At 62.1% G+C, this 57,671-nt stretch carries 46 protein-coding genes and 4 pseudogenes (1 of these 50 running past the window's edge); 29 read left to right on the plus strand and 21 right to left on the minus strand.

Annotated features, from left to right (window positions below; all coding sequences use genetic code 11):
- Positions 1–522 precede the first annotated feature (522 nt).
- Positions 523–960: a DUF3693 domain-containing protein gene (locus tag ACJQWM_RS11440; protein WP_332703538.1), complete on the minus strand. Its 438-nt coding sequence runs from the start codon at positions 958–960 to the stop codon at positions 523–525.
- Between the two features lie 170 nt (positions 961–1,130).
- Between ACJQWM_RS11440 and ACJQWM_RS11445 the strand changes: the two genes are divergently transcribed.
- From ACJQWM_RS11445 to ACJQWM_RS11485, 9 genes are all read left to right on the plus strand, one after another.
- On the plus strand, positions 1,131–1,292 hold the full coding sequence (locus ACJQWM_RS11445; protein ID WP_332703536.1) for a hypothetical protein: 162 nt from the start codon (positions 1,131–1,133) through the stop codon (positions 1,290–1,292).
- 178 nt (positions 1,293–1,470) lie between these two features.
- Positions 1,471–2,301: a rolling circle replication-associated protein gene (locus ACJQWM_RS11450; protein WP_332703534.1), complete on the plus strand. Its 831-nt coding sequence runs from the start codon at positions 1,471–1,473 to the stop codon at positions 2,299–2,301.
- Positions 2,286–2,594, plus strand: a complete 309-nt coding sequence (locus tag ACJQWM_RS11455; RefSeq protein ID WP_411306843.1) for a single-stranded DNA-binding protein — start codon at positions 2,286–2,288, stop codon at positions 2,592–2,594. Before ACJQWM_RS11450 ends, ACJQWM_RS11455 begins: the two co-directional genes overlap by 16 nt.
- Before the next feature lie 3 nt (positions 2,595–2,597).
- Complete coding sequence (locus ACJQWM_RS11460; protein ID WP_332703530.1) at positions 2,598–2,801, plus strand: hypothetical protein; 204 nt, start codon at positions 2,598–2,600, stop codon at positions 2,799–2,801.
- Positions 2,802–2,851: 50 nt separating this feature from the next.
- On the plus strand, positions 2,852–3,112 hold the full coding sequence (locus tag ACJQWM_RS11465; protein ID WP_332703528.1) for a major capsid protein: 261 nt from the start codon (positions 2,852–2,854) through the stop codon (positions 3,110–3,112).
- A gap of 122 nt (positions 3,113–3,234) precedes the next feature.
- Positions 3,235–4,758, plus strand: a complete 1,524-nt coding sequence (locus tag ACJQWM_RS11470; RefSeq protein WP_332703526.1) for a hypothetical protein — start codon at positions 3,235–3,237, stop codon at positions 4,756–4,758.
- A gap of 3 nt (positions 4,759–4,761) precedes the next feature.
- The gene (locus tag ACJQWM_RS11475; protein ID WP_330970138.1) at positions 4,762–5,043 is read left to right on the plus strand and encodes a DUF2523 family protein; all 282 of its coding nucleotides are present in this window, start codon (positions 4,762–4,764) and stop codon (positions 5,041–5,043) included.
- Positions 5,040–6,140 carry a zonular occludens toxin domain-containing protein gene (locus tag ACJQWM_RS11480; RefSeq protein WP_332703523.1) on the plus strand — a complete coding sequence of 367 codons (1,101 nt, stop codon included), beginning with the start codon at positions 5,040–5,042 and terminating at the stop codon, positions 6,138–6,140. Before ACJQWM_RS11475 ends, ACJQWM_RS11480 begins: the two co-directional genes overlap by 4 nt.
- Complete coding sequence (locus ACJQWM_RS11485) at positions 6,137–6,820, plus strand: TraX family protein (protein ID WP_332703521.1); 684 nt, start codon at positions 6,137–6,139, stop codon at positions 6,818–6,820. Before ACJQWM_RS11480 ends, ACJQWM_RS11485 begins: the two co-directional genes overlap by 4 nt.
- Positions 6,821–6,973: 153 nt before the next feature.
- Here ACJQWM_RS11485 and ACJQWM_RS11490 read toward each other — a convergent pair whose 3' ends face one another.
- The 6 genes from ACJQWM_RS11490 to ACJQWM_RS11515 form a co-directional block, all read right to left on the minus strand.
- Entirely contained in the window at positions 6,974–7,345 is a 372-nt protein-coding gene (locus tag ACJQWM_RS11490) for a hypothetical protein (protein WP_332703519.1), read from the minus strand.
- Between the two features lie 40 nt (positions 7,346–7,385).
- Complete coding sequence (locus tag ACJQWM_RS11495; RefSeq protein ID WP_332703517.1) at positions 7,386–7,649, minus strand: hypothetical protein; 264 nt, start codon at positions 7,647–7,649, stop codon at positions 7,386–7,388.
- A 418-nt stretch (positions 7,650–8,067) separates the two neighbouring features.
- Complete coding sequence (locus ACJQWM_RS11500) at positions 8,068–8,559, minus strand: hypothetical protein (RefSeq protein WP_332703515.1); 492 nt, start codon at positions 8,557–8,559, stop codon at positions 8,068–8,070.
- Complete coding sequence (locus ACJQWM_RS11505) at positions 8,556–8,885, minus strand: BPSL0761 family protein (RefSeq protein WP_411306844.1); 330 nt, start codon at positions 8,883–8,885, stop codon at positions 8,556–8,558. The genes ACJQWM_RS11500 and ACJQWM_RS11505 overlap by 4 nt, the downstream gene beginning before the upstream one ends.
- A 42-nt stretch (positions 8,886–8,927) precedes the next feature.
- The gene (locus tag ACJQWM_RS11510) at positions 8,928–9,413 is read right to left on the minus strand and encodes an NIF family HAD-type phosphatase (protein WP_332703513.1); all 486 of its coding nucleotides are present in this window, start codon (positions 9,411–9,413) and stop codon (positions 8,928–8,930) included.
- A gap of 97 nt (positions 9,414–9,510) precedes the next feature.
- Positions 9,511–10,446 carry a DNA-binding protein gene (locus ACJQWM_RS11515; protein WP_332703511.1) on the minus strand — a complete coding sequence of 312 codons (936 nt, stop codon included), beginning with the start codon at positions 10,444–10,446 and terminating at the stop codon, positions 9,511–9,513.
- 151 nt (positions 10,447–10,597) lie between these two features.
- Between ACJQWM_RS11515 and ACJQWM_RS11520 the strand changes: the two genes are divergently transcribed.
- Both ACJQWM_RS11520 and ACJQWM_RS11525 read left to right on the plus strand, forming a co-directional pair.
- Complete coding sequence (locus tag ACJQWM_RS11520; RefSeq protein WP_332703509.1) at positions 10,598–11,635, plus strand: site-specific integrase; 1,038 nt, start codon at positions 10,598–10,600, stop codon at positions 11,633–11,635.
- Positions 11,636–11,725: 90 nt separating this feature from the next.
- The gene (locus ACJQWM_RS11525; protein ID WP_332703507.1) at positions 11,726–12,400 is read left to right on the plus strand and encodes a helix-turn-helix domain-containing protein; all 675 of its coding nucleotides are present in this window, start codon (positions 11,726–11,728) and stop codon (positions 12,398–12,400) included.
- A 4-nt stretch (positions 12,401–12,404) separates the two neighbouring features.
- On the opposite strand, the gene ACJQWM_RS11530 is transcribed toward ACJQWM_RS11525, so the two are convergent.
- Together ACJQWM_RS11530 and ACJQWM_RS11535 are read right to left on the minus strand one after the other, a co-directional pair.
- Positions 12,405–13,409: a YiiX/YebB-like N1pC/P60 family cysteine hydrolase gene (locus ACJQWM_RS11530; RefSeq protein WP_332703505.1), complete on the minus strand. Its 1,005-nt coding sequence runs from the start codon at positions 13,407–13,409 to the stop codon at positions 12,405–12,407.
- A gap of 103 nt (positions 13,410–13,512) precedes the next feature.
- A complete protein-coding gene (locus ACJQWM_RS11535) occupies positions 13,513–13,782 on the minus strand; it encodes a hypothetical protein (protein ID WP_411306845.1) in 270 nt (89 codons plus the stop codon).
- 79 nt (positions 13,783–13,861) lie between these two features.
- On the opposite strand from ACJQWM_RS11535, the gene ACJQWM_RS11540 reads away from it, so the two are divergent.
- Positions 13,862–14,242, plus strand: a complete 381-nt coding sequence (locus ACJQWM_RS11540) for a hypothetical protein (RefSeq protein ID WP_411306846.1) — start codon at positions 13,862–13,864, stop codon at positions 14,240–14,242.
- Between the two features lie 40 nt (positions 14,243–14,282).
- Complete coding sequence (locus tag ACJQWM_RS11545; protein WP_332703499.1) at positions 14,283–15,299, plus strand: hypothetical protein; 1,017 nt, start codon at positions 14,283–14,285, stop codon at positions 15,297–15,299.
- 132 nt (positions 15,300–15,431) lie between these two features.
- On the opposite strand, the gene ACJQWM_RS11550 is transcribed toward ACJQWM_RS11545, so the two are convergent.
- The 5 genes from ACJQWM_RS11550 to ACJQWM_RS11570 all read right to left on the minus strand — a co-directional run bounded on the left by ACJQWM_RS11550 (position 15,432) and on the right by ACJQWM_RS11570 (position 32,141).
- Complete coding sequence (locus ACJQWM_RS11550) at positions 15,432–19,163, minus strand: hypothetical protein (protein ID WP_332703497.1); 3,732 nt, start codon at positions 19,161–19,163, stop codon at positions 15,432–15,434.
- Positions 19,164–19,383: 220 nt separating this feature from the next.
- Positions 19,384–23,154, minus strand: a complete 3,771-nt coding sequence (locus ACJQWM_RS11555) for a CHAT domain-containing protein (RefSeq protein WP_332703495.1) — start codon at positions 23,152–23,154, stop codon at positions 19,384–19,386.
- Positions 23,155–23,558: 404 nt separating this feature from the next.
- Positions 23,559–27,170, minus strand: a complete 3,612-nt coding sequence (locus ACJQWM_RS11560; RefSeq protein WP_332703493.1) for a YobI family P-loop NTPase — start codon at positions 27,168–27,170, stop codon at positions 23,559–23,561.
- A 311-nt stretch (positions 27,171–27,481) separates the two neighbouring features.
- Complete coding sequence (locus ACJQWM_RS11565; protein WP_332703491.1) at positions 27,482–29,230, minus strand: ATP-binding protein; 1,749 nt, start codon at positions 29,228–29,230, stop codon at positions 27,482–27,484.
- A gap of 49 nt (positions 29,231–29,279) precedes the next feature.
- Positions 29,280–32,141, minus strand: coding sequence for a class I SAM-dependent DNA methyltransferase (locus ACJQWM_RS11570; RefSeq protein WP_332703489.1), 2,862 nt, complete (start codon positions 32,139–32,141; stop codon positions 29,280–29,282).
- A gap of 73 nt (positions 32,142–32,214) precedes the next feature.
- Here ACJQWM_RS11570 and ACJQWM_RS11575 point away from each other — a divergent pair.
- Positions 32,215–32,397 (plus strand): annotated as a pseudogene (locus tag ACJQWM_RS11575) (hypothetical protein); the annotation flags it as partial.
- 123 nt (positions 32,398–32,520) lie between these two features.
- On the opposite strand, the gene ACJQWM_RS11580 reads toward ACJQWM_RS11575, so the two are convergent.
- Positions 32,521–33,540, minus strand: a complete 1,020-nt coding sequence (locus tag ACJQWM_RS11580; protein ID WP_332703487.1) for a S1 family peptidase — start codon at positions 33,538–33,540, stop codon at positions 32,521–32,523.
- A gap of 332 nt (positions 33,541–33,872) precedes the next feature.
- Between ACJQWM_RS11580 and ACJQWM_RS11585 the strand changes: the two genes are divergently transcribed.
- On the plus strand, positions 33,873–34,214 hold the full coding sequence (locus ACJQWM_RS11585) for an HU family DNA-binding protein (RefSeq protein ID WP_332703485.1): 342 nt from the start codon (positions 33,873–33,875) through the stop codon (positions 34,212–34,214).
- Between the two features lie 1,126 nt (positions 34,215–35,340).
- On the opposite strand, the gene ACJQWM_RS11590 is transcribed toward ACJQWM_RS11585, so the two are convergent.
- Positions 35,341–36,066 (minus strand): SDR family NAD(P)-dependent oxidoreductase, encoded by a 726-nt coding sequence (locus ACJQWM_RS11590; protein WP_411306847.1) that lies wholly within the window; start codon positions 36,064–36,066, stop codon positions 35,341–35,343.
- A 109-nt stretch (positions 36,067–36,175) separates the two neighbouring features.
- Between ACJQWM_RS11590 and ACJQWM_RS11595 the strand changes: the two genes are divergently transcribed.
- From ACJQWM_RS11595 to ACJQWM_RS11610, 3 genes and pseudogenes are all read left to right on the plus strand, one after another.
- A complete protein-coding gene (locus ACJQWM_RS11595) occupies positions 36,176–36,556 on the plus strand; it encodes a winged helix-turn-helix transcriptional regulator (RefSeq protein WP_332703481.1) in 381 nt (126 codons plus the stop codon).
- Positions 36,557–36,908: 352 nt separating this feature from the next.
- Positions 36,909–37,774, plus strand: a pseudogene (locus tag ACJQWM_RS14240) (AraC family transcriptional regulator).
- 453 nt (positions 37,775–38,227) lie between these two features.
- Positions 38,228–39,214, plus strand: coding sequence for a pepsin/retropepsin-like aspartic protease family protein (locus ACJQWM_RS11610; RefSeq protein ID WP_411306848.1), 987 nt, complete (start codon positions 38,228–38,230; stop codon positions 39,212–39,214).
- A gap of 56 nt (positions 39,215–39,270) precedes the next feature.
- On the opposite strand, the gene ACJQWM_RS11615 is transcribed toward ACJQWM_RS11610, so the two are convergent.
- Complete coding sequence (locus ACJQWM_RS11615) at positions 39,271–39,693, minus strand: helix-turn-helix domain-containing protein (protein WP_332703477.1); 423 nt, start codon at positions 39,691–39,693, stop codon at positions 39,271–39,273.
- A gap of 68 nt (positions 39,694–39,761) precedes the next feature.
- Here ACJQWM_RS11615 and ACJQWM_RS11620 point away from each other — a divergent pair, with 68 nt between their 5' ends.
- The 11 genes and pseudogenes from ACJQWM_RS11620 (at position 39,762) to ACJQWM_RS11670 (ending at position 52,241) form a co-directional block, all read left to right on the plus strand.
- Complete coding sequence (locus ACJQWM_RS11620) at positions 39,762–40,724, plus strand: zinc-dependent alcohol dehydrogenase family protein (RefSeq protein ID WP_332703475.1); 963 nt, start codon at positions 39,762–39,764, stop codon at positions 40,722–40,724.
- A gap of 308 nt (positions 40,725–41,032) precedes the next feature.
- Positions 41,033–41,566: a nuclear transport factor 2 family protein gene (locus ACJQWM_RS11625; RefSeq protein WP_332703473.1), complete on the plus strand. Its 534-nt coding sequence runs from the start codon at positions 41,033–41,035 to the stop codon at positions 41,564–41,566.
- A gap of 255 nt (positions 41,567–41,821) precedes the next feature.
- Complete coding sequence (locus ACJQWM_RS11630; protein ID WP_332703471.1) at positions 41,822–42,715, plus strand: pirin family protein; 894 nt, start codon at positions 41,822–41,824, stop codon at positions 42,713–42,715.
- Positions 42,716–42,946: 231 nt separating this feature from the next.
- Positions 42,947–43,888, plus strand: coding sequence for an alpha/beta fold hydrolase (locus ACJQWM_RS11635; protein ID WP_332703469.1), 942 nt, complete (start codon positions 42,947–42,949; stop codon positions 43,886–43,888).
- A 132-nt stretch (positions 43,889–44,020) separates the two neighbouring features.
- Positions 44,021–44,677: a hydrolase gene (locus ACJQWM_RS11640; protein ID WP_332703467.1), complete on the plus strand. Its 657-nt coding sequence runs from the start codon at positions 44,021–44,023 to the stop codon at positions 44,675–44,677.
- 153 nt (positions 44,678–44,830) lie between these two features.
- Positions 44,831–45,229 (plus strand): DoxX family protein, encoded by a 399-nt coding sequence (locus ACJQWM_RS11645; protein WP_332703465.1) that lies wholly within the window; start codon positions 44,831–44,833, stop codon positions 45,227–45,229.
- 110 nt (positions 45,230–45,339) lie between these two features.
- A complete protein-coding gene (locus ACJQWM_RS11650; protein WP_332703544.1) occupies positions 45,340–47,187 on the plus strand; it encodes an amidohydrolase in 1,848 nt (615 codons plus the stop codon).
- Between the two features lie 56 nt (positions 47,188–47,243).
- On the plus strand, positions 47,244–48,899 hold the full coding sequence (locus tag ACJQWM_RS11655; RefSeq protein ID WP_332703463.1) for an MFS transporter: 1,656 nt from the start codon (positions 47,244–47,246) through the stop codon (positions 48,897–48,899).
- Positions 48,900–48,981: 82 nt separating this feature from the next.
- Positions 48,982–50,328: an alginate export family protein gene (locus tag ACJQWM_RS11660; protein WP_332703542.1), complete on the plus strand. Its 1,347-nt coding sequence runs from the start codon at positions 48,982–48,984 to the stop codon at positions 50,326–50,328.
- A gap of 334 nt (positions 50,329–50,662) precedes the next feature.
- Positions 50,663–51,289, plus strand: a complete 627-nt coding sequence (locus ACJQWM_RS11665) for a glutathione S-transferase family protein (RefSeq protein ID WP_332703461.1) — start codon at positions 50,663–50,665, stop codon at positions 51,287–51,289.
- A pseudogene (locus ACJQWM_RS11670) lies at positions 51,286–52,241 on the plus strand (DUF5996 family protein). Before ACJQWM_RS11665 ends, ACJQWM_RS11670 begins: the two are co-directional and overlap by 4 nt.
- A gap of 301 nt (positions 52,242–52,542) precedes the next feature.
- On the opposite strand, the gene ACJQWM_RS11675 reads toward ACJQWM_RS11670, so the two are convergent.
- From ACJQWM_RS11675 to ACJQWM_RS11690, 4 genes and pseudogenes are all read right to left on the minus strand, one after another.
- On the minus strand, positions 52,543–54,387 hold the full coding sequence (locus ACJQWM_RS11675; protein WP_332703457.1) for a monovalent cation:proton antiporter-2 (CPA2) family protein: 1,845 nt from the start codon (positions 54,385–54,387) through the stop codon (positions 52,543–52,545).
- Between the two features lie 252 nt (positions 54,388–54,639).
- Positions 54,640–55,377, minus strand: coding sequence for an SDR family NAD(P)-dependent oxidoreductase (locus tag ACJQWM_RS11680; protein ID WP_332703455.1), 738 nt, complete (start codon positions 55,375–55,377; stop codon positions 54,640–54,642).
- The gene (locus ACJQWM_RS11685) at positions 55,374–56,312 is read right to left on the minus strand and encodes an AraC family transcriptional regulator (RefSeq protein WP_332703453.1); all 939 of its coding nucleotides are present in this window, start codon (positions 56,310–56,312) and stop codon (positions 55,374–55,376) included. Before ACJQWM_RS11685 ends, ACJQWM_RS11680 begins: the two co-directional genes overlap by 4 nt.
- Positions 56,313–56,400: 88 nt before the next feature.
- Positions 56,401–57,671: pseudogene (locus tag ACJQWM_RS11690) on the minus strand (amidohydrolase) (it continues 573 nt past the right edge of the window).

The following is a 57,671-nucleotide window of genomic DNA, read 5'->3' on the forward strand; positions in this document are numbered from 1 at the left end:
CTGACCCCGAGCGCCTACGCCGAGCAGCTGGCAGCCGATACCACTACGATGAACCCCGGACTCTAGATAGCCCCGCTACTGAAGGCGGGGGGACGTCGGGGCGGGACTACGAATGTCCGCTCATGGCAGCGGTTTCAACTGGTCAGTGCAAGAGCTTGTCGATATCGCTCGATCGGCGTCTTGAAGTTCAGCGTCTTGGGTGGCCGATCGTTCAAGCGTCTGGCACACGCAGGCCGGCAGGCAGACCACGTCCAGCGCGACAGCGCGTATACGCGATGGCGCGGTCGCGAACTGTGGATTGACCACTCCCGGATTGCGTAAGTTTGTAAGGCACCCGAAAGAGCGCGTGCTCGCGGTCCGCTCTAAGAAAGTTACCCGCGCTAAGCTCACAAATTTACCTATCCATCCTCATGCGTCGAGGCAGCGACACGCTGGTCGAAGCGAATTTGGCAGTCGGGCACTAGCGCCTAAGGGCGACCAGCTTCAGTTCGCGGAACCGACCAAAATCAGTTCGAAGCAGTGTCACCGTGCCAGCGTAGTCTCGGGGCCGTCACGAGGATGACCACGACCACTGCCGCAATTGACATAATAGGCATCGGACGCCGAAAAGCCCGTCGTAGCAGCTTCAGAGCGATTCGGAGCGGCGGCGATCAGGGCCAGTCCAAACGCCAGCCCGACCGCCGCGGCGGCCGGGCCCAGCCTGTCCAACACTGACTCCCACAGCGCCCGCTCTTTCGAGTCCGTGGCGCGCTCCGCGTGGATAGCCGCGAGCCAAGCCCCACCGTCTAGTTTCGCCATAGCGCAAAGCTGCGCAATGCGCTCATCCGGCATCGCCTTTTTACCTGCTCGCCATTCGCTGACAGCTGCGCGAGTGATTCCGATCTTCAGGCTCAAAGCGTTGTCCGACGGGAGAGAGCAGGTTTCCCGCACTTTGTCAAGTATCTTCGCTTGCGTGCCCATGTTCACCCTCGGTTGACATTCTGTTCTCCGTCAGATTACATCGCCTCGTGTTCGCTACAGGCGAACACAGGGCCGACCCGCCGGGGACAGGCCCCGGCGGTGACCGGCTCTCCTTCAGTTGAGGCCTTCCCCCGCCGCCGAAGTCCCCGGCGACCGCTGGGGAGTGGGGAATGATCGCTGACTGGATGTTGCTCGCGCTGCTGTTCGCGCTCGGAGCCTTGGTTTTCATCGCGTCGCTTCGCACCGCCGAAGCGCTTGCCCATCTCCGCAGTCAGCACGAGCGCCAAGCCGCCGAACTAGCGCGGCATATTCGGTCGGGTGATCACCGGTGAGCGCGCCCGTCCACGTAATCGAAGCCGCGTTCGACGCGGCATGGGAACAGTTCGAACTCGCAAGTGCTCGCGCATCGCGCCACCTCGACGGGGACCAGCAAGACTTGTTCTGCACAGCACGCGTTGAAGCCCGCGAGTGGTTCGCCATCGCGGACGCGTGTGCGCAGGAGCTAGGCGCATGACCGCCTGCGCCGCTGCCATCGAAACGCGTTCAACGCTGCTCACGATGGCTTCGTTTCGCCTGCCGAAGCGCAAGGAAATCGGCGGCGCGAGCGCAGCGAGCGCTGGGCTTGTCTCTTCTACAACAAGTCGTACGGACGCTGTTGTCCGAATCGAAATCGACCGCAACGCCACGCGAGCCAAGAAGCTACGCAAGAGCGTCATAACCGGAGCAAGACTCCATGAGCAAGAAGCGCAAGCGCAAGGCTTCCGCGTCCGGGCCGCGATGCTCACCACGACATATCGAGACGACGTTGATCAATGCCCTAAGGACATTGCACGACTACTTGATCATGTCCGGGGCCATTTCAATCGAGCTAGCCGAGCCAAGTACGGGAAAGGTGGTCCGCGCTTCCGTTACGTCTGGGTCATGGAGCTCACAAAGCGACTGCGACCGCACTATCACCTTTTGTTCTGGCTGCCAAAAGGCATCCGAATCCCAAAGGCAGACCAGCGCGGGTGGTGGCCCCACGGAAGCACTCGCATCGAGTGGGCGAAATACGCCGTTGGCTATATCGCCAAATACGCCAGCAAGTTCTGCCCCCTGACCGCGCATCACATGCCGAGGGGCTTCCGCACCCACGCCGTGGGCGGACTCAACACCGAATCCAAGCGCGAGTTGCGCTGGTGGAAATCGCCGCTCGATGCCCGCGAGGCATTGGGCGCGTTCGCGGATATCCGCAAATGCGTCGGGGGTTACTTCGACAAGCTCACCGGGGAATTCTGGCCGTCCCCCTGGCGGGTCATCTTCCAGTCGGACGGCCGGCTAATCGCATGGAAACCTGCCTAATGAATCCTCAAAACTGCATCGTCATCAAGACGCAATCGGCCACGATCAAGAAGATCGAGCGCAACGGCAAGCCGACGTTGTATTTCAACGAACAGAGCGCCGCCATCGAAACCGGCGACGACTTCCCCAAGCCGTTCAAGCTGACGCTGGGGGAGGGCGATCAGCCATACCCGCCGGGTCGCTATCTGCTCGACCCATCGAGCCTCGACGTGGGCGATTTCCAAGCGCTCAAGGTCGGGCGGAACGTGAAGCTGATCCCGCTCCCGTCCGCCACTGCATCGAAAGTCGCCTAGCCCATGAGCGCCCTGAAGGTTTACGCGTGCGTCGAATGGGATGAGCCCACCGGCACCTGTTCGGCGCATGCGTACATCGACCCGCCCACGATCATCCCGACGATGACGGCGGAGGAGGGGCTCTATGTCGGCTGGCAACTCGTGACGCTGTACGTCGTCGTCCGCGTCGTCGTCCTGCTTCGCGAAGCAATCCGGGACCGCATCTAGGCCCGATCCGCGCCCGCCGGTTTGCGGGCATCACTCCAGAGGAAAAACCAATGAACCGCAACAACAACGAAAGCCGCGTCCGTCAGGCCGCCGACACCGTTCGCAACCTCGGCAGCAAGGCGCTGTTGGGCGCAACCGCGCTCGCCGTGTCGGGTGCCGCGATGGCCGAAACCGCCACCACCGGCATCGACACCGCCGCGATTGACGCGGCCATCGCCGATGTGCAGACCAAGGGCGTCGCGATCGCGGGCGCGGTCACTCTGATGATCTTCATGATCGCCGCCGCCAAGTGGCTGCGTCGCGCGAAGTGAGTCAACTCGGGCGGTCCATGTGGGCCGCCCTTTTTTCTGCGGTGGAGTAGGGGACAGGTGATGGAAGGATGGATTGTCTTGCTCGGGTGCTGCGTCTTGATCAAGGCGCTCGGCTGATGCGCATGCGCGACTACCTGACGCGGCGCGTCCTCGGCTACCTGACGATTCTTGCGCTCATGGCGCTGCTCTCACTGCTTGGCATCGGCAACGCTCGCGCTCAAACGGCATGTGGCTTCTTGACACAGGAGGCAATCCGAGAAGCGGCTAAGGCGACCTATGCGACGGAAGGCGAATCGTTCGCGGCGTGTTCGGCGCTCGACGGCACCGCAGTCACGGTTCACCTATCGAGCCACGGCGGCCGCTTGGAGGCGACCGGGCCAAACTGCGTAGTCGACCGGGTCGCAAAGGAGATATCTGTTTACTACGTCACCACCGGCACCCGGTGGTCCGGCACGTCGTGCGATGAATTCCACGCCGATAGCTGGGCGGGCGAAAACCGGCTGTTCGCTGTCGGCTTTCAGTTCGCGGAAGCGTGCCCCGAAGGCACCGAGCCGCAACCTAACGGAACCTGCGCCGCACCGCCGCCGACGTGCGATGAGCTTGCGCCATCCACCTCGACGTTCACCCCGCCCAACGGCTCCACGCAATGCGCGAATCAGTGTCAAATCGCCTACTACTACAACGGCGACGGCACCAGCACCGCCTACCCGACTGGCGCAACCTGCATAGACAACGAAGAAGAAAAAAACCTTTGCGGCGGCGACTCGTATTGGCACAGCGCACTCAACGTCTGCGCGCCCACCGAGCCGCCCGATTGCGAGGAAGGCCAGACCGCCAAAGAAGGCGTATGCACGAAGCCCAACACCTGTCCAACCGGCATGGTGGAGGACGCTAACGGCCTCTGCAAACCCGAGAAAAACGAGTGCCCCGCCGGCCAGGTCAAGAGCCCGGACGGAAGCTGCCTACCCGGTGACGGCCAATGCTCGGCCGGTGAAGCGCGCGGCGCGGACGGCACCTGCAAGAAAGACGCGGACGGCGACGGCGAGCCCGACCCGGATGACCCGGCGAACAAGTCCTTCAGCGGCGGCGACCAGTGCGACGCGCCGCCATCGTGCAGCGGCGACCCGATCATGTGCGGTCAGGCGCGCATCCAATGGCGTATCGACTGCAACACCCGCAAGAACCGCAACATCAGCGGTGGCGCGTGCGACTCCGCGCCGGTCTGCACCGGGGAAAACTGCGATGCCATGGAATACGCCAGCCTGCTACAGCAGTGGCGCACAACGTGCCATCTGGAAAAGCTCGCCGGTAGCGGTGAAGGCGACGGCGAAGGGCAGGGCAGTTGCGGCGCGGGTGACGCCGACTGCAACGGCATCGCGGATGACCTTGAGGGCGGCACTGGCGAAGGGCAGGGCGAACCGGGACTTGGAACCGACGACGGTGGGGCCGGGTGGGCGCAGGTGGACCAAGCCGGTTGGCTCGGTGGCGGGTCATGCCCCGGCCTCCCTGTGTTCACCATCAGTGGCCAGACCTTCGACCTTAGCGAAACGCCCTGCGAGCAGGGGGGATTGCTTGCGAACCTCTTTCTAACGGCGGCGCTCGCTGCCGCTGCATTCATCGTTGGCCGCGCGGCATCGGGAGGGTAAATCATGCCTGCGATATGGGTAGCAATAACTGGATTCATCGGTAGCCAAATCGGCTTCTGGATAGCGTCGGCGCTGGCCGCGTTCGGGCTGCACATCGTCGCGCAAGAGTTCGTCATCGAGCCCGCGTTAAACGACATCAAGGCGCAGATGGGGAGCGCCGGTCAGCTCGCGTTGGATTGGTTCTCATTTCTGAAGGTCGATGAGTGCATTTCCATCGTGTTAAGCGCGTACGCGGCAGCGGCCGCATTGAGCGCCGTGCGCCTGCGTCGGAAGCCGGTGGCATGAGTTTCGACCTCTCCGGCATCATCGTATTGACGGGCCTTCCCGGCGCCGGCAAAACCCTTTACATGATGCAGGTCGCGGAACGGGCCGTCGCCGAAGGCCGCCCGGTCTTCCAGTGCGGCATCAATGGCATGTCGCTGCCCGGGGTGCAGGTATGGGAGGACCCGCACGCGTGGAAAGACCTCCCGCCGCGAGCGGTGTTGCTGGTGGACGAAGCGCAGGACCATTTCCGCACGCGACCGGGCTCGGTCGCTGCGCCGAAGTCAATTACTGACATGGAGCGCATCCGCCATTCCGGCGTCTGTATGGTGCTGACCACGCAACAACCGACGTACCTCGATAAGCACCTGCGCGGGTTAGCCCAGCATCATCACCTTGTCGAAGTCCTCGCCGGCCGCACGTCCAATGTCTACCGCTTCCGCAGCGTGCGTGAGGACGTAACGCCGCACTCGCTGACCGACGCCGAGCTACAGCTCTGGACCCATCCGCGCCATCTTTATCCGTTCTACAAGTCCGCCGAAGTTCACACCAAAAAATTCCGGCTCCCATTTCGCATCCTTGTTTTGTGCGGGGGAACCTGCCTTGTCGTTCTCGGTCTGGCCTATGCGTTCTGGCCTTCGTCCGGGTCTGCTGCCGTAACAGGCGAGGCCCGAGCCCCGAAGGGGCTGGGTCTCGCTGAACCGGCACCGGCACCGACAGACGCCGCGCCCATGACCGCCACCGACTACGCCAAGCGCTTTGTGCCGCGCTTCGCAACGATGCCGCAGAGCGCCCCGGCATACGATGAGCGGCCGGTGGTTGCAGAGCCGCGCATCGTGTGCATGTCCTCGCGCGACGGCATGGCCGCCGATGGGTGGAAAGACGCCAGCGTCACATGCTTGACCGAGCAAGGCACCGTGTATGACCTCGGTCCCGGCGAGGCGCGCAGGGTGGCCCGCTATGGCCCGGTCTATGACCCGTTCAAGCGCCCGGAAGCTGCGGACAGCGTAGGCAATGCCGGCATGCGCCCGCCCAGCACCACGCGACGCGCAGGGGCGTCTTCCGGCGGATGGACATTGGACGCCCCGCAAGTCACCGGGTATGGAGCGCTCGCCAAGTGAGCGTTGCAGCGCTTGCCGTTCCGGGTCGCATCGCGCTTACTAGTGGCAGCGTCGAGGCGATCAAGTGGTTCGCGCTGCTGGCGATGCTGGTAGACCATGTGAACTCGGCTTTCTTCGGCCGCGAGCTCGGCACGCTCGCCGATATCGTTGGCCGCGTTGCAATGCCGCTTTTTGCCGGTGTCCTCGCCTACAACCTCGCGCGACCGGGGGCCGACTACGGCCGCACGATGCGCCGCCTGCTGGTGTTCGGCGCGCTCGCGTTACCCGCTCACGCGTACCTGTTCGCGGACCTTTATGGCTGGTGGCCGCTCAACATCCTGTTGACGTTCGCGGTCGCCGTGGGCGTGCTCGATTTGTCCACGCGAGGCCGCGACGAACTCGCGGCGGCCGTGTTCGTGATCGGCGGCGCGTTGGTCGAATACTGGTGGCCGGGTGTTGCCTTGGTGATCGCTGCGACATGGCATTTCCAGCGGCCTACCGGTCGCACGCTCGTATTGGTCGCCGTGGCGCTGGTTGGGCTGTGCGCGGTCAACCTCAACGGCTGGGCGCTGCTCGCGCTGCCCGTCGCGGCGGCTGCGGTGGTGTGGTCACCGACCCTACTGCGCTTGCGCTGGGCGTTCTGGCTCGCGTATCCGCTCCACCTGCTCGCGATCGCGATCTTATCCGCGCTGATGGGGTAGGGCATTGCCGCGTTGGTCAATGCGCGCAGACCGCTTCACTCGCGCTGACGTGGGTCCGGCCGGGGTCGGCGGTCATGCTCCGAGGAGCCTGCATGCGATGCGCGGCCACTCCCTGCAAACCCGCTTATTGGCGGTGCTTGTGGGTGTTCTCGCCTAGCACTTTCCGTGCTGTATCCACTCGCGGCCCCGCTTCTCGATCAGGTCCCCGTTGATGCACCGGAACCGTTGCGGCTCTCGCGGTCCCGTCGATCGCTGCATGGCGGCCTCGCGTCGGCGTTCTATCTCGGCCAGTTGGCTACGCCGTTCCGCTTCGATGAGCGCCACCCGCTGTAGCCGTTCGGCGTTATCGACACGTGGCACAGGCGATTGCTCTGCTGGCTGCGCCTTCATCTGCTCGGAGTCGGGTCGATTGCGGTTCCATTCGAGGATGCCCGCAATGGTCACAAGCACGCCGGCAAAGCCGAGCGCCAAGCTGATCCACGATGGCCAGCGCGGTTCCTTCCGTAGCCCTTGGTGCTGTTCCATGGCCGTCCTCCCGTCCGCAATGGCGAGAGGATACCGGACGCTAAGCCGCGCCGACTCCATGCCGGCGGTATTCGCCCAGCTCGACCACGACGACTTTCACCAGCTGGCGCCGGCCGGCCGCTACTTTCGCAGCCTCGGCTTTTCGCCTGGACGCATAGCCGGCCAGTCGGAGTTCCATTGCATCGCGCCACAGCAGACCTTCCAGCCGGGTGCGGCTGATGCGCTGGCGGTCGGGGGAGACCAGCTCACGGCCGCGCAGCTTCCAGCCGTACCAGTCGTCGTCAAAGTCCAGGAGCGTGCTCATGCGGTCACCGTGCCGGCGTGCCAGCTTCCGATACGATTGGTCAGGGCGGCGTGGATCCACCGTAGCCACTTTACATAATAGGCATTATGCGAAGTGCTTGTCCTTGGCTTTGCTCCGCGTTTGGGTGGCACACCGCATGGAAGCCCTCCGAAGCAAATTTGAAAGGCTCACACGGCAATTCCCGCGTCGATAGCAACGCTACATCCAGATATCCGATTTAAGCCGCGTCTTGTGGGTCGCTGCACCAGGATTTCCGCATTTGGTGTTGACTGACGACTTCTATTTGCCCCGGTGTTGGACGCACTGCTTCTGGGGCAACTCACGCGCTGGCCATCGCCAAATGGCGCGGTAGGCTTGTCGTCGGTGCTCAGCGCACTCAAGTGGGCCCGGACTCTGCACATTCGCTGCGGGATGACCTTCAACGTGCCGCACTTCTGCGCCACGGCTCAGGAGTGAGATCCCGGGCCGCCATGTAGAGCGGAAGCTTATGGCTATGAAAGAGCCTTCCAAGCCGGCTCCGGTCGTGGCCCACGAAGAGCCAGAGGTGCTGCTCGTCGAACTGAAATTCCGAGCGGAACGGATATGTCGGCTCCTCGTGGTCATGGCCTTCGAGCAAATCGAATCCCACCAGCACCATGAGGCGCGGTGGTAACGCGGAATTTGGCGATTGCCGGTTGGATTCGCATAGGCGCTCGGTGACCCCATTGAGCCGTTCCGCAGGTTCGGGGCGTAGGTCGATCAGTTCCATGTCAACCCCACGGGCAGACACGGCTTGGGTCATCGCGTCCAGGAGCGCCGGCAAATGTTTGTCCGGACAAGCAACGAAACCAGGTTCAACGAAAGCTGGGAACAGGCGATGGACAAACTTGTCGATGACCTGCTGGATGAGACTGTCGACCTCGAGACTCACGACCCAGTGCTCCCCCGAGTGGATGCCTCACTGTCGATGCGTGACGGCTCCTCAGGCCACCCAAACCGAGTCTGGTAGCTGAGCGGGCCATGCAGACACTCTTTGGCCCATTCGGGATGGGCATTTGGATCCACCAGCCCGGGGCCGATTCGCATTGGAGACGTGGCCGCAGGCATGGCTCCGACCTGTTCAATGGTCGGGAAGTGTTTGGCGATTGAGATAGCCCGGCGACGTAGGGCAACCGGCAGGGACTTGTCCCGTGCGATCTCGATCAAGAATCCGCCCGCCCACACCAGGGCGCGGGTTCGTTCATCCGGCATGGTCATCGTGACTCCTCTCCACTGGGGCGCCCTTGTGTGTCGCTCTCACTAGTTCGAGAGCTTGAGCGTTCCCCATCGCGCAAGGTGAGACTCCAGGCGCTTCAAGGTGGCGGACAGCTCGATGTCCGAATCGCGGTATGGCGAACAGAACTGCTCAATCGGCACCCAATGGCCCTCCTGTCCCGGATGCACATACGCCTGACAGTCGTCCACGAGAGCTACGAATGGCCACTGCAAAGCGGAGATCACGCGCAGATCCTTCGTAGCCCCGGTCCATACGATGTACTCCAAATGAGCAAACCATGGTGGAGCGGCCCGCTCTTGCACCAGGCCGTCGGCAATGCACCGAAACTGCGGTTCTCGCACCGTGGTGAACATCACGATCCGTGGGAACAGCTCGCGGCAGGCGACCAGAAACTGGAACAGCCCCGGGCGCGGTATCTGGCTGACCGCGTTCGATATCAGGGTGCCTTCCAGGTCCAGCGCCAGAACGGGCAGCGCTACCTCGCCCCTCGCTCCGGCTGTGTTACTCACTATGCGCTCCCGTTGACAGCGGCCTGCTGCCCTAAGGTCCAGCGGCTCTTTCCGCCCACTGAGTATAACTTCGGGACCCTCGGCTGGATGAGGCGATCTATCGCGTACGCGGCCTTCGCGGCTTGCCAGCGGCCGCGGGCTGCTTGGCCACGTGCTTACTTTCGCCCGGTGTTTTTTTCGCTCGCAGCGTGGCCTTTAGCGTCTGCTGAAGCTCGGCGAGCTGTTGCTCCAGGACTTCGCGCCGGGCGCGTTCAGCGGCCAGCTGTCGCGTCGCTTCGGCCAGGTCCCGTTGGACACCAGCACGCTCGCTCTCCAATGTTGCCACGCGTCGGCCGTGGCGGTCGGCATCCGTACGGGACTTGGCATCGAGCGTCTTAAGCTGCTGGCGCAGCCGGTCGACTTCGCCGTAGGCACGCTCTTCCACCGCGCGCAGATGGTCGGACTGCGCCTCAAACTCGGTCCGTGCCTGGGCCTGCGCGGCATCCAGCCGCTGGCGCCAGGCCGATGTTTCGTTCAGCGCCTGCTCGGCGCGCCGTGCGGCCTCATCGCGTTGCCGCGTCAGGTCGGCGACCTGTGCAGTTTGCTGTTCGATCAGGTGCTGCATGTCCTGCAAGCGCACCGCGGCTTCCGCCCGGGAAGTTTGGGCCTGCGTCGCGAGTTCACGCGCTTCCTCGGTTTGTTGGCGTAGGACCGCCGCCTCTTGGGCGAGACTCGCGCGCTCCGCATCCACCTCTTGGTGCTGGACCTGGACTGCCTCCTGAGCCGTCGTCGTGGCCGCGGCCAATGCCTGTTCCCACAATTGCGAGGCCAGTTCCGCGACGGCCGGAGGCGCGTCCGGCAGCTCCACCTTCTGTTGCCGGACTTGCAACCGTGTCCCCAGACCCTGCCACCAATTTTCGAGCAGCCGAGTCACCGTATTTGGCGAGCCGGTACCAAGGAACTGTCGCACCCGTTCGATTGTCGGCCGCTCACCGGCGAGCAGCAGTGCATTCGCCGCCCGGTCAACGTCGTCTTGTGTGATACCTCGCGCCATGTTGCGCCTCCCTCTGAACCGCCCTACTCTGCTGATCACGTACTCGCGATAAGTGATGATTATCGCGGGTACATAGCCAGTTTCATAGTATTCACTACATATTATGCAAGATACTTACGCAATTCCGACCCTCGCGCAACCTGCTTCGGGCATGGTCTTGCCCGATCAGCTGGCCCGGCAGGCCGCCGATGCGGTCCGGGAGCTGCTGGCCGAAGCGGCTGCCGAGAACACCACACGTAGCTACGCCACCGCATTGCGCTACTGGGCCGGCTGGTTTACGGCCCGCTACGGGCTCGAGCTGACGCTGCCAGTACCCGAGGCCGTCGTGCTGCAGTTCGTGGTGGACCACGTACAGCGCAAATCGGCCGACGGCGCGTTGACCTGGGAGCTGCCGGCAGATGTCGACCAGACGCTGGTGGCCGCCGGGATCAAGGCCAAACTCGGACCGTGGACCCTGGCGACGGTCCGCCACCGGGTCGCAGTCCTGTCGACCGCGCACCGGCTCAAGCAAGTCCCGAATCCCTGCGAGCAACCCGCCGTCGGTACCGTGCTCAGCCGGGCGGCCCGGGCCGCGGTCAAACGTGGTGTTCGCCCTCGAAAGAAAACTGCTATCACCCTGGCCGAACTCGAGGCCATGTTGGCGACCTGCGATGACAGCCTCGTGGGCCTACGCGACCGTGCCCTGCTCTGCTTTGGCTTTGCTAGTGGAGGCCGCCGGCGCAGCGAAATTGCTGCTGCAGACATGCGGGATCTGCGTCGGATCGGCGACAAGGGTTACATCTATCGGCTCGAGCACAGCAAGACACAGCAGGCGGGCGTGACAACGAATTCGGCGCCAGACAAACCCGTGCTCGATCGGGCCGCACTTGCGCTGGAAGACTGGCTCGAGGCGTCCGGGTTTACCGAGGGGGCGATTTTCCGACGGCTATGGAAGCGCCGCATCGGCCCCGCCCTCTCCCCGGCCGCAGTTGGCGAAATCGTGCAGCGTCGCGCGCAGCAGGCGGGATTGGAAGGGGATTTTGGCGGACACAGCCTGAGGTCGGGGTTTGTCACCGAGGCGAGCCGTCAGGGCGTGTCGCTGCCGGCGATCATGCAACTGACCGAGCACCGGGCGGTGTCGAGCGTCGTGGGGTATTTCCAAGCCGGCAATGCGCCGAACAACCCGGCGTCCCGGCTACTGGATAATTGACCCGTGTCGGGCGCCTGTCGGGGTGCTGTCGTGTTGCCGGGTCCGGCGCCTTCCTAGTCTGGAGTCCCTACCCCACCGGAGTGATGCCCCATGACCACCGCGACCCCGTCCCGCCTGCTTACCCCGGCCGAAGTCGGCGCCTGCATCCGCCAGTTCCGCGAGCTGCGCCACTGGTCGCAGGAGCAACTGGCCGAGATCGCGGGCCTGAACGTGCGCACCGTCCAGCGGGTCGAACAGGGCGACTCGGCCAGCTTCGACACCCGTCGCGCCATGGCCCGCGCCTTCGATCTCAACGACATCGACGCGCTCAACAAGCCCTTCTCGCTGCCCACGGCCGAGGAACTGCAGGCGGCGCAAGCGCAGTTCGAGCGCGACCACATCACCCTGGCGGTGGCGCCGCTGACCACGGGCCGTCAGCTGGCCAGCCTGATCACCTCGTGCGAGATGGACCTGTCCGAGCCGGCCTTTGAGCTGCCGCGCGAGGCCGCGGCCGAGTTTGCTGCGCTGATCGACTACTACCGTGAGTACCGCGACTGCCACGACCTGTACTCGGAAACCGACAAGCTCGACATCTACGACGAGCTGCAGCAGCACATCGACGCGCTGCGGGTGTTGGGCGTGTCACTGTGCCACGGCCAGCGCAAGGTCGCCGTCCAGATGGGCTCGGGCGCGCCGATGAACGCCACCGTCCTGTACGTCGTGGCATTCCGCCTCGGCCACGAGCCGACCCAGATCGCGACCCCTAAGGCGGCGCGCATCGGCTAAGTGCTCACGTGCCTGCCCGATCCCCGTACACCGAGACAAGCATGTGCGCGGTCTTGACTCGGCGCTCGTGGTTGAAGCAAAGGGTCGCGTACAGATCGCGATTGAGCCGGAAGGTCTCGAGCGGCTTCATTTCCAGCAGCGCTGCACAAGCGCCCAAGTTCACTTGCCAATGCGCGAACGCATTGGCCGCATCGTCCTCGAGAGTGGTGCGACAGTACTCCAGCAGTTCGTCCTTCTGCTCCGTGGACTGATAGAAGCGCACCATTTCCACCGAATCATAGCGATACGGATGGCGTGCCATTTCCACTTTCCAGTAATCCAAAAATCCAGAGGCACGATGGGCCTCGGCGATCGCGGCATCGAAGGAAGGGTTGGCTAGCAGGAAGGGGTAAATGTCATTCAACACCCGAATCGCAGGCGAGATCGCCCGCACCCGCTCCAGTAGGTCGTTCGTGACCTCCCGCATGCCCTTGACGCTGTCGCCCGCCTCGAATTCGGCCTTCTCCTCCGCGGTGACGTGTAGTACGACGTCAGGGACGCTCTCGAGCCGCTCCGAGCGTTGGAGGTCGGCGGGCGTCGTGTAGTCCGGATTGTCCGTCAGGGGACAGCCTGCATTGGCATACGCGCGCGCGACAAGGCGGGAACAGAACTGCGCCGCGCTGCCTTTTCTCTCCGGTTTGAGCGGAGAGCGCATGGCATCGAGGGTCGCGTAGGGTGCGCCAGTCTCCGAGCGAACGTAATCAACGATTTGATTCATCGTCTTCGGGTCAATCGTCGCCTCCGCGCGGTAGGCGTAGATGACACAGTCGTCGTCGTAGATCTGCCGTTGGAGATTACGCGCGTGCACGCCTTCGCCCGTCGAATCCATTACCGATCCGTTGGCGACGTAGAGCATCGCGTGAGAGATGTCGCTCTTGGTAAATGTCCGGATCGCCTTGCTTTGGGGGTGGGTGGACGTCGTCAGCAGAATGTCGCCTTTGCGAAGTTTGGAAAAGTCGATGCGTTTCATGAGTCAGCGCGGCTGATAGAATTCATACTGCTCTTTGGAGGGTGTGGGCAGGTAGTCGGCACGCGGCCTTGAATATCGCGCCGTCCCGTCCACCCAGGTCCGATCAATGTACGTCAAGAACCTCCACCCCACGCTCACCGAAGGCCGCAGCGCCGTCGCCGGCCGGAGCGTCAACGTCGTCGCCCTGTTCTGCGACCTGCGCGGCTTCTCCGACTGGTGCGAGCGGGTGGACATCAACCAGGTCGAGGCGCTGATGCGAGCGCAGTTCGAGCAGGTGCTGCAGATCTGCAACGACCACCACCACGACTTCCACAAGTTCCTGGGCGATGGCTTCGTGCTGGTATGGGAGGAGTCGGACGAGGTGTCGCTGCACACATGTCTAGCCCGCGCTCTCGATGCCGCGTTCACCCTGCACAAGAAGTACTGGTATTTCAGTCAGAAAGAGATGACCGATGTGCCATTGGGGGTACGGCATCGGGATCGCCTCTGGAGAGGCGGTGCTGCTGCAGCCGGAAACGTTCCTGGCCGAGCTCAACGCGATCGACTTCGTGGGCTATCCGCTCAACTGCGCCGCACGCTTGCAAACCCTGGCCGACGCCTACGGCGCCGTGCTCAGCGCCTCGGCGGTTGACCTGATGCATCGCGACCACGCGGGCCTGCTCTACCACGAGCCAGCGTTCCGTCGCTCGCTGCTACCTCCCAATGCAGAGGTGCTGGCCAAGACCGCGGGCATGAAAGGCCTACGCGACCGCGACCGGACCTGCTTCCAGTACCTGACCTTCGACGACGGCATCCGGAAGCTATGGAACACTACCGGAATTCCCACGGCCTGAGCCGGCGCCGCCCTACCCTCAAAATCTTGCCGAGCGCGCGATGGATCTGTTCCAACCCGTGGTTCCGACTGACAAACAGCACGATATCTTTCAGGTCCTGATGCACCCGAGCCTTGGACCGGAACGTGAAGTTATCCAGGGTTGGGCTGCGGGCTTCGTCGACCGGGACGGGAAGTTCGTCAAGGAGTTCCAAACGAGCTTCGAATCGAGCTTCTGGGAGCTGTACCTGCACGCGGTGCTCCAGGACTTGGGCATGAACCTGGACTATTCGTTCCATGCGCCCGACTTCGTCATCACCGCGCCCATGCCGTTCGTGATGGAAGCGACCATCGCCTCGCCGCCTCAAGGGGGCACGCCAGCCCACGGGGTCGGTAAGCCGGAAATTCCCGACGACTTTGGCGAGTTCAACCGTCAAGCGATCTTGCGGCTGTGCAACAGTTTCACCAGCAAGGTGCGCAAGTATCGCCAGCACTACGCCAAGCTGGTCCATGTTCGCGACCGACCCTACGTGATCGCGATCGCTCCGTTTGACCGTCCGCAAGCGCACTTCGCGGCCAATCGCCCGATCATGGCCACGTTGTACGGCATCTACTTCGACGAGGTCACGACCATCGCTTCCCAGGCGGAGAACGTCGTCACGCACGAGCTCGAGGTCGTATCCAAAAACGACACGGTAGACGTACCCGTCGGAATGTTCTCGGACGACGCGTACAAAGATGTGTCGGCTGTGGTGTACGGGCCACTGGCGACCTGGGGCAAGGTGCGCGCCTTGGCCGATGCGCCTGAGCGCAACATCGAATTCACTACGATCCACCCCTCGGAAGGCACGGGGCTGATGCCTGAAGTGCGCAGGGCGGTGAAAGCCGACTACATCGAACACCTGCTCGACGGATTGTACGTGTTCCATAACCCGTACGCGGAGCGACCGCTGCCATCTGACGTCTTCGACAACGAACGCTTGGGTCGCATCATCGTGCGGGCGGACCGTGATCTCGAAGAACGCTGTCCCAACGATTTCCTGTTGATGCGGATGGTAGGACCGGTGGTCAACCCGTGAGCCAGGCGCGTAACGATTTTGATCTGGATGCATTGCACGATGCGCTGGCCCGTTCCGACGAATTGGCGGCGCTGATCGGCGCCGCGTGAGCGTCCTCCCCCGCCTTATCCGACGCACGGTCCCGCGCCGACCCTACTCACCGGGATCCGCTCCACCATCCAAGCGACTGCGTACCAGTGCGTCGAGCTTGCCCAGCCGAACGAACTGCGTCAGCACCGGACGCGGCACGCGGCGCATGAACGGGAAGATGCGCGGGCACACGTACAAGTCCTCGATCCGCTGCTCGACGGAGGGCCCGGCGGGCCACTTCAATAGCTCGAGCAGTCGCGCCGCATGGGTCTCCAGGAACGCGTGTCGACGTGCGATCTTCACTAACTGGCCCGTCGTCAGCGTCTTCCCGAAGACCTCTTCGCGAAGACGCCGCATGTCCTTGATGCAGAACGCCGGCTTGTTGTACTTGCACTCGACCATGAACCACCGGTTGTCCTCCGGACGGTAGGCCAACACGTCGAAATCGCCGACATCCTCGAAGCCTTCTTGCGGGAACCGCCGGTGGAAATCGACGCCGTGCTCGAAGTACGTCAGATGCCGGCCAAACACCTCCACGGCGCGCACTTCCAAATCATCTTCAATGTGCTTCTTGATCGAGGCGGCGACCTCTTCGATCTGGGGATACCCAAAGTCGGCCGGTGGGTAGCCGTCCGAAAACGTGCCATTCCAGATACCGAAGGCGCGATGCGCCGCCGCCGCACCCCACAACAGTCTGTCCTGCCCAATGCGCAGCACCGGACGAATGCCGTAGCGGTGCACGCGCTTGCGGTGCTCCCAGATGGGCACATCACCTTCCTCGAACTCGCGACCGGCCAGCACGCATACCCTGCTCGCGTCCAAGGTCAGAAAGTCCAAGGCTGCCTCTACTTCAGCCGGCGGCATGGGCAGTGGTACGTGCGCGACGAGCGTGGCCAGCACGTCCGCCTTTGACCCTTCGTACGACCACGCCAGCGGCACCGCCCCTTCCTTGGCACTCACCCACCGACCCAGAACCGCCAACACGGGCAACAGGGTGGCCAGGGAAAAACCGACACTGTTCACGAAGGCCGTATTGAGCCGTTGCCGTTGCGCCTCGTCCATCGACGCGACGCGGTCTTCGTCATCGTCGCGCTCCAGTAGCTCGTTCGCGGCTTCGTGCTGGTAGGCCTGGTCATCGTCGCCTTCGTAGAAGACTTCGGGGATGAACTCGCTGTCCACGTCGACGCCGCCGACTTCCAGTTCGTTATGCAGGGTGTCGCTCGCCCCATATAGGACCAGCAGCCAATCCACTTGGGCAAGCAATCTTTGCCACTCCTCCACCGTGGGCACTCTGCCCCCCGATATGCCGCGGCTATACCCGAGCTCCAGCAGGTAGCGCACGTTCCGCGTCGCCCGAATGAACTCCTCGTACGCCTTGGCCTGCTCCTCGGTGCGATCGAACTCGACTTCGTGCGTAAGGCTCATGCGAAGCCGCGTGCTCTCGCGGTCGTACTTGGCCACCAAATGATCGAACTGCTCGACCGCAAGGCGAACGAGGGCTTGCCGATCAAGCTGGCGGAAGTGTTCGTGCACCAACGACCGATAGCGATCTCGAATCTTGTCGATTACCGCCTTGGCCGGCTTGAGTTCGTAGCGACCGGGTGCGATGCCCTCGGCACGAAACTCCATTGCTAGACCGCGCCGAGCCAGCTTGAAGTGCTCAAGGTCAGCCGAGATCGGATGGGCGTGATCAGGCACGTCCACCTTTCGCTCCCGGTGCGAAAGGGTGAAGCGCGGCGTTCGGTCCGCCGTGGCCGCCAACGCGCGCAGCACCTGCTCATCGAGTGAAATTCCCAACAGTGCGCACGCGCCGCGGAGCCACTCGCCGGCGCAGAAGGCCTCGAACCGGGCATCGGAGGCATCTTCCAGGTCTAAGGCGACCTGAGCCAGGTCGACTTCGACTTCCAGGACCAGCGAATCGGCTTTGCGTTCGCGGATCTTCCACGAAGTTAGCAGCGGCTCGGTCGACGTCTCGCCGCCGCTTTCCGCGGGCAGGCGTTCCAGGCTGGCGCGGCAATGGGTCACGATTCGCTGGTGCGCGAACAGGTAGGCAGGAAACAACTCAGCCCGCTCATTCCACGCGTCCGCCACGCAATGGATGAACAACTCCAGCAAACGGCCGTGCCGAACCTCCAGGTCCTGGGCGTCGACATCGAGCAAGAAATGAAAGGTGGGCCCCACCCCATCGGCGCACCACGACAGCCACGGGCGGCCGCGATGGGTCAGCTTATGCAAGGTCTTGTCGGTGGGTTTCACCGACCACGTGGTGGGGTCGTCGTCAGGAAACTGGCGCGGCGCCGAGGCCCAGAATTCTCGAAGTGCTTCAAACCGAAAATTGGACCCGCCGTGCGGGTCGAGCATGATCATGGTTGGACGGATCGCGCCGCCGATGAGCACGCCGTGCGACTGTCGATACGCGGCGAAGTGGTCCATCGGACCGGTGAACGGCGAGGCAGACTCCTCATTGGCATCGACAAAGGCGAAGTAGTCGTCAAAATCTTGCGATCGCTCGACCGACTCCACGATCGACACCAAGTCCACGAGGAACAAAGTCTTGATGTTGGACGCATGCGGGAGCGCGACGGAAGCCCCGCCAGCGATGGGCGCGACGATGACCGCGAGCACGCGCACCGCATCTGGCGAGCGCCCCTGAAGCGGCATGTGCAGGATCTGGCCAGTGGCCAGGTTCTGCGCCACCAAGCCGCCATCTTCCTCGATCAAGGCGCGAAGCCGCTGCTCGGCCGCAAGCAACTCTTTCGTGCGCCGGACATCCACCAGGACCACCACCCACAGCGCGTTTCGCGTGCTGAGCAACGCGCCGACCTGCAGATCGGCCAGCTTCGGGTGGCGAAGCGACACGCGCAATGGGCCAGGGATGATGTCCGCCGGTCGAAAGCGCACTTCGAGGAAGCGGGCGGTTTGCGTCGATGTGTCTCGCTCCAACTGTCCGCTGGACCGGGCGTCGCGCTCTTCCCAGTGCTGGATCACCACGGCGCACAGACATCGCGGGCTGAGCGGGAAGCGTTTGCCGTCCAACTCGAGCCAGGCGAAGGGCAGCAGCTTGCCCGTCATGAACTTGGTCGTGAACGTAGCAGCGTCCAGCGACGGGATGGCACCGGGGCGAGCGATCAGCGCAGGACTTACGGCCAACCCGGCCGTCATGTCTGGAATCGCTTGCAAGACCTGTCGAGCCTGCGCCCAGAACTCTTCTGGCGGCACTTCGAGGTGGCCCGAATCGAGGCCGCTGACCTCATCCGATTGCGAAATGTTATCCAGCAGATGATCGTGCAGCGCAAGCACCGCACGCATGTCGTCGCGCCCCGCTGCGCCTCCGGCTCTTGCCAGGCGAAAGGCGTCGATGAAATCCGGCATTCGCTCGAAGGCGCCGCCGTACATCAGGCGATAGCTCTTGCCTTCAAAAACGGCGCGCACCTGCCCCCAGTCTAACTCGGGCACGTAGTCGTCCGTCATGGGAAATGTGGGCAACAGCTCGTGCAAGCGCCTGATGAAGTCGCTGAATTGCGCATACGTAGCCAGGCGGCGATCGCCGAAGACGGGTGCCTTTACGGAGACGAAGACAGACAGCGCCAAGGCCTGACGGGTCTGCGCCGACAGGTTGGGCAGCCACAATTCGGCGATGAGCAGCGCGAGGTATGCGTCGATCGCGCTCACCGTGATCAGGTGAGCGCGAACGGCCTCAATGCTGCGATTCAGTGCCTTCTCCATGTCGCTTAGCGGGCGCTTTGGTGCCTGAAACGTGCGTCGATGACGCTTCTTGGGCTTGCGCTTGGACATGAACGCCGTTGTCCGGATTCGGTCAGTCGAAACTGTCGTCGATGCGGCTCGCCGAAGCAATCACCCCAAGCCCACAGCGCGACCGTAAATTTCTCACATCCGCCCGTGTATCGGCTGGCTAGCGCTCGCTGCGGTCGGACGCCGTTCTCGCAGGAGCGATATAGCGTCCAGCGCGTTGGCACACGACATTGATGTGAATCGCCCCGGGTTTCGTAGACACCTATGCTACTGGCGGCTTCGTCAGCATCACATCGCCGTAGGCGATCATTGCCATCGCGTACTGCGGCACCTGTCCGAACTTCGCATCGACCGCGGCGTTGGCTACAAACGTCGCATCCAGCGCGGTCTGTCCCCGCTCCCACTCGGCCATGAACGTTTCCAGCCAGTACCCCGAAATGATCGGCGTCATCGGCCACGGCGAGGCAATGACCACACGCGAGCCGGCCATCAGTAGGAGCTTTGGTAGACCAATCGCCGTATTGGCATGCGGGTGCCGATCCACGCGGCCACCGCTGCAGATAAACAAGATCACCAACTCAGTCCCAGCCAACGCATGGGTCAATGCCCGCGGCGAGATCACCAATTCCTTCTCATCGGTCACCCGATGCAAAAAGCGACCGTCGGTGCCGACACTGCCATGCGCCGCGATCACCGCGATTTGTGCATCGGCCAGATCATCGGGCAGCGACCCTCGGGTATCGACCTCAAAGCCGTGCTCCTGAAACGCCGTGTCGGTACGCTGGATCACCGCCACCAGGGCACTGTTACCGACCACCTCGCCCGGATCGGATATCCACGCCACACGCCGGGCATTGGTCATCATTGGCCGCGCACGGGTGGAGTGCAGCCACGTCAGCGAAGGCACGTAGCCAATGGCCTGATGCTGGCCCCAGAACCCGTCGCCCTTGGCCATCAGGTTGAGCGGAATCTGGAGCAGCGCCGCCTCCCCCACCACGACCAGCTTGGTCGTCTCCGGCAGCGGTATGGCCACGGGCGCCATGGTCACGAAAATCTCGTTGTTACCCTCTTCGCGCTCAATCTTCCCGTATCGAAGCGGGTACTTGTCGCTCCAAGTGGCCAGTGCCTCACCAAACGATCCCGTCTCACGGGCCGGCCGCTCCACCGTATCGCCTTCCTCGGTCGAGGTCAGCACCGTCAGTTCGCCATCGATGTCCAAGCCCATCATCATGGCCGCCCCCGCCGCGGGACGGATCTCATGCAGGTATTGCGAGGGCCAACTCACGTCCAATACGCGATCGATCGCCGTCGGGTCCAACTCGCGATCCGCCAATAGCTCGATCGCCGTTGCCGCGTGCTCGGCAGACAGTGCTGTTTCGGACAGGATTCGTCGGGCGGCAAGCTCAGCGGCTAGAAGATCTCCCGGCGCATCGTCCGAGTGTCGCGCCACTTCCACGCGATTATGCAGACGCACCGCCTCTTCGATGGTCGGATGAGCGGCCGAGATCGCGTCCAAGTACGCCCGATCCGCGGCCGTTACCTGTTCCATCGCCGCCGCTTTTATCTCGTGGACGTGCCCAGGCACCACGCCGCCTACGCCTTCGAACAGTCCCATCGACTGCACCAGCAACGCAAGCGCCGGTATCGGCTCATCGTTCATGCCCTTGACCGAGGCGCAGTGATTGGCCGCGTCTTGGACGATCTGCTCGAGCATGGCCGGGGTACGGTCCTGCCTATCCATCAACCGCACCCCCAGCTCCAGAGATCGCATGCGCGCGTGTCCTGCCGGGTTGTTGGCGACCATTTCCTGCAGGCGCTTGAGCGGCACCAGCAGCTCCCGCGCGAAAGGGAACAGGCCCACGTCACGGACGCTACGGAACAAGGTGTAGGTCTCCCACCACAGCGTCGGGGCATCGACCGGCACATCGATCGCGAACGCAGACGAGAGACCGATCAGCGCATCCACCGGATGCCGGGAGCGCTGATACAGGTCTGCATACGCGCCCCACGCCAGCCGGCCCCTGATCTTGGACGTACCGGCAAGTTCAAGAATCTGTTCGGCCAGGTCGCGGCTGCGTTGCACCTTACCGTCCATCGCCCGTCGGCTGGCGATCAGCCGGATCATATTGATGTCAGTGAGGGTATCAGGCACTTTCCTGGCGAGCATCGCACCCACAAAGGCCACGTTTTCTACATTGGCCGCCTTGTCAGGCTCCCACGTCTCGACCAGGTAGTCGACCGCCCCTGACATCGCCTCCAGCAGCGCGCCCGGGTCGTCCCCGCCGATGACAGCGTCAGGCAGTGCCGTGCTGCTCACATCAATGGCACGTGCTTGGCTCATCCACTGGTCAGCACGCCGCATGAACGCATTGAATTCCTGGGGCGAGGCGGCCTTCAACACCGGCGGATCGGTGATTACGGCCACGGCACGTGTGGCCAGCGCCATCGTCTGCGTCACGAGCAGCGGAAGGCCCCAGCTACCACTGGTCTCGACACAGAACAGTCCACGAAAGTATTCCCGTAACTCTGGATCATCCGGGTGCGCGGCGACGTCGTCGCGCAGCCGCTGGAATACCTCATCGTAGAAGCCTTCCTCCTGTACTTCCTTTTTTTCCAACAGCACGCGCTTGAGTGCAGCAATCAGCATCCAATTGATACGCCGGGCATGCGCACCGTCTGCGGAGGTCTGTATCGCCAACGCGATGGCCTTATCCGCCTCATTGAGAACCAGCAGCCGGTGCGTCCCGCATAGCCTGGCAAAATCGCGCTGCTCGACCGGCCAGGGATCGCTTACCTCGACCAGCGCCTCTACCCCTTTGGCGGAGAGATCGCGCAATGCGTTTGCAATGAGATTGTCGTGGCCGGTCAGTGTCATGTTGCGGATCACACGGCCGACCCGTTCATCGGACACCTCCCGACTCCAGCGCAGCAACAAGCGCGTCCGGTAGTCCGTCAGGGCCTCACTCTTCGGATACAGCTCCCGTAGGCGCTCATACACCAGCACCTCCAGCTCGCTGTCGTCCAACCAGGTGCACGATCCCAGTGTGCGTGCGAGGTGGGACTCCTCGGTCACTTCCCCTATGCCCTGCCTGATCAGCGTCTTCGCCGACTCGGCATCGCCTCCCTCCTGCGCCATCCACCCAAACCGGACCGCATTTTCGGCCGGCATCTTGACGCCACTGGCGAGCAGCGCGCGGATTTCTTCGGCCGCCCGCCCCCGCTCCTTGCCCCGAAAGAGCACCTGGATCCTCAGTTGCCGCTTTAGGCCCGCACTCAGATCAGACGCCTCGATCTGCGCCAACGCCTCCTCCGCACGCCCCGTCTCCGACAGGGCCGCCCAGTGCTGCATGTTCTCTGCTACAAAGGCGTTCTGCTGCACCTCTCCGTCATAACCAAAGTTGGCGACGGCCAGATCGTAGATCGCCTCGATCGCGGCCTTGTTGGCGTCCCGCATCACGAGCAGACCGGGGATACTGAACATGATCGCGCTTTCATTGGTGTGCACATGCTCAATGCAGTCTGGAAGCCATGCGCTGACGTGAGGGACCCAGATATCCTCTGCCAACAGCACCGTGGCGCGCCCGTGCGGCGCACCGGCCACCGCTCTGGCATGCCGATAGATCTCCGCCATTGGCACCAAGATGAAGTCGCCGTCGGACCGCGCCACGTGGGCGAGCAACGAGGCAGCGTTCACGTCTTCGCAGCGCACGATCGTCACGCGCCTTTTGATGACGTTCACTTCCTCAGGCAGCAGCGGTGAGCCTCGAAGTTCGCTGCCACCTTGAGCGATCAGCGCGATGATGTCGTCATCGCTCTTTGCCCACGCAGCCATGGGCGGTGCGATCACCTCCACGCGCGGGAAGGCAGGCTTAACGTCGGGGGATTCGCACATCAGAATATGCGCCGTCGTCCTGCCTACTGCCGGATCGGTATCGACACCGATCAATAGCGTGGCGCGCTCAGCACTTCCCCCGTAGATCGCAGCGGGATCAAAACCCGTAACGCGCGATGGGGTAGTTGTAATAGACGTCACGCGACTGTTCCTTGTCTGAAGTATGCGGATACTGGATCAATCGCGACGCAAGACAACGCGATCGGCGCCCATACTGATAAAGCATGACGGGCTGGGGATTAGGGATACCACGGATGAACGCGGCATCTTGACCGACGTACTTATCCAGCATTCTGCACGACACCCGCCGGACTTGGCACAATTCGATCTTGGGGGCCGCCGAGTCGAGCTAGCAAACCGAAGTATTAGCAGCCCGTGCGTCGGTGCAAACTTCAATGCGGAAGCTGCCCTCCCCTACCCCCGATAAATCTTCCTAATCCTCTACCCCGCTAACGTTTGCTTTCGGCAAGAAGCGGCCGTTCGTATGTTGATCTTCAGCAGGGTGCCGCTGACACCGAGACAGCGCAAAACTCAGAAGCCGCCTCTCAACCCCTATAAAGATTCACCTTTATATCGTTACTAAAGAAACGATCCTCACTCCATGAGGAAATAAGATCTCGTGCGTCAAGCCATGCCACTAGATCTAGGTTCTCTGGGCTGTTTTTCAGCCTTGGTGTCCTATATCCAGTTTTTATTTCCGAATATGGTTCCGGCAGTCTATCCAAAACAAGACGCACTTCGTCATCCGACATAAGCGAGTGGTATTTATTAAAAAGCGAGATCTGGGTCGCTATCGGAGCAGAGTTCGTTATCAACGATTGCGCGATACTTCCATTAAGGTTGGATATCTCAACGTTCGGGCTATCCAGAATCGGGCCGATAAGCGCTGACCGCTCGGGGAGGCTCACGAGCGCTCCTAGATCCATCAGTTTGACTATCTCGAGTTTGGCTGCTTGATCAATTTCAGACCTGAGAAGCTCTTCCCGGAAGTCATCGTCGAGGGCAAAGTTGGCGGGCGCGGCCAGGTATGTGTCAATGTTGGCCGCCACGAACAGCATCTGCAAACTCGTGTCGTCAGCGAGCTGATCAAGACTCTCCTTAGTAAATTTGACTTTTCCCTCATCAATCAGGATTCGAAGCTTGGTTGCCCCGAGTTCTTGGGGCGGGTTCTTGAACGGCAGCGGCAGGGCGCGAACATACTCTCTATAGGAGGCATCAGACAGCGCGCCTGCCTCAACGATAAAACGTCGAAGAGGGCGTGAATCCAGGTCGCCTGGCATAGGGTCTTGCAGAATAACCGAACGGATAAAATCTCGATCAAGATATGCAACCAGGCTACCTGCATTGAACCCGTCAGCTCTCATGAAATCAAGGCAGTTCGCCCAAGTTGGTTCAATCACATTCGACTCGAACAGCATCGCGTGCCATTTCTCTGGCACATCCTCTAGATTCGATAGTATATTCGTCTGGCGTTCCAGAAACTTCCGAAGATCATCCGGATTAAGCGTCTCGTGGCAAACCACAGCTAGGATAGCAGGCTCATCTTCTTTGGAGTTTCTTTGGAGCCCCAAGAGGATATCTCGCAGGTAATGGTCAAAACTGCGCTCAACTCGCCCCATCAAAGGTGCGCTATTCGTTGAACGTATGATAGTAAAGTTTCTCTCCCGTAGCGGCTCGAGATCGCTCTCTCCCAGAATGGATTGGTAAGCGAACTCCAAGTTCGAAATCGTGAGCTTGAAACAACTCTCCTCGAACATGAAGCGTACGATTTCAGTGTGTTCTTTGATCGCAGCCAGATCTTCGACCTCAAAATCGAGGCATCCAAGACGCTCCGGTGCTAGCTCGGGAAAATTCACCAAAATTCCCGGAAGGTTTGCGTCGACAAATTCTGAAAGAGCGCTAAAATCCCTCGCAAGCGATTTGAGCGAGCTCAGCGGTAGATTCGCCACCAGCTGCGAAACGTGAGAGGTACTGTTGGCGCTGGCAATGGCAGCTGGTACTAGGTCCTTCCAACTTTTGAACAACCCCGTAAGAAGCCCTGCAACATCACGGCCACTGGTATAATAAGCTTCCAAGAATTCTTCGCTTCTCTCAAATTCAGACGAGAGAAGCTCGAAAAACTTCCGCGACTGATCAGGGTAAAGACCCGGATCACTCAAAAGGCTATCAACAATCTTAACGTTCAAGGCATAACTTTGCCGGAAGTCCTCATCTCGCATCGCTGCGATGACTTCCTTAGGGTTGTCGATTGAAAAACTTGGCTCGGGGGTAACAAATGCCCGTATCTGGATCAAAAACCTATTGTCATTAGGCGACAGGCGGCCTGAGTGAAATAGTGAAGTGTACTGGTAGTAGGTGTCATCAAGATGGCCTTCTAGGATAAGAAAGCGAGCGAGCTCACCCTTCTCTCCGAAAGCTTTAAAAACATCCTCTACACGGTCAGCGTTCAAACGTAGCAGCTCATTGAGCTTTGCTGTGCGCAGCTTAGAGATCTTTGATCTGAGGTCCTGTATTCGGTGTAGGATCTTGTTCTTAGCTTCATCCGTCTTACTTTCGATCTCCTCCTTGCGTTCTAGGTAAGATTTTTGTGGGTCTACCTCGCTTTGCAACTTAGAAATATCGAACTGCTGAAATTGCCCCTGACCATAGCGGCAATATAGACGCTGCCCGCCAATCAGTTTCTCGAACACATCGTGGCCGACAAGCTCCTGGGCCGCGATCAAGCTTTGCGGATTGATGCCGACGCCGATAAATCCAGCTGGAAGCATTTCGACCAGAGCCATAGCGTAGATTTGGCGCAGCTCTTTCAGGTCCGTAGGTGTCTGCCGCTCCGCGACTTCGAGTCGTCTTTCGAGATCTGCGATCTCGGTCCTGTATTCTGCCTCACCTTCACGAATTAACTTATCTTGACGATTCAATATTTCCGCGAGATTGCCCGCCCCGCGGTGCAACTGCTCAAAGTCCCTTGGGTAGACATTTTTATAAATCAGGATCGCGAGAAGCTTGCTTGCATCAAGAAGGCTCTCCCCGTCGGCCTCCAAGTGAGCCACATAAATGGCATATTCATTGAAGATGTTCTGAATCAACCTAAGGTCGTTTAGGTAACGCGAGACCTCTCTGAGAAACTGCCGATCAAGGCGGCCATCGATCTCCAGCCTTCTTCCCTGCCTCAATACCATGTCGATCGAATTTGACGAATTGATAATCGGTATCACGGGAATGATAAATTCGAAGAACTTGGTTCGGTCTGTGTTGACAAACATGTCGTCACGCAAGGCGTAGATGAACCTAACGGGGCGCTTTACACCCGCGTTCTCGTTCACGAGACTATTAAGCTCGCGCAGCGTCACAAAAATCTCGGCGTCGTTGAACCGATCTAGATCTTCAATTATTACGAGATCATAGTCGGTTGACTGAAAGAAGTATATTATTTCGTCTAAATGACGATTCAGTACGGATGTTTGGTCCTCATGTGCGGGCCTTATCTCAACGTCTTTCAATGAAATGCTCTTGAGCGAAAGGCCGAAGCTCGCGACATAAAGGTGATGAAGTGCCGCCCATAGAAACGCTGCTGCAAACGCGCAGATCCCCAGGTTGAAGCCGTTGCTGAGCGCGAACGGAGTAAAGAAGTCGCCACTCATGATGTCCTCTCGCCGACTAAACACATACCAAAGCGCGAGAATTCCAAGTGTTATAAAAAGCGACTTGACTGCCGACCACACACCAGGCGACTGAATTCTCTTGAAGCGAGACAGCGGGAGTCTATTTGCGTCAGCTCCATAGAGCATCTGCTGCAGAATGCTTCGCTCAATCTCTTGACGGCTCACCCCCGCCCCCTCCGAATCCGCCTCGGGGATGAAAGCAGCGAGAGAGATATGAAGCGCAGGTCGCTGATATTTCTTCAAGAAGGTTTGGATGATACTGCTCTTTCCCGAGCCATAGGGGCCAGTCAGGGCTATGTTGAAAACCTTCGTATTGCTCGTCGCAAACAGAATTGCTTCGGAGTACACGCCGGCCTTGTCTGCCTTGTCAGTGGGCGCGAGGTCTACAAAATTCGCCTGAATGTCGGCGGAGCGATCTTTGCTTTCCAGCCATGACCACATGCGAATGAGATTGTGGGAAAGTTGTCGCGCAATGGGAACGATGGCTTTTTTCATGCGATCCTGAGCAAGGTAAATTTCGTGATACAGGAACCAGGATGGCCGCGTGACGCACCTACAATTTGCGGCGCGTCATTCCAGCTCATTTAATTTTAATCTGGGCACAGTGAATTCGATCAGAGCGGTTGTACGGGTGGGCCAACGTAATGTAAAGCTAATGGGTTTGCACTTCCACCAACGGAGGGCAAAACTGCAGTCGGCCACATTGGAATGACCGTAATCGGTCGAAGGCTGCCCGTCCCTACCCCCGATAAACATCCCTAATCCTTGCATGACCATCCGCCCCTAACCGGAGCGGATTCCGGAGACTAATCGCCTTTGCGAAGAAGCCACGCAATCTGGCGGCGAGCGGAAGAGATCACGTCATTGAAGAGCATGACGGTGGTATTCGGCTCGACATACTGACTGGATCGAAGATCCCCTCCCTTCCTTCCTCCTAGCAGCAGCACGCGAATAGTCTTTCCCGATGAGGCTGACAAGTCGTTCCGATAGCCTGTCAGCTGCTGATAGTCGGCATAGGTAAGTCCGTGATCCGGACGCTTGAATTCGATGAGCAAATATTCCTCATTCAGATTCTCGCTTAAGAGCAGATCCGGCCTCTTTGAAGCATGGTTGCCTTTGTACTGCTTCCCAAGGTACTCCTCAACCTGCTTTTTCAGAGTCTGATTTGAGCTAAATAAGGAGTATTCCGGGCCAAAGATCCACAATGCATTCTCGATGGCAACGTGCATCTGGACTTCGCGCGTTTTCGGATCGTCACTGAGTCGTTCAAGCTGATCCAGATACAGCGATCTCGCCTCAGCTTGCTGGACCAGGTGCGCCATGTCCGCTAGGCCGAAGTCGCCCAGTGCATCGGCGAGGGTGCCAATCTCGCCACGTGAGGCTTCTGCTATGTGCTCCATCAAGGCCCGGTAATCAGACCGCTCCAAGGCCTCCAACAGGACGAATACCATCGGCTCGACCTTTGACTCAGGTTCTCCATAGAATCGATCAAGCACGCGCTTGATGGCTCTTTCCGCAAATTCGCGCTTGTATTCTGGCAACTTGGCGAGGCGCTCTTTGACAGCCTTCTGCAAACGGGCCTGCGCTAACTGCATCTCTTGCCCGTAATGAATCTGAAAAGCCTCTCGTAGACGGGGTTGGAGGTATGCCTCTACTTCCTTCATCAACTCACTGTTCTCCAGCACCTCACCCCATCCGGCGGTGACATGTGGGGCAAGGCCGTCAGCGTCGATTTCACCGAATAGCTTATTAAGAAGCTTCCTGGGGAAGTCATCGGTACGGTCAAGCCCGAAGAAGCTTGGCTTACCCACTGCCTTGCCGTCGACGCGGAGGGTGATGCCCGGCTGTCGTAGACTTGCCTTTCCATCACTGATTGAGAAGCGTAGACGGACGTCTCCCGTTGCCTCCAATGCCTCTGCCTCTTCGTGGTAAGTACCGCGGACATCGTCAATCCCAAGCTCTTTGCCATTGACGAAGATGCTGAAGTCATCCTCACGACCGTATTCCTGCAAGAGGACTTGGCGCAGCTTGTCAGGGTCGGGATAGGCAAGCCCCTGATGTAGATCAGTTAGTATGATGTTTGTCTCATGCTCGCTTTCTGGGCAATCTGAGACTTCGTGATTGAGGGGGAGATGCTCAATATCTTCAGCTTTCGCAAGCTCCTCCAAGGTCAGGTGAATGCGAGACCACCGGCCGCGGGCCTTGGTTTCGAGTCTCATGACGGACGCGGCCATTAGACCGGCAAACTTGCCGATGCCCTTGCGACCCTTAATGAGGCGCTTTTTTCCAGCTGTTCGCTCGCCCTTGCCGGCTCGACGATCGCGAGCGATGAACAGATAATGGCGCCTCAACTCTTCTTCCGTCATGCCGCTGCCATCATCACTAACGGTGATTGGCTCCTGGGTCATGGGGGCTGGCAGGCTGATCCTGACTGTGCTCGCGTCAGCATCCCATGCGTTATCCACGAGTTCCTTTATAGCCTTCTCAGTTGACGCGTATTCTTGGCTCAGCAACGTCGCAAGGCGAGCGTCGACTTGAAAGTGCATCTGATTCATGCGCCCCCCTGTCCTTCATCCCGGGTGCCGCGGTTGACGGTGGCTCCCATCATGCTGACCTTGCCAAGTTAAACGCCAGCAGGCGTTCGAGCACTTCCTCTTCGCTCAGCGGCCAGCTCCACCCGTAGGCATGAGCTACGGCCTCATCGAGCTCGTCGTGGAGAGACACAAGCCAGTCAGGCCGCTCGTTGTACAGAGCGGTGATGGTACGAGCTGCCAGTTGCTTCTCGAACCCAGACTTGGCCACAGGCCTGCTGGGATAGCCCGGCGTTGGCTCGTCCACCCAATCGACCCATTGCTGAGGGTTCAGCCAAGCATCCCGACGGTTTAGAAGGGTCTTAGCCAGCTCGGCGATTTTCTTTGTCCGGGGATCCCCCAACACCGTCTTGAGCGGCAGGTTGGGCGTGAGGCCATCGGGGAAGGGGAACGCTTCGAAGGTCGTTGTCGATGTGTACCGAGGATCGTTGCCCACCCCCATTCGGGTTCCAGCTCGCAACGCCCACGCCTCATGGATCTTCGACTGGAGAATCCCTAACATGAAGTCATCGTCGCGAGCGATCGCATAGACAGATCCACTGGGCAGCATCTCCGGGGACATCCAAGCAAACACTCGATGCTTGGAGACTTCTGGGGTGGCGATCCATCGGGTCAGTGGAGCCAGAGTCTTCCGCATCTGGGGACGGGGCCGCTGATGCCTCCACCACGCGCCTTGGGCGGCTACCTCTCTGCGCTTGCCAGCTGACGCCACTGCTGTTTTGAGATGCTTGAACGGTGCCTCGAACAGCATCGCCACCTTCTGCTCCATTTCAACGCCGAAATCGATCAACCAGGCATCAGTTGGCCTGCGAACCAGGTCCATGCCGTTGAGCCAACGACGCAGGATTGCGCTATTGGGTTTGCCGTGCGGGTTAGGCAGCGTCAACCACTCCCGCGCTGTCTCGGCAGGGACTTCGAACGGACCACCGAGTTTCACACCCTGGAAGCAAAGCCCCTTGTTCTGAGCCAAGGACTTGGCTTGGGTTAGATCCAGCTCCACCCCACCGAAAGCCTGTGCGTGGAGGTCCGGATAGATGGTCTGTACTTCCTGGCCATCGAGCCGCGCGGGCGCGCTGGACTGACCGAAGGCGACCAGGGAGACCCGCACCGCTGTGCCCTTGTCCCACCACTCCTCATCGCTCCAGGCGTCGTAGATCCGCGACTGTTCAACGATGCGGGCTAGCGAGAGGCGATTGGCTCCGCCTCGAATGCTGTTGGTGGCGACCAAGCCAGCACGGTGGGTTGTGCCGGTCTCGATGGCATCCGTCGCACGCTCGAACCAGTAGCAGACGAAATCCGCCCCTTCGGAGACACGGCCGTCGTATGCTTCGCGCAAGGCTTGGACGTACTCCTCCCCTAGTTCGCGCAGGAGCTTTTTGTTCCCGATGAAGGGCGGATTGCCCACGATGACATCGGCTTGCGGCCAGGCGGCAGGAGCTTTTCCGGTGATCAAGGCGTCTCGGCACTGGATCTGATCCAGCGGATGGAGGATGGGGTTTTTCCTCGCGCCGTAGCCGTTCTGAACCATCCATTGGAGCTCACCGATCCATACGGTGATGCGGGCAAGCTCGGCGGCGTACTCATTGAGTTCAATGCCCGTGACCTGAGCAGGCCCTACTCCGAGGATCTGGCGCTCCAGCCCCATCTCCGAGGCTTCAATCATGACGCGGTGCTCGAGGTCTTTCAGAGCCCTCAGCGACATGAACAAGAAATTGCCGGAGCCACAAGCCGGGTCAAGAACCTTGAAAGCACGCAGACGATCTAGGAAGTCAGAGAAGCGCTGCTTGGCCTGGTTGTGAGCCTGAGTGCGCGCACCCTTCTCCGCTTTGCTCAAACCCTGCCGGGACCCGTGCAGATTGGCCCTGCTCATCAGGTCGGCCAGCACTGCCTTTTCCTCTTCCCAAGCCATCAGCCAGGGCTGGCTGACCACAGGTCGGACGATCTTCATGATCGTCTCGGGGTCGGTGTAATGAGCGCCCAACTGGGAACGCTTTTCCGGGTCAAGGCCTCGCTCGAAAAGCGTGCCGAAGATCGAGGGGTCGATTTGGTCCCAAGACAGATGGCAGGCAGCCAGAAGCGTGCGCAGCTCCTCGCGGTCCAGTGGCAAGGTGGTGTCGTCGTTGAACAAGCCACCGTTGAACCACTCAACCTTGACGAAGCCGGCCTGTCCTCCCGTACGCATGGCTTCAAACAGTTGGGCTGCGTTTGACTGGAACGCGGCAGGATCGTCTTGTGACGCGGTTACCATCCGTGTAAACAGCTGGTCGGGCAGCAGGCCGATGTCCTCGGCGAACATGCAAAATACTAGACGGTTGAGGAAGTGGGCGACTTCCTGGGCAGCATGGTTTCGGCCTCTCAATGTCCAAGCCAGGGCCGCGAACTTCTGTGCGGCCTCCTTGGTGATGTCGGAGCGCTTGGTCCCGGGACGCAGCTCTTCGGGGTTGTGGAACATCGCCCGGACCTTGCGCAGGACCTCGGACTGGACCAAGTCCTCCACCGTGAAGCGATGAACTTCCTTCACCGTGTTGGTAAAGTTGGTATGGATCTCGATGGTTTGAAGGTCGGAGACAACCAGCAGAGGCGGGTTCTGCAGATCGTCGGAGTACATCTTGAGCTGGGCATAGGCGTCTTGAAGACTGCGCCCGGTCCCCTTGGCCTCCCAGCCGAAGAAGCCTTTTTTCCAGGCGTCGGCGAAGCCTTTGCCGCCTACCGTCTTCTCCGCCCCGTATTCAAAGGCGAACCAAGACCGGGTGGGATCTGCCTCCCTGGGCGTCTTATGCCCGACAAGCAGGCACATATCATTGAAGAAGGACTGCGCCTCGGCGCGCTCCTTCCCGCCTCCTTGCCACTTGGCGATGAACTCATTCGGTGTCATGTTCAACCCCCTGGACATGGCAATCATACGACGGGCCAGAACACGCCCTTAGGTCACCAGCGCCGAGACTCGTCGGAGGCGCAGATTGGCGCACCCAACTGTGGCTCCTCCATGGAAAGAAGGCGGTCTGCCCTGCTCGGCGGCATACCGGTGGCTGGTAGAAGCCTTCGGGCTGCGCAATGAGCAGGCGCACGTTCGCCAAGTGCGGTCCGAAGACTACCGGTTAGGCAGCGTACGCCCCCCCTGCCCCCGATAAACCTCCCTAATCCGGACGTGAGCATCGCCTCTTGGCCGGAAGCGGAGGCGCATCGCAGAACGCTCGTTGCGGCGCACCTCGGTGGCACTGCGGTTGGAGGCGTGCGAGGCAATCCCTCCGCTTCTAGCCCGGAATCAATTGAACGCGCTTTGTTTCATTGCCGGCCGCATCGTGCAAGATGAGCTGGCCACGTCTCGTGCGCTGCAAAAAGGCCGCGTAGTGCTCGTTCGCCTCGGGCGCGTGGGCAGGCATCTGTCCCTGAATCGCTTGGTCAACCGTCTGCGCCAGGGTTCGCGTCGTCCAACATTTGCCCAGCGCAATCTCGCCCATTTTGGTGCTGCCGATGGTTCCCGAGTACACCCCTAAAAGCTTGAACTGCTTGATGCGAGCATCCTCGACATTGTCGTGATCGTAGTGCTCTAGGGCCGAAGTGTCGCCGCGCCTCACCGCTTCGATGAACGCGTTGCCCTGCGCGTTCCTCGCACGCATCATTTGATGATCCTCGGAGATCAGCACGGGTGCACCGGACATCCCTGCGCGACTGAGGGAGTCGATCAGGACCACCCGATCATGCAGAGGTACGGCAGGCTCGGTCGCGATGCTGCCGCGCTTCCATACGGGCAAGTAGTACGGCGACTGTGCACCGAACTCGGCCTCGAGGTCTGCCTTGCTGAAGGGATAGCCCAGAATGAAGACGTCCTTCGCCACGGCTTCCACGATCTTGGCATCGTCCTCCACCGAATGGATATCCACGAAGTAGAAGTACTCCTCTAAGGCCTCCGGAAGCTCAATCAGTGCGATGTCCACAGCATGACGATCCGGGTGCTCGTACCAGCGCGGCTTCATGTCGGCATCGTAAAGCGGGACGGAAAGCTCGGAGACGCTATTCGTCCGACTAAGCAGCGTCACCTTCAAATAGTGCGGGGATGGGTTGATTGCCTTGCTGGGATCGACGGGATTCAAACCACTAACCACATGCCAGTTGGTGATCAGCAAAATCGCGCCCTTGACGCGAACGAAGAATCCCGTGGCGTGACTACGCAACAGATGCGCACCATCTAGTCGCACACAGAAGCTCTGCAAGTAGCTGGTGGCCCGCGAAAGTGAATGGATCATCGTTGACGTATTTTTAGAAAGGCTCATTTTATACATGCGTGCGACCGGTTTCGCGCGCAGTCGCGTTTGTGTCCGAAGTAAGCTCCACCACTACGACCAATGGCGGACGGCACTCCAAGGTCCCGGATTAAGCCGCAGCTTGACTGCGGGGCCGCGGCTTCATAGATCAGTGTCGCCTCGGGACAAGGCTGGCCCGGCCCTACCCTCGATAACCCTCCCTTATCCGGCTGCCGGCGCCCGCCAGGGTGCACCACGGCTAAGCGCGCCGGTCGCAACCGAACCCGTTACCCTTTCCTACGAGCCGTTTTGGGGCATCGGCTCGTCCACATCCCGCCCCGAACACTGGAGAAGCAGCACCCATGGCGAAGGCACCCACCAACCGCATCAAGCCGATCACCGAGCCGTTGAACAAGACGCAGCTCATCGCGTTCATTGCAGTGCGCACTGAGCTCAGCAACCGTGAAGTCCGCGATGTTCTGTCCGCACTGGACGATGCCGCGAAGGCATCGCTGCACAAGAAGGGCGCCGGCCAGTTCACCATCCCTGGGCTGCTGAAGATCACGTCCGTGAAGGTGCCGGCCAAGCCGCGCCGCAAGGGGATCAATCCCTTTACCAAGGAAGAGCAGGTCTTCGCCGCGAAGCCCGCTAGCACCAAAATCAAGGTTCGTCCGTTGAAGGCCCTCAAGGATGCCGCAAACTGAGTCCGTCGGTTCCCCTCTCCAGTGGCCGCGGTCGCTGGAGAGGTGCCATTAGGTAGACATGAAGCCTGATCGGCCGCCATGAACGGTCAGCATCACTGAGAGCCCCAACTTGAACCTCATGAGTTCCTCGCCGCCCAGCTGCCGACACTGCGCGCCGATCAGATCAACGTCCACTTCGCGAAGACCGACTCGCACGGGACGGATCCGGTGAGCAAATTGAAGCGCGGAAATTTCTACGACTGGCAACCCCGCTTCGCTACACCGCCGAGCACCTGGTGGCCCAATAAGACGGTGGCCGGGACGTGGCCGGCAACATCGCTGCTGCGTGTTGGATATGCAACTCGCGTCGGCACAAACGCAAATCGCCCCTGCCCTGGATGCTTATCGGACCGTCGTGCAGAGTCGCGTGGTTGCGCACACGGGCAAGACGTGCGAGCGCCGAACCCCTACGCCTCCGCGTTCAACACCGATTCACAACTGAGGAGCCTCGGCCAAACGGAAATACCCGACGGCTGCCTTGTAGGAGGTTTCTGACGTCGAGGCGCGGCAACAACCGAGGGCGCGCGGCCGCTGAGTTGGGCACCCTACTCCTGCCCCGGCGCTAGGCCATCACTGAAGCTGTCCAGGATCGCGAAGCGGAGTCCGGCCGAACGGAATCGAAGCACGGCGCCGGGGCATCCCTTAGAGGCTCAACTAGGCTGCACCTTGAAGCTCGGGGCGTTTGCAATCGCCTTGCCTCGGCGCGTGCGCTGGCACAGGCGGCATGGCGTACTCGGGCAGCTTCATCGCGTCGCGGAAGTAGCGGCCCATAAGAAGCCGCGGGAACACCGGGCAGCGCGTTGCACCGCCACCCCCGCTTCACCTCGTCAAAGCATAGGTGGCAGGGAGGGGGCGATCGGTTCAATCGGCTCGGTGGATTGCAGCCGGCTTCCATCCGGCAGTCCTAGGGCACCGCGAGTCCGCTATGGGTCGGAAGCGGCCGTCAGCGCCCCCGATGAACTTCTTGGTTTGGCATGGCGCCGTGCATTCCGGCCATGCGACTGATCCGTAAGCGGGGTCCCGTTTCATAAGCCCTCCGTCCACCGGTGGAACGCGGCAAATGCCGGCGCCAACGTCAGGAGCCTGCTCACACCTGCGCCATCCCGCCATCCACAAACAACTCGACACCTGCCACATAACTGCTCTCGTCGCTGGCCAGGAACAGAGCGGCAGCGGCCACTTCCTCGGGGCGCCCCATCCGGCCCATGGGGATCATCCCCAGCAGCGCCTCGCGTTCCTGCGGGGTAGTCCACGCCATCATCGCGGTATCGGTGGGCCCCGGGCTGACCAGGTTGACGCGGATGCCGCGCGGCGCCAGCTCCGAAGTCCAGCTGCGTGCCAGGGTACGCACTGCCGCCTTGGTCGCGCTGTAGACCCCGCGCGCCGGCACGCCCTTGCTGCCTGCGATCGAACCCACCAGCACGATCGAGCTGCCGGCGCGCATCAGCGGAACGAAGGTCTGTGTGGCGAACAGCAGCGCGCGCACGTTGAGGTCGAAATGCCGGTCGAAGTGGTCTTCGGTCACCTCCTCCAGCAGCGCCGGCTCGGACAGGCCCGCGCTGACCACCAGGATGTCAAGATGGCCTGCTTCATCGCGCAGACGGGTTGCCAGGCCATTCAGATCAGCCTGCACACTCGGGTCAACGGTCGCCGGGAGCGCACCCGCGCTTGCGGCCGCCGCTTCGATGTCCGGGCCGCGCCGGCCCGTGCCCCAGACCTGGGCACCCTCGCGCACGAAACGCTCCATAACCGAGGCGCCGATGCCGCTCGCCGCGCCGATGATCAATGCCTTTTTTCCTTCCAGTCGTGCCATGTCCGTTGTCCGTTGAAGAATTGTTGGTGACCGATATACGATCTATATTTGAGCTACTCAACGCACTCGATGCATACAAGGTATCGGGAGGTATATCGCCATGGCCCCCGTGACTGATCTGCAACTGGACGACATGCGCGCCACGCGCACTGCCCTCGAACACATCACCAATAAATGGTCGGTGCTGCTACTGGCCGTCCTGTGCCACGAGCCGTCGCGGTTCAACGAACTGCTGCATCGGCTGGACGGAATTACCCACAAGGCCCTGTCCGACGCCCTAAAGCGGTTGGAACGCAATGGACTGGTGACGCGCACGGTGATACCGACCAAGCCGGTGGGGGTGGAGTACTCGATCACCGAGCTGGGTCAGTCGCTGCGCGAGCCCATCCAGAGCCTGTCCGCCTGGGCAACGCAATACGGGCCGGCACTGGCTCGCGCACGGATGGCGTTCGATCAGGCGCAAGCCGCACCGGTGCGTTCGAATCGATGATTCCGGATCCGTCGAAGTCATGGCGGCGCATAGGTCCCTGCTAGTGGCGTCCGAGGTCGCTCAGCTGGCTATACGGACGATCACCTTGGTTTCGAAATCGGAAGGCGACGCGCACACAGTCGACTAAGCGAGAAAAGGCGGCCTCACTCACAGAGGATTGCCATGACGCGGATTTCGTTTCGCATCGCGGCAAGCAGCAACACCGTCCCGCCAGTTTCTCACTGGTCGTCCACAAGACCGCTACGCCGTTTTGCAAGTGCCGCCGCCCTTAGCTAAAGGGGTTCCCCGCACATATAAGAGCTCGACGGGACGGGCCCTCAATTGATGCAGGGCCCGTCTCTTGTGTTGCGCCATGCGTCGCAGTCGCAGCAGCGGCTGGCTTCAGTACGTCATCGGCTCCGGGACGTGGAGAGTGACCCGGTCCGATGAGGGCCAGCCCTTCTACTGCGCAGTGCTCGAGGGAGGCTGTCGGCTGGCGCTGGACGGCGAGAACGCCGTCGAGCTTCGTGCAGGCGATTTCGTCCTGGTTCCGGCCACCTTCGGCATCACGATGTCCAGCCTTGCGGCGCCAATGGGCCATGCCGACTCCGTGCCAGCTGCGTCGGGCGGAGGAGTCTTCAGGATTGGAGAAGTCGATGGCCCCGCAGATCTTCACCTGATTGGCGGGCACTGTAGCTTCGACTCTCCCGACGCCGCGCTACTAGTGTCCTTGCTCCCCCGCCTGATACACGTGCGGGATGACTCACGCCTGGCGTCACTGGTGCGCTTGGTCAGCGATGAGTCCCGTAACGCCCGGCCTGCGCGTGAGGCGATCCTCGCGCGGCTCCTGGAGGTTCTTCTCATCGAGGCCCTCCGATCCGGGCCCGGGACAACAGGATCTCCAGGGCTGGTCCGGGGCCTCGCCGACACCCGTCTTGCGGCAGCGTTGCGCGCTATGCACCGCGCGCCGGAAAGGCCTTGGTCGACTGATGAGCTCGCCAGGGAATCTGCGCTGTCGCGGTCGGCGTTCTTCAATCGCTTTCGGGAGGCGCTGGACATGGCACCGATCGCGTACCTGCTTGCCTGGCGCATGGGTTGGCGAAGAACTTGCTTCGTCGCGAAAGGCTCACTGTGTCGGAAGTTTCCCAGCGCGTGGGATATGGCTCAGCCAGCGCGTTCAGCGTTGCCTTCACCCGTTACGTGGGGCAACCACCAGTCAGCTATGCCCGCGAACCTTGAGGTTTGGCTGCGTAGCCTGAGGGAGGCAAGACGCCGTCGGGTGAAGGGTTATCGACGTTGAGCGACGCGAATAGCCCACGCAAGTTCGCACGATTGTTCAATACCGCGGGATACAGGGCCTCCAGACTAGCCTCGGTGACAAAGAAACGCCGTGACCGAGGATTCCCGGGATCGCACTCACCCGCACCTTCAGGCGCATTCGTGATCGCTGATCCGGCACCGGTCGCGGCTAGGACGAATGCTGATAGCTAGCGATGCCTGTCAGTACGCGCAACTGCGCGCCAGCGTAGGGACCGCCGCCTGTTCGAAACGTACACGGAGTCGGGCGACAACCGTCCCCACGTAGCATTGAATCGCAGGATCAGTTTTGTCCCCGCAAGATCGGCGGCGCAGGGCTCAGGAACCCCCGCCAAAAAGGTTCTCCCACTGCAGGCAGAGAGCGATGCTATCCCGATGAAGCAAAACGGTATTCTCCTCACAGCATTCCCGCATCAGCGGCCGTACCTTCGGCATATCAAAGTGTGCGCGCTAACCCTGTTGGCGGCACTGACCACGTCAGCATATGCGGATAGCGACATACCGGTTCCGCCCAGATCCGAGCGCGCCTCGGAAATACGGCTGACCGACAAGATCACGACGCTGCCTATCGTAATGGTCCGGGAGTTTCCCTTTATTGAAGGAACAGTTGCGGGTGTCGAGGGCAAGTTCATGCTCGACACGGGCGCCCAGGATTCGCTCAGTATCAATGACAACCGCGTACCGGTTTTAGACGCACGAACGATCGGCAGCGGTTTTTTTGGAAGCGGTCAAACCTTTAAGATTCGGCTCGTACCCGAACTGCAGGACATCCGCATCGGCGGGTTGATCTACCCTCGCGCGACTGCGGTCGAGAGCATGGACGCCCGCCTCCTTGAGGGAATTACACCCGACTTCATCGGCTGGATTGGCTACAACGCCTTCAGCGGACACGCCATGAAGCTGGATTACCAGAATCTGCGCGCAACTTTCTACCGGCATGGGGAGGCCGATTACCTGGAGTCAGAGCGAGTTGTCGCCGAACTGCCTTTCGAGACGCGGAAGCTGCCCAATCATCCCATTCAAGCGGGGCGTATAGGGGAAATGGACGTCGTCACGTCTTGGGATACCGGCCAACATGGCAACTTGTACACCAGCGAGGAAGGTAAAGCCCGGTTGCTGAGGGAAGGGCGATTGACTCCATCGCCAACGAAGCCGGATAGTTTCGACCTTCACGGCTTGCGATTGAACGGCCACACGATGCCGTCCATCCCGTCGATCGCTGTCCACACGACACACTCTCCCGCCGCCGCGCCCATCGGGATAAGCGAGGCAGATTGGCTTGTGCTCGGCTACGCTCTCCTGCACCAGTTCAAGACCGTCTGGGACTATGACCGACAACGTATCTACCTGCTGGAGCGCTAGGGAAGGTCTGGACAAGGCGTCTATCTGATCAGTAAATTCGGACGTGCTTCGCAGGCTTACCTGACATCTCCAGGCCTGCAGCCGAACGAGGGGAGGACGGCTCGCCCGAACCCGATCTCGAGGCGCAGGTGCGGCTCGCTCACGTCCTCAGTCAGCGTTTCCAGCCGGGTGGTCCGGTGCACCAGCCTTGCACCCAGTTCCTTTTCGAACGATGCCAGGCGGGCGCTTGCCGCTGCAGGCGTGACGCCGAGGTCGCGTGCGGCGGCACTGATGCTGCCTAGACGGGCGACGCGTACGAACAGGGTCAGACCACTGAAATTCATCATGTCATCCAGCCAAAAAACGGCAAGTGCGGTTGCGCACATGAACGCCGAATGCATCGCTCCGGCGGCGTAAATGACGTGCGAGAGCGCCGGAGCTTCAACGGTTCTTTGAAGCTGATTCAGCCCCGCGCCGGCTACCGGTGAGTGGGTCGCCACGCGAGCATGGCGCACCGCCACCGACGTGGCACCGATAATACCGTCTCATGAGCCACACAATGAAAGCCATGGTGTTGACCCGCTTCGGCGACGGCGATGCGTTCGAACTCCGCGATGTCCCCGTGCCAGCCGTCGGCGCGCGCCAAGTTCGGGTACGCGTGCATGCCACCGCGGTCAATCCGCTCGACTACCAGATCCGTCGCGGCGATTACGCCGCGTATGTACCGCTCCCGGCGATCATCGGGCACGACATCTCCGGCGTCATCGAGGAGATCGGCTCGGAGGTGACCGAATTCCGCCCGGGCGACGCCGTGTACTACACCCCCAAGATCTTCGGCGGCTGGGGCTCCTATGCCGAACAGCATGTGGCCGATGTGAACCTGGTGGGCCGAAAGCCGGAGAACCTGAGCCATCTAGAGGCGGCCAGCCTCACCCTGGCCGGTGGCACCGTCTGGGAGGCCTTCGTCACCCGAGCCCAGCTGGCCGTGGGCGAAACCATCCTCATCCACGGCGGGGCCGGCGGTGTGGGCACGCTCGCCATCCAGATGGCCAAGGCCATGGGCGCACGGGTGATCACCACCGCGCGTACGGAACACCACGCATTCGTGCGAGAACTGGGCGCAGATGAAGCGATCGATTACACCTTGGTGGACTACGTGGACGCGGTGGCGGAGATCACCCAGGGGAAAGGTGTCAACGTCGTGTTCGACACCATCGGCGGCGACACGCTGACCCGCAGCCCGCTGGCATTGGCCGACTTGGGTCGCGTGGTCAGCCTGGTGGACATTTCCGCACCGCAGAACCTGGTCGAGGCCTGGGGGAAGAACGCGGCCTACCATTTCGTCTTCACCCGCCAGAACCGCGGCAAGCTGGACGCGCTCACCCGTCTGGTGGAACGGGGGCAGGTGAAGCCGGTGATCGGCGCGGTGTTCCCATTGGCGCGCATGGGCGATGCCCATCACCTGCTGGAGAACGGGGCCCAGCATTCCCTGCGGGGCAAGGTGGCCATCGACGTGGCGGCGGCGCAGTGATCACCGAGATGGCATTGCTGCGTGTTCAAACCGGCATGAACAGGCCGTTCGAGGCAGCCTTCAGCAATGTGGCTCCCCTGCGAAGCTTCGACGAGCCCGCGCGACTACTCACTGGTCGCGCGGTTGTATGGGCTAGGGATCATCGATCGCTGGACGACGCGACCAGCCGAGACAAGTTCGCACGATTGTTCAATACCGCGGGATACAGGGCATCCAGACTTGCTTCGGTGGCAAAGAATCGCCGTGATTAGGCTCTCCAGCGGCGATTGCCAGCGCAAGGTTTTGTCAAATTCGAAAGGAGACTTGCAATGACGCGCGATGTTTATGCCAGGACCGCGAAGATCTCCGAAGCACCGGCTCCCAGTGTGGCCATCCCGACCGGGCCCAACAGTCCGCTCGCGCTCCTGCAGGCCGTCCTGGAAAATCCGACCGATCTTGAGCACGTGCGGAGATACACGACCGGCGACTTCATGTACGTCTCGCTCAACTATGAACATCCAGAACTGAAGCAGATCATGCCTTGGGCCGGAACCACCGCCGGTACGGAAGGGCTCGTCCAGACCTTCAAGGATGTCTTCACCTTCTGGTCGGTGGTCGCGTTTGAGCCGCAGGACAGCTTCGAGAATTCCGATGGCGCCGCCATCTTTGGCTACTTTACCTATCGTTCCAACACGCTTGGAAAAACGGTGACCTCACCGCTGTCGATTCTGGCGCGTGCCAGGGATGGCAAGCTCAGCTTCGTGCAATTCATGGAAGACACTTTCGCCACTGTGCGGAGCTTCCGTGAGAGCGGGACTTACCGTATCAAGGCCGATCCCAATGGCTCGGAATTCGACGTGTGAGCCTGTTACTTGAACAGCGTCGGTTTGCGGTCGAGGCGCTGGTCTTGCGCTGTTGCGCAGGTTCCAACCGCCTCGGTGGCGGGATCGAGGCAACCGACGTCGTTGATGACGCAGCAGGACTCTCTGTGGCCGCAACACGCTGCACCGCAGTCGCCAAGTGGTCCCTTCTGCCAAAGCCCGACTCTGACGCCCTCCACGCATCCATCTGAAGTACCCCGACATCGGCGATGACCGAAAGTCGGCAGGAGAAACGACATGATTGAACTCGTCATCGAACAACGTCGCCGCGATCTGGGCGGTGGCATGCAAGTCGGCCGGGTGCTGCCCTTCGCCCAGCGCCGCATGGTGGGTCCCTACATCTTCTTTGACCACATGGGGCCGCTGGATCTTCCGCCGGGCATTGATCGCAGCGTGGATGTCCGCCCGCATCCGCATATCGGCCTCTCGACCGTGACCTACCTTTTCTCCGGTGAGGTCATGCATCGCGACAGCCTGGGTAATGCACAGGCAGTCCGCCCGCGAGAGGTCAACTGGATGACCGCCGGCCGGGGCATCACGCACAGCGAGCGGTTCGAGCACGCACGGGCGCACGGCGATCACTTGCATGGCATCCAGGCCTGGGTTGCGCTGCCGAAAGAGTTTGAAGAGACCGCTCCCGCCTTCTCCCACCACGCGGGAGACGATCTGCCGCAGTGGAGTGACGGCGGGGTACACGGACAACTCATCGCCGGCAGCGCCTACGGCTTGACCGCGAACGTCGCGACGCACTCGCCGCAGTTCTACGTGCATCTGGACATGGAGCGGGGCTCAACGGCTGAAATACCCGCCGACCATCCAGAGCGTGCGATCTACATCGCGTCGGGCTCGATAGAGCTTGGCGGCGCCACGTACAGCGCCGGCGGGATGCTAGTGCTCGGCGCGGGGCCGTCGTGGCTGAGGGCCCTGGAGCGTAGCTCGGTGATGCTGCTGGGCGGCGAGCCGATCGGCGAACGCTTCATCTACTGGAACTTCGCGTCTTCGTCGAAGGACAGGCTCGCGCAGGCCGCGGCGGACTGGGAGGCGGGTCGCATGAAGCTGCCCGACGCGGACGACTCCGAATTCATCCCGTTGCCGGTCGAGCAGGCGCCGGCTGCGCCGGCCATGTCATGAGCACCCCGAAACTCGGGACTCCTGTCTCCCGCCCCCGGAGGCACGTTGATGCTCGCATGCAGCTTGGCGAGTTTCTGGTGCTTTGACTTCTGGCCGGCATCGCATTGAGTGCATTGGGCCGCCAGCCCCATCCATGTAACCGGCGGGTTCGCCCTCGTCGCAATAGCGACCTGCTCCATCAGGGCGGGACAGGACCGGCGCAACGAAGCATCCATCCAACGAGGAACCGCCATGAAGTTTTTGATGCGTCCCTTCGTCGCCGGCGTGCTGGCCATCTCGCTGCAGTCCGGCGCCGTCGCCCAAGCCACCTCACCTGCCAAGGAGACCGCGATGACCCTCACCAACGATACCGTCACCACCCGCGACGGCGTCCGCCTCTACTACAAGGACTGGGGCCCGAAGGACGGCCAAGTCGTCACCTTCAGCCACGGCTGGCCGTTGAACTCGGACAGTTGGGAATCGCAGATGCTGTTTCTGGCCGATCGCGGCTACCGCGTGGTCGCCCACGACCGTCGCGGCCACGGGCGCTCCAGGCAGCCGTGGAACGGTAACGACATGGATCACTACGCCGACGATCTGGCAGCGGTAATCGAAGCACTCGATCTCAACGACGTGACTCTGGTCGGATTCTCCACCGGCGGTGGTGAAGTCGCGCGCTACATCGGTCGACACGGCACTGCACGCGTGAGCAAGGCCGTGCTGGTGAGCGCGGTGCCGCCGATGATGCTGCGGACCGACGACAATCCGGACGGCCTGCCCGTCGAGGTGTTCGACGGAATGCGCGAGGCTTCGCTTGCCAACCGTTCGAAGCTGTATCTGGACATCGCCTCAGGTCCGTTCTTCGGCTTCAACCGTCCCGGCGCCACGCCCGACCCGGGCCTGATCCAGTCCTTCTGGGTGCAGGGCATGCAGGCCGGCCACAAGAACACCTACGACTCGATCGCGGCGTTCTCGGCCACCGACTTCCGCAGCGACCTGGCGAAGTTCGACGTGCCCACCCTGGTCATCCACGGTGGCGACGACCAGATCGTGCCGGTCGACACCTCGGCGCGCGCCTCCGCGGCCCTGGTCAAAGGCGCTCGCCTGATCATCTACCCCGGCGGCCCCCACGGCATTGCCGACACCCACAAGGACCGGCTCAATCAGGACCTGCTGAGCTTCCTGAAGGAGTAACGCCGACGCGCTCCGATACCGCTGACGGATCTTTCCGTCGGCCGCATCCGATCCACGACAGCCGGCCGACGCATCGCGACACCGGCGTCATCCAAGCCGAATTCCCCAACCCACCCGCCTTCGAGGAAGCCCATGCCAACTGCCAGCCCGACCCCGGCCAAGAGCCTGCTGAACCCGCAGGACCACACCCTGATACTGATCGACCACCAGTCGCAGATGGCGTTTGCGACGAAGTCGATCGCCACTGAAATGCTGCGCAACAACACCGCGCTGGTCGCCAAGGCCGCGGCCGGCTTCAAGGTCTCGACCATCCTGACCACAGTCGCCGAGAAGAGCTTTTCCGGTCCGATCTTCAGTGAGATCACCGAAGCCTTTCCCGACGCGCCGCTGCTCGATCGCACTTCGATGAACACCTGGGAAGACCGGCAGGTCACCGACCAGATCAACGCGATCGGAAAGGGCCGTCTGGTCTTTGCCGGCCTATGGACGGGCGTCTGCATCGTCGCGCCGGTGCTGTCGGCGATCGAACAGGGCTTCGAAGCGTACGTAATCACCGACGCCTGCGGCGACATCAGCGAAGAAGCCCACGAGCGTGCAGTGCAGCGCATGCTCCAGGCCGGCGCGCGTCCCATGACCAGCCTGCAGTACCTGCTGGAACTGCAGCGCGACTGGGCACGTGGCGACACCTACGAGATGACCACCGGCATCGCCCGGGTCAACGGCGGCGCCTACGGCATCGGCATCACTTACGCCAAGTCCATGTTCAACGCCAGCGAAGGCGGTCACTGACCGACTGCGCATGCGCCTTCTCTCCGTGCGAGGGGTGCGGGCGCCGGCCACGGCGCCGCAGGGACGCGGCGGCGTTCAATTGACCTGTAGCGCGACAACCAGGGAGTGTCCATGTACATCGCCCTTGCGGATCCATCGCGCGCCGAGCTCGGCATGCTGCTGCGGCTGGCCGCCGGCGGTTTCCTGCTGCCACATGGTTTGGGCAAGCTCTTCGGCTGGTTCGGCGGTCCCGGCCTCTCCGGATTCGCCGACGAGTTGCGCGGTTTCAGCCTGCCGGCACCCGCGCCGCTACCCCTGCTGCTGGCGGCGATGCAAACCCTGGCCGGGCTGTGTGTCGTCTTCGGGCTGTTTACCACCTTCGCTGCGGCAATAGGCGGCGCCTTCCTCGTCACCACCGCCGCGCTCAATCGCGGGCACGGCTGGTTCTGGATGCACGGCGGCATGGAATATCCGCTGCTGTGGACAGTGACGCTGGTGGTGGTGGCGCTGCTGGGCGGCGGACAGTGGTCGCTCGATGCGCTACTGCTTGATCGCGTAGGTGCTGTGCCATGACCCCGCCCATCCACGACCCCTCGCGGCGTCGCTTCGTCGGCGCGCTGGCCGCCGGCGCCACGGTCGCCAGCGTGTCCGGGCACGGCCTTACCTCTACACAGGAGCTTTCCATGGCGGACCTGATCGTCCACAACGCCCGAATCACCACCCTCGATCCGAAGCGGCCGCTGGCGACCGCCATCGCTATCGCCAACGGCGTCGTCGTCGCGGTGGGCGACGACGCGACGGTGATGGAAAAAGCCGGCAGCACCACCCGCGTCGTCGACGCCGATGGCCGACGTCTCATTCCCGGCCTAAACGACAGCCACACCCATCTCATCCGCGGCGGCCTGAACTACAACCTGGAATTGCGCTGGGACGGCGTGCGCTCCCTGGCCGACGCAATGGGAATGCTCAAGGCGCAGGTCGCGCGCACGCCCGCGCCGCAGTGGGTGCGCGTGATCGGCGGCTTCACCGAGCATCAGTTCGTCGAGAAGCGATTGCCCACCCTGGAAGAGATCAACGCGGCCGCACCGGACACGCCGGTCTTCATCATGCGCCTCTACGATCGCGCCCTGCTCAATCGCGCCGCGCTGCGCGCGGTTGGCTACGGCAAAGACACGCCGAATCCGCCCGGTGGCGATATCCAGCGCGACAAGGTCGGAAATCCGACCGGGCTGCTGCTGGCCAAGCCCAACGCGCTGATCCTGTACGCCACGCTGGCTGCCGGGCCGAAACTGCCGCCCGAATACCAGATCAATTCCACGCGCCACTTCATGCGCGAGTTGAACCGCTTGGGCATCACCTCGGTGATCGATGCCGGCGGCGGCTTCCAGAACTACCCGGACGATTACCAGATAATCCGAAAGCTGCACGCCGACGACGAGCTCACGGTGCGCATCGCCTACAACCTGTTCACCCAGAGCCAGGGCGGCGAACTGGCCGACTTCGAGCGCTGGACGACGATACTCGCCCCGCGCGAAGGCGACGACATGCTGCGCCACAACGGCGCCGGCGAGATGCTGGTGTTCTCGGCCGCGGATTTCGAACTGTTCAGCGAGCCTCGCCCGGATCTAGCGCCGGCACTGGAACCTGATCTGGAACAGGTGGTGCGGCTGCTGGTAGAGCACCGCTGGCCATTCCGCATCCATGCCACCTACGAGGAAAGCATCACACGCATCCTTGACGTGTACGAGAAGGTCGACCGCGAGGTGCCGTTCGACGGGCTGCACTGGATCATCGACCACGCCGAGACCATTTCCGACCACAGCATCGAGCGGGTGCGTGCGCTGGGTGGCGGCATCGCCGTGCAGCACCGCATGGCCTACCAGGGCGAGGCATTCGTCGAGCGCTATGGCGCCGAAGCCGCCGGGCACACGCCGCCGATCCGGCGCATGCTCGACGCCGGCGTCCCGGTCGGCGCCGGTACCGACGCCACCCGCGTGGCCAGCTACAACCCCTGGGTGGCGCTGTACTGGCTCAGCACCGGACGCACCCTCGGTGGACTGCAGCTGTACGGCGACGACAACCGCCTGGAGCGCGAAGAAGCACTCCGCCTGTGGACGCACGGTAGCGCCTGGTTTTCCAGCGAGCAGGCCCACAAGGGCATCCTTGCCGTCGGTCAGTTCGCGGACTTCAGCCTACTGTCGGCCGATTATTTCGCGGTGGATGACGAAGCGATCCAGGACATCACCAGCGTGCTTACCGTGGTCGGCGGCAAGGTGGTGCATGGCGACGGCGAGTACTCAAGGTTGGCGCCAGCATTGCCCGTACCCACGCCCGACTGGTCGCCGGTGCGGCACTTCGGCGGCTACCAGGGCGCTACGCTGGCGCAGGCTTCGGCCGCGTTTGCCGCCACGCACACGCACGGCACCGGCTGCAGCGTGCATGGCCACGGCCATGCCGCGCACCGGGACGCACCGACCAGTGACTACCAGGGCTTCTGGGGCACGTTGGGCTGTTCCTGCTTCGCATTCTGATCCCCACACCTTGATTCCCTTCCCCGCGATCGGGGATGGGAAACAGGAAGAAGACAATGAGCCAACCAGCACCTCAGCCAGTCCCGACCGCCTCCGGCCCATGGACGCCGTTCGCCCAATCCACGTTCCGCAACATGTGGCTGGCGATCCTCGTCGCCAACATCGGTACCTGGATCCATGACGTCGCCGCAGCCTGGTTCATGGCCGAGAACACTGGCTCGCCGTTCATGGTCGCGGCCGTGCAGTCGGCGACCACGCTTCCCATTGTCCTGCTGGCGGTGATTGCCGGCACACTCTCCGACATCGTCGATCGTCGCAAGTATTTGATCCTCGCCCAATTGTGGATGGTGCTGGTTGCCAGTGCCCTCGCGCTGCTGGCGCACCTGGACATGCTGACGCCATGGACCCTGGTCGCGCTGACCTTCGCGCTCGGGATCGGTGCCGCCATGGCGATGCCGGCGCAGCAAGCAACGACGCCGGAACTGGTTCCCAAAGCCATACTTGGGCCGGCGGTCGCATTGGGTTCGCTGAGCATGAACATCGCCCGCTCCATCGGACCCGCCCTCGGCGGTCTGATCGTGGCGAGCGCGGGAATCGAATGGGCCTTCGCGATCAACGCGCTCAGCTTTATGGGCGTCGTGGCAGTGCTGGTCGCCTGGTGTCGGGAACCCGACAAGTCGACCCTGCCACCCGAACCGTTCGGCGTGGCACTTCGTGCGGGACTGCGATACGCCACCCAGGCCACGGTCCTGAAGTCGGTGCTGATCAAGGCGGCAAGCTTCTTCGTGTTCGCCAGCGCGCTCACGGCGCTGCTGCCGATCGTGGTCAACCGCGAACTGCAGGCCAGCGCCGGCACCTACGGCTTGCTGCTTGGCTGTATCGGCATTGGCGCGGTCACCGGCGCCGTGCTGTTGCCTAAGCTGCGCGCCAAGTACGATTCCGACCGCCTGGTGCTGGTTGCGACCCTGGTCTACGCGGCCTGCATGCTTGCGCTCGCACTGGTACGCAACATTCCTGTCCTTTACGTGGTGTCGCTTGCCAACGGCTTCGCCTGGATCACCGTGCTGTCCTCGCTGCAGATCGCCGCACAGACGTCGGTCCCGGCCTGGGTGCGCGCTCGCGCGCTTTCGCTTTATATCGTCGTGTTCTCTGCGGGCATGGCGGTCGGCAGCCTGGGCTGGGGCACGCTGGCGCAGCAGACCAGCACGCCCATCGCATTGATGGTCGCTGCCGCCGGCACTGCGCTGGCTGCGCTGTTCGCGCTGCGTTTCCGCTTGGGCGAGGCGGCGAACGTGGACGTCACGCCGTCCGGGCACTGGCCGGAGCCGGTGCTGGTGGAAGAGATTGCCGGCGATCGTGGTCCAGTGCTGATCACCATCGAATACCGGATCGCGCTGGATCAGCGCGATGCGTACCTGCGCCTGATGCGCACGCTCGGCCGCAGCCGTCGTCGCGACGGCGCGGTGCAGTGGGGCGTGGCCGAAGACACGACCGAGCCAGGCACCTACCTCGAGTACTTCCTCGACGGCTCCTGGGTCGAACACCTGCGCCAGCACGAGCGGGTGACCGAGGACGAACGCGCACTGCAGGACCAGATCATGCGGCTGCTGGCCGACCCCGCCCGCACCCCGGTCGTGCGCCACTTCGTCGGCGGCGCGCCGGGCGCGCCACTGCGGCAGGCCAGCGCGTCCAAGGTTCAGGTCCTGGGATGACCCGATGTGCCTGATCAAGCCGCTGCCGGCACGCGTTCGCGGCGCCGGTGGCAGGCAGACTCGCGGGGGGAACGTGCGCACAATGTGGCTCGGCATCCCCCTGCTGCTGGCCGCCGATGCCGCGCTGGCGCAGTTCCGTCCGCTGCGTTTCGATGACGACTTCAGCGCCCAGCGCCAAGCCTGCGCCGACGACAATCGCAGCGCATGCTGGAAGGACCGCCCGATCGGGGACCACGTGCGCCTGAGCTTCGGCGGAGACCTGCGCTGGCGCTACGAGCACACCGGCAATCCCCGCTACGGCCTGGAGCCCCAGGACCGCTGGGGCGTGTGGATGCAGCGGCATTCCGCCTTCGTGGACCTGCAAGTGGGCGAGCACTGGCGCGGCTTCGCGCAACTGACCAGCTCGCACACCAACGGCCGTGCCGCAGGCTCGTCCCCGGTGGATGAGAACCGGCTCGATCCCACCAACCTGTTCGTCGAATGGCGATCAGCGACCCAGAGCGACGGCGGCATCGGAATGCGCGTCGGCATCCAGGAACTGCAGTTCGGCTCGGGGCGCGGCATCGATGCACGCGAGGGTCCGAACGTACGGCGCAGCTTCGAAGCGGTACGCGCCTATGCGATCAGCGGCCCCTGGCGCGTCGATGCATTCGCCGCGGCGCCGCGACAAAACCGCCCGGGCAGCTTTGACGACACCCGCTCGCAAACCCAGACCCTGCGTGGCATCTACGCGACCCGCACCGGAGGCGCCACGTCCTGGGACGTGTACGCGCTGCATTACGAAGACACCCTCGCCCGCTACGTCCAGGGCGTGGCGCACGAGCGCCGCTGGACGTTCGGTGCCCGCGCGTTCGGCAGCCGCAATGCTTGGGACTGGAACTGGGAACTCCTCGCACAGGGCGGGCAGTTCGGGGACGCCGACATCCGCGCCTGGTCACTTGCCACCGACACCGGCTACACCTTCGACGACGTGGCCGGCCAACCCCGGCTGGCGCTGCTCGTCGCCATCGCCAGCGGCGACAAGGATCCTGACGACGACCGGCTCGGCACCCTCAATCCCCTTTACCCGCGCGGCAATTACTTCGGTGACGAAGCGACGCTGGGACCACGCAACTTCTTCAACATCCACCCCGCCTTGGCCATGCGGCTCTCACCCCAAGTCCAGTTGAATGCCAGCCTTGACTTCTTCTGGCGCTACAGCACTGGCGATGGCGTGTATGCGCCCAGCGGCATGCTGATCGCGCCCGCTGGCGACAGTCGTGCCCGGTATGTCGCGACCATCGCATCGCTGGGCGCCACCTGGACGCCGGCCCCGGGCTGGTCCTCGAGCGCGGTTGTCGCCTACGCGCGGCCTGGCACGTTCCTGCGCGAGGCCAGTGCCGACGACGCGCTGAGCCTGATCAGCCTCACGCTGCAGTACCGATTCTGAGCATCTCAGGCAGGCCCAACACGAATACCGTACGGAACAGTCGGTCGCGCAGTGAATGATCCTGGAGCGGGACGACTGGTGACTCGCCCCGTCTTTCCATGCGTTTCAAGGAGGCGCGCATCGGCATTCTTCAGGGGCTGCGGCCTGGCAAGTCGAACCCCGCGCGGATCTTTGAGCCAGGTTCCGCGCCATCAGGCGCGCGGGCATCGGGATGCTCCCCTACACAGGGCATTGGGAGCCCGGCTGCTGACCGAGTCGGCTTGGTTATGACTCATCGATAACGGTTGCTCCGGTAGAAATGCTTCGGTAGACACGGAAATTCGAGGAAAACGCGATGCCTACCCTCTACACGATGCCTGGAACCTGCTCGCTTTCGCCGAACATTGCCGTGGCTTGGCTCGATGCCCCGGTGGACATCCACAACATTGCTTATGGCGAGCAAAAGAAGGACGACTATCTCGCCATCAATCCCAAGGGCCAGGTGCCAGCCCTTCGCTTCGACGATGGCGACGTGCTGAGCGAGGCAGCGGCGATCCTCGCCTGGCTCGGCGCAACCTACGGCAAGGAGAGTTACGCCGGCGACACCCGTCTCGGCCGCAAGGAGGCCGAGGCGCTGGCCTACATGACCTCGGAGGTGCACGCGGCCTATGGCGGCCACTTCAACACCCAGAAATTTGCCGACAGCGCAGCGGCGAAGGAAGAGGTCAAGCGCAAGACCTACGAGACCCTCGCCCGTCACTACGAGCGCATGAATGGCGTCTTGAGCGAAAACGGCGGCGACTGGTATCTGGGCCAGCGCTCCTTCGCTGACACCTTCCTTTATGTGCTGACACGCTGGATCGAAAAGACTCCCCTGTCGATCGAGGACTATCCGGCGCTGAAGACGCATCGCACGCGCATGGAGGCCGACGCGGGTGTGCGCCAAGCGCTCGCGCGGCAGGACATGGAACCGATCGGGTGAGCGCTCCGGACCGCAACAAGGACTGGCCGGCCTTGCCCTACCCCGATTGGGCCGAGACCTGCACTGCGCTGCACCTGTGGAGCCAGATTGTCGGCAAGTATCGCTTCGCGCATGCGCCGTGGGTGAACCACTCTTGGCAGGCCACGCTTTACGTGACGCCGCGCGGTCTTACGACGGGTGCGATACCCGACTGCGGCGCGGCCGTTACGTTGACCTTCGATTTTCGCGACCACGCCCTGATCGGTGAAACGCGCGACGCGCGCGAACGCTTCCCGCTGGAGGCGATGAGCGTCGCCGAGTTCCTGGACCGGACGACGGCCTTGGTGAAGCGGCTTGGCGGGCGGATGGACATCCATGGCGCGCCGAACGAGATGCCCGATGCCATCCCTTTTTCGCAGGACACCACGCGTCGTCCCTACGACCGCGAGGCGGTGCAGCGGTTCCACCAGGCCGTGGTGCAGATCGAGCGGATGTTCACGCGCTTTCGCACCGGATACCTGGGCAAAGTCTCGCCGGTGCATCTGTTCTGGGGCTCGTTCGACCTGGCCGTGACGCGGTTCTCCGACCGCCAGGCGCCGCGCCATCCCGGCGGAGTACCGGCATTGCCCGATTCGGTGACCGAGGAGGCCTACAGCCACGAGGTGTCCTCGGCCGGATTCTGGCCCGGTGGCGGCGGCGTAGAGGAGCCGATGTTCTATTCCTATGCCTATCGGGGCCCGACGGCTTCGCCGGCCGCGCCGTCGAACCGGACGCGGCCCGCTACGACCGAACGCTGGGCGAGTTCCTGCTGCCCTACGAGGCCGTGCGGACCAGGGCGGATCCGGGCGGCACGCTCATGGCGTTCCTGCAGTCGACCTACGAAGCCGCGGCGGAGACAGCCGTTTGGGATCGGCAAGCGTTGGAGTGCGACTTCGGAACCCCGAAGGTGCCGCGCAAGATACTCAAGCGTTGAGTTGGCGACCCTGAGAAAAAAGAGAGGGTAAAGCTCATGAACGATCTGGGGTCCCGCATTACGCAGGAAGTCTTCGATGATCGTCTAGACCTGGCTTAGCAGGATCGCTTTGACGAGGACACCGCACGAAACTGCGCGGAGGGCTGCGTCATCCTGACCGACCGCGGCACTTTCAGAGGCCACGCGGGTGTACGCGAGCTCGTCGGTATGCTGCAACGGGATATCCCCTACGCGACATACGACTACATCAACCGACTGGTCGAGGACCGAGGACCTCACCCACGTGCGCCCCGCATCCACATCAACCTCGCGACGCCTCCTCGATATCAGTCGGTCTGTTCCGTCGCGGGATAAGCGGCTCGGGCCTTGGCGCGACATGCAGCTTGTCGCGTCCCGCCAGCAAATCGCCTTGCGCCTGCGCCTCGAGACGCTCGCTGTCGCGTCGACGAATATCGTCGGTGACTTCGTCCACGTCGAGCGGGGTCATTCCAAGCGCCCTCAATCCGGCTCCGCCGAATGCAAGCGCAGATTCGAACGTCTCACGGATCTCGAAATCCACGCCGGCCCGTCGCAATCGGATCGCGTGCCCCCGGTCATACGAACGCGTGAGCACACGGCATGACGGGAATTGCTCGGTTACCAGTTCGACGATGCGATCGATCGCGTCTCGGTCGTCGATGCATATCATGACCATGTCGGCGCTGGCGATGCCGGACTGGCGCAGAATGTCGAGACGTTTGCCGTCGCCAAAATAGACCTTGAACCCGAAGCGTTCTGCTTCCCGGATCCGGTCAGGATCGTTGTCGATGGCCGAGATGTCGATGCCCTGTGCAAGCAGCAGTTGCGAGGCAATCTGGCCAAAACGTCCAAAGCCAATCAACAGCACCCGGCCCTTCAGCCCCTGCGGCTCATCAACGCCATCCATCGAAATCGCTTCGTCCCTCAGCCAGCGGTCGGCGGCGATCAGAACCAGTGGCGTGAGTCCCATCGAAAGAATGATGACGCTCGAAAAAATAGCACTCTCCGCAGGCCCGACCACCCCGCCGCCGGCAGCAGCCGAATAGAGAACGAAGGCGAACTCGCCTCCTTGAGCGAACAGTGAGACGCGGCGTAACGACTGGATGTTGTTTGCGCCGAACATCCTCGCGATGACGTAAATCCCGATCGACTTCACGACGACATAGGCGGCGAGAAGAGCAATGATGATCCGCAAGTTCGCTGCCACGATCGACAGGTCGAGGGACATGCCGACGGCGAGGAAAAACAGGCCCATCAGCAGGCCCTTGAAGGGCTCGATGTCTGTTTCGATCTGGTGACGATAGCTCGACCCCGACAACATGACGCCCGCCAGAAAAGCTCCCATCGCCATCGAGAGGCCGCTTTGCTCCATGAGCAAGGCCGAGCCCAGGACGACGAGGAGCGCGCCGGCGATCAGTACCTCGGTGTTGCGGGCGCGGGCCAGAAGTGCGAAGAACGGATCCAGGAGCCAGCGTCCGGCGGCAATCACGAGCGCGATTGCCCCAAGTGCGACAAGAATTGCCGTAAGACTGAGACCGCCTGCTCCGCCTCCGGTCACGACCGCGCTCATAAAAGCGGCGATTGCCAGGAGCGGTACGATCATCACGTCTTCGAGAAGCAGAATCGAGACGGCTTGTTGTCCTTGGCCGCTGGCAAGCTCGCCGCGCTCTTTGAGGATCGACATGATCACGGCGGTCGAGGACAAGACAAAGCCAGCACCCGCGATGAAGGCCGCTGCAGGACGCAACCCCAGCAGAACCCCGACACCGGTCAGAAGCACGATGCAGGACAGGACCTGCGCAAGGCCGAGTCCGAAAATCTGCGCTCGGAGTGCCCACAGCTTCTGCGGGCGCATTTCCAGGCCGATCAGGAACAAGAACATCACGACGCCGAGTTCGGAAATATGCAGGATGGTCTCAGGCTCGGTGAATATCCCAAGCACAGACGGACCGACCAGCAGACCGGCAGTGAAGTAGCCCAACACCGATCCGAGCCCGATCTTCCGAAACACGGGCACGGCGATGACCGCCGAGACGAGCAGGACGACTACCGGGCCAAGCGTTTGCGCGATGCCTGCTTCTGCCATGATCTTCTCCGGGTGCGGCTTGTTGATCTCGATCGTAGCCAACCACCGACTCTTGAGCGGGACGACAGGTGACTCGCCCCGTCTTTCCATGCGTTTCCAGGAAGGCGCGCATCGGCATTCTTCAGGGGCTGCGGCCTGGCAAGTCGAGCCCCGCCCGGATCTTCCAGCCAGGTTTCGCGCCATCAGGCGCGCGGGCATCGGGATGCTGTGGTTGACGGGTTCTCAGTGCCCTTTGCAGGGCGCCGGGATTCGTGTCGGCGTCGAAGCGGGAGCAGCCCACTCCGGTCTGGCCGCCTATGCGTTCGCGCCGCCATCCACGGTGAGGGCGCTGCCGTTCACCATGCTGGCTGCAGGACTCGCAAGAAACACGACCGCATCAGCGATCTCTCGTGGCTCTGCGTAGCGCCCTATTGATGAGAGGCCCCGCTGGAAATTGGCACTTTCGCCATCGGCCGGATTGGATTCGGTATCGGTCGATCCGGGCAGCACCAGGTTTACCGTGATGCCCTGGCCGCCGAGCTCGCGCGACAGGCCGCGCGTAAACGACAGCAGCGCTGACTTCGACATCGCGTAAGCGGTCACCCCGGGGAACGGGACGCGATCCGCCAGTGCCGACCCGATCGAGATGACGCGGCCGCCTTCGCGCAGATGCGGTATCGCGGCCTGCGCCGCAACGAAGGGACCGCGGACATTGACGTCCATCAACGTCTGGAAGTCCGCGAGGTCGACCTGCGCGACCGGTCCCGCCAGCCCAACCGCCGCACTGTTGACCAGGATGTCGAGACCGCCCAACGTTTCGACGGTCTCATTGACGGCCCGCTTGATGGCATCGGGATCGGCGCTGTCGGCCTGGACCGCAACGCCGCGGCGTCCCAGCTTTTCGATCGATACGACGACGCTGTCCGCGCGCTCGGCCGACTTCTGGTACGTGATCGCGACGTCCGCACCGTTTTCGGCCAAAGCCTGTGCGATCGCGGCGCCGATTCCCCGGGAGCCACCGGTGACGAGCGCGCGCTTGCCCGTGAGGTTCATCCTGTTTTCTCTCTAGACGTGTTGCGACGGATCATTGCGTGATGCTCGAAGGCCGGGCTGCGAACGACCCGGCGATAGTCGGACGGGGTCACTCGCTGATGCTTGTGAAAGATCCGTGCGAGGACCTGGTTGGACGAGTAGCCGACCTCGTGGGCGATCTCCGTGACCGATAGTTCGGTCAGCTCGAGGAGTTCGCAGGCCTTCTCCATTCTCAGTTGTGTCAGGTAAGCCCGCGGGGGGACGCCGACGCTCTGCTTGAACATGCGTGCGAAATGGAAAGGCGAAAGCTGCGCCTCTGCTGCCAATTCGTCGAGGCTGATGTCTTCCGACAGTTGCGCGCGCATCAGCTCGAGACAGCGCCGCTGCACCCATGGGGCAAGGCCGCCTTTTGCCGGTGCGAACGGCGCCCCGCTGAGCCGGCACAGTTCGGCGAGGATCTCGCAGCCTGCGGCCCGCACCAGCAGACGTGACGGCGCGCCTTCCTCCTCACTCAACACCCACAGGTTCCGGAGGGCTAAGCGGATTGCCGGCGAGTGAAATGGATCTCCGTAGAGTTGAAGGCATTCCATTGAGAACTGGCCATCGACGGCTTCATCGAGAACCTTCTGCCACTGCGCCACAGGAAAGGACACGCTGCGAAGCTGGTGACTGGCGTCGACCATGACCGTCGTGTCGAAGTCCGGCGCAGCGAGATAGAAGACGCCTTGTTCGCTCGTCACATCGAAAGGCCCGCCTCCCGAATTGCCGCGGACCCGACTGCCACCGAGCTGGTCCTGATACAGGACGAGATCCGACAGGGCCGGATGCGACATGTCCCCGCCAGGCCGTGCCATTTCGAGCAGATCGAGGATACCGCCCGGTGATTTCTGCGTCCGCACGTAGGTGGCCTGTTGGCCCTGGCAGTACCACTGGGTGGAAGAGGCGTTGGCAAGCATGGTTCTTCCGCTGTGTCCCATAAAAGGATTGTGCAGCTTGCATGCCTCGCATGAGGTGAGGCCATCGATCCGTTGCCTGGGCGTTGAGCTATTTGGCGCCGTGGTAGCCACCCAGATGTTTGATGGGTGACCACGCCGGAAGGATGCCAGGCAAGGACGGTGCAAGCGTGGCGTAATCCTGCGCACCGAACACCACCCTGCCGTCCATGACGGTCAAGACAGATGTCACGGACTTGATCTGGTCCTCCGGGATGGTGAAGTAATCCCTGTCCAGCAGCGCGAAATCCGCCAGGTTGCCCGGGGCAATCCTGCCCATCTCCGACTCGGTATTCATGAACCAGGCTGCGCCACTGGTGAAGAGCTTCAGCGCCTCGGCGCGCGACAGGCGATTGTCTTCGGCGAGGACTTCGGTGCCGGAGACCGACTTGCCTGAGACCATCCAACTGATACCGACCCACGGGTTGTAGGTGGCGGCCCGATACGCGTCGGTGCTCATGGCAAGTGGAATGCCGCTGTCGACCAACTGGCGCAGGCGCGGCGTCTGCAACGCCTTCTCAAGGCCGTGGGTCTTGATGAAACCATCGCCATGCAGCGCCATCTTGGGATCCAGCGCAACGCCGCCGCCCAGCGCCTTCACCCGGTGGATGTTTTCCGGGCTGATCGTCTCGGCATGCTCTAGGCTCCAGCGCAAGCCGTCGAGTGGAATCGTCTCGTTCATCGCCTCCAGCGCATCGAGGAACGGCGTGATGTTCTCGTTGTAGCTGATGTGCATGCGGAACGGGATGCGCCGTTGAACCAGCTTGGCCACGTTCTGGTCGACGTGTTGCCGCATGTGCTCGGGGTCGATGATCACCACCGGGCGATCGAAGTTCTCGTGATCGTGTACCTCGAGCTGCAGCACTTCGCCGGCGCCTCGATACACGTGACCATGCGCCAAGGTGGGATGCAGGTTGTGCCCGGGGCTGATGGGCGCGGTTTTCGTGATCGCTTCGATCTGCGCATCCACCATGTTGATGGGACTGCCGTCGCCGAACTGCATGTCGACGAAGGGCATGCGCACATTGAGACGGTTGCCGCGTGCGAGAACGTCGACGGTCGCCTGGGCGTTGGGGTAGCCCCTGTTGCCGGCATCGATGACCGAGGTAACACCAAAACGGTTCAGATCGTGGATGGAATGGACGAGCGCACTTACCTGCTCATCGAAAGTGGGCTGCGGAACTAGGGTTTCCATGGCAATGAAGGTGAAGGTGAAGCCGTGGACGACACCGGTGTAGTTGCCCTGCCCGTCCTTCTCGAATTCGGTGCCCGGCAGTTCGGGAAAGCGATCGGTCCCCACGCCGAACGCCGCCATCGCCTGAT

The organism is Novilysobacter longmucuonensis (assembly GCF_046600735.1).
Lineage (GTDB): Bacteria > Pseudomonadota > Gammaproteobacteria > Xanthomonadales > Xanthomonadaceae > Novilysobacter_A > Novilysobacter_A longmucuonensis.

What these genes read in the sequence shown, in the direction of transcription:
- ACJQWM_RS11440 (WP_332703538.1), bottom strand. Translation starts at nt 960, where the DNA reads ATGGGCACGCAAGCGAAGATACTTGACAAAGTGCGGGAAACCTGCTCT.
- ACJQWM_RS11445 (WP_332703536.1), top strand. Translation starts at nt 1,131, where the DNA reads ATGATCGCTGACTGGATGTTGCTCGCGCTGCTGTTCGCGCTCGGAGCC.
- ACJQWM_RS11450 (WP_332703534.1), top strand. Translation starts at nt 1,471, where the DNA reads ATGACCGCCTGCGCCGCTGCCATCGAAACGCGTTCAACGCTGCTCACG.
- ACJQWM_RS11455 (WP_411306843.1), top strand. Translation starts at nt 2,286, where the DNA reads ATGGAAACCTGCCTAATGAATCCTCAAAACTGCATCGTCATCAAGACG.
- ACJQWM_RS11460 (WP_332703530.1), top strand. Translation starts at nt 2,598, where the DNA reads ATGAGCGCCCTGAAGGTTTACGCGTGCGTCGAATGGGATGAGCCCACC.
- ACJQWM_RS11465 (WP_332703528.1), top strand. Translation starts at nt 2,852, where the DNA reads ATGAACCGCAACAACAACGAAAGCCGCGTCCGTCAGGCCGCCGACACC.
- ACJQWM_RS11470 (WP_332703526.1), top strand. Translation starts at nt 3,235, where the DNA reads ATGCGCGACTACCTGACGCGGCGCGTCCTCGGCTACCTGACGATTCTT.
- ACJQWM_RS11475 (WP_330970138.1), top strand. Translation starts at nt 4,762, where the DNA reads ATGCCTGCGATATGGGTAGCAATAACTGGATTCATCGGTAGCCAAATC.
- ACJQWM_RS11480 (WP_332703523.1), top strand. Translation starts at nt 5,040, where the DNA reads ATGAGTTTCGACCTCTCCGGCATCATCGTATTGACGGGCCTTCCCGGC.
- ACJQWM_RS11490 (WP_332703519.1), bottom strand. Translation starts at nt 7,345, where the DNA reads ATGGAACAGCACCAAGGGCTACGGAAGGAACCGCGCTGGCCATCGTGG.
- ACJQWM_RS11495 (WP_332703517.1), bottom strand. Translation starts at nt 7,649, where the DNA reads ATGAGCACGCTCCTGGACTTTGACGACGACTGGTACGGCTGGAAGCTG.
- ACJQWM_RS11505 (WP_411306844.1), bottom strand. Translation starts at nt 8,885, where the DNA reads ATGACCATGCCGGATGAACGAACCCGCGCCCTGGTGTGGGCGGGCGGA.
- ACJQWM_RS11515 (WP_332703511.1), bottom strand. Translation starts at nt 10,446, where the DNA reads ATGGCGCGAGGTATCACACAAGACGACGTTGACCGGGCGGCGAATGCA.
- ACJQWM_RS11520 (WP_332703509.1), top strand. Translation starts at nt 10,598, where the DNA reads ATGGTCTTGCCCGATCAGCTGGCCCGGCAGGCCGCCGATGCGGTCCGG.
- ACJQWM_RS11525 (WP_332703507.1), top strand. Translation starts at nt 11,726, where the DNA reads ATGACCACCGCGACCCCGTCCCGCCTGCTTACCCCGGCCGAAGTCGGC.
- ACJQWM_RS11530 (WP_332703505.1), bottom strand. Translation starts at nt 13,409, where the DNA reads ATGAAACGCATCGACTTTTCCAAACTTCGCAAAGGCGACATTCTGCTG.
- ACJQWM_RS11540 (WP_411306846.1), top strand. Translation starts at nt 13,862, where the DNA reads ATGTGCCATTGGGGGTACGGCATCGGGATCGCCTCTGGAGAGGCGGTG.
- ACJQWM_RS11545 (WP_332703499.1), top strand. Translation starts at nt 14,283, where the DNA reads ATGGATCTGTTCCAACCCGTGGTTCCGACTGACAAACAGCACGATATC.
- ACJQWM_RS11550 (WP_332703497.1), bottom strand. Translation starts at nt 19,163, where the DNA reads ATGTCCAAGCGCAAGCCCAAGAAGCGTCATCGACGCACGTTTCAGGCA.
- ACJQWM_RS11560 (WP_332703493.1), bottom strand. Translation starts at nt 27,170, where the DNA reads ATGAAAAAAGCCATCGTTCCCATTGCGCGACAACTTTCCCACAATCTC.
- ACJQWM_RS11565 (WP_332703491.1), bottom strand. Translation starts at nt 29,230, where the DNA reads ATGAATCAGATGCACTTTCAAGTCGACGCTCGCCTTGCGACGTTGCTG.
- ACJQWM_RS11570 (WP_332703489.1), bottom strand. Translation starts at nt 32,141, where the DNA reads ATGACACCGAATGAGTTCATCGCCAAGTGGCAAGGAGGCGGGAAGGAG.
- ACJQWM_RS11580 (WP_332703487.1), bottom strand. Translation starts at nt 33,540, where the DNA reads ATGAGCCTTTCTAAAAATACGTCAACGATGATCCATTCACTTTCGCGG.
- ACJQWM_RS11585 (WP_332703485.1), top strand. Translation starts at nt 33,873, where the DNA reads ATGGCGAAGGCACCCACCAACCGCATCAAGCCGATCACCGAGCCGTTG.
- ACJQWM_RS11590 (WP_411306847.1), bottom strand. Translation starts at nt 36,066, where the DNA reads ATGGCACGACTGGAAGGAAAAAAGGCATTGATCATCGGCGCGGCGAGC.
- ACJQWM_RS11610 (WP_411306848.1), top strand. Translation starts at nt 38,228, where the DNA reads ATGAAGCAAAACGGTATTCTCCTCACAGCATTCCCGCATCAGCGGCCG.
- ACJQWM_RS11620 (WP_332703475.1), top strand. Translation starts at nt 39,762, where the DNA reads ATGGTGTTGACCCGCTTCGGCGACGGCGATGCGTTCGAACTCCGCGAT.
- ACJQWM_RS11625 (WP_332703473.1), top strand. Translation starts at nt 41,033, where the DNA reads ATGACGCGCGATGTTTATGCCAGGACCGCGAAGATCTCCGAAGCACCG.
- ACJQWM_RS11630 (WP_332703471.1), top strand. Translation starts at nt 41,822, where the DNA reads ATGATTGAACTCGTCATCGAACAACGTCGCCGCGATCTGGGCGGTGGC.
- ACJQWM_RS11635 (WP_332703469.1), top strand. Translation starts at nt 42,947, where the DNA reads ATGAAGTTTTTGATGCGTCCCTTCGTCGCCGGCGTGCTGGCCATCTCG.
- ACJQWM_RS11640 (WP_332703467.1), top strand. Translation starts at nt 44,021, where the DNA reads ATGCCAACTGCCAGCCCGACCCCGGCCAAGAGCCTGCTGAACCCGCAG.
- ACJQWM_RS11645 (WP_332703465.1), top strand. Translation starts at nt 44,831, where the DNA reads ATGCTGCTGCGGCTGGCCGCCGGCGGTTTCCTGCTGCCACATGGTTTG.
- ACJQWM_RS11650 (WP_332703544.1), top strand. Translation starts at nt 45,340, where the DNA reads ATGGCGGACCTGATCGTCCACAACGCCCGAATCACCACCCTCGATCCG.
- ACJQWM_RS11655 (WP_332703463.1), top strand. Translation starts at nt 47,244, where the DNA reads ATGAGCCAACCAGCACCTCAGCCAGTCCCGACCGCCTCCGGCCCATGG.
- ACJQWM_RS11660 (WP_332703542.1), top strand. Translation starts at nt 48,982, where the DNA reads ATGTGGCTCGGCATCCCCCTGCTGCTGGCCGCCGATGCCGCGCTGGCG.
- ACJQWM_RS11665 (WP_332703461.1), top strand. Translation starts at nt 50,663, where the DNA reads ATGCCTACCCTCTACACGATGCCTGGAACCTGCTCGCTTTCGCCGAAC.
- ACJQWM_RS11680 (WP_332703455.1), bottom strand. Translation starts at nt 55,377, where the DNA reads ATGAACCTCACGGGCAAGCGCGCGCTCGTCACCGGTGGCTCCCGGGGA.
- ACJQWM_RS11685 (WP_332703453.1), bottom strand. Translation starts at nt 56,312, where the DNA reads ATGCTTGCCAACGCCTCTTCCACCCAGTGGTACTGCCAGGGCCAACAG.